Source organism: Pseudoalteromonas sp. BSi20429, from assembly GCF_000238895.1.
Lineage (GTDB): Bacteria > Pseudomonadota > Gammaproteobacteria > Enterobacterales > Alteromonadaceae > Pseudoalteromonas > Pseudoalteromonas arctica.
This window is the reverse complement of the sequence record NZ_BADV01000093.1, coordinates 1-57671: the sequence shown is the minus strand read 5'-3', so window position 1 is coordinate 57671 and position 57671 is coordinate 1. Positions and strand designations below refer to the sequence as shown.

The 57671-nt window shown below is 38.5% G+C and carries 49 protein-coding genes and 1 pseudogene (1 of these 50 running past the window's edge); 8 read left to right on the top strand and 42 right to left on the bottom strand.

Going from position 1 to position 57671, the window contains the following annotated elements; genetic code table 11:
- From P20429_RS02655 to P20429_RS02760, 23 genes are all read right to left on the bottom strand, one after another.
- Positions 1 to 329: the beginning of a YhdP family protein gene (locus tag P20429_RS02655; protein ID WP_007586347.1), read on the bottom strand. 3529 nt of this gene lie to the left of the window's left edge; 329 of the gene's 3858 nt are visible here — the first part of the coding sequence; the start codon lies at positions 327 to 329; its stop codon lies beyond the left edge, outside the window.
- A complete protein-coding gene (rng, locus tag P20429_RS02660) occupies positions 329 to 1801 on the bottom strand; it encodes a ribonuclease G (RefSeq protein ID WP_007586345.1) in 1473 nt (490 codons plus the stop codon). Before rng ends, P20429_RS02655 begins: the two co-directional genes overlap by 1 nt.
- Position 1802: 1 nt before the next feature.
- The gene (locus P20429_RS02665; protein ID WP_007586343.1) at positions 1803 to 2372 is read right to left on the bottom strand and encodes a nucleoside triphosphate pyrophosphatase; all 570 of its coding nucleotides are present in this window, start codon (positions 2370 to 2372) and stop codon (positions 1803 to 1805) included.
- Positions 2372 to 2851, bottom strand: coding sequence for a rod shape-determining protein MreD (gene mreD / locus P20429_RS02670; protein WP_007586341.1), 480 nt, complete (start codon positions 2849 to 2851; stop codon positions 2372 to 2374). The genes P20429_RS02665 and mreD overlap by 1 nt, the downstream gene beginning before the upstream one ends.
- Positions 2844 to 3686: a rod shape-determining protein MreC gene (mreC, locus tag P20429_RS02675; RefSeq protein ID WP_193371825.1), complete on the bottom strand. Its 843-nt coding sequence runs from the start codon at positions 3684 to 3686 to the stop codon at positions 2844 to 2846. Before mreC ends, mreD begins: the two co-directional genes overlap by 8 nt.
- Positions 3686 to 4729 (bottom strand): rod shape-determining protein, encoded by a 1044-nt coding sequence (locus P20429_RS02680; RefSeq protein WP_007586338.1) that lies wholly within the window; start codon positions 4727 to 4729, stop codon positions 3686 to 3688. The genes mreC and P20429_RS02680 overlap by 1 nt, the downstream gene beginning before the upstream one ends.
- Positions 4730 to 4863: 134 nt before the next feature.
- Positions 4864 to 6912 carry a formylglycine-generating enzyme family protein gene (locus P20429_RS02685; RefSeq protein WP_007586336.1) on the bottom strand — a complete coding sequence of 683 codons (2049 nt, stop codon included), beginning with the start codon at positions 6910 to 6912 and terminating at the stop codon, positions 4864 to 4866.
- Between the two features lie 121 nt (positions 6913 to 7033).
- Complete coding sequence (locus P20429_RS02690) at positions 7034 to 10774, bottom strand: H-type lectin domain-containing protein (protein WP_007586334.1); 3741 nt, start codon at positions 10772 to 10774, stop codon at positions 7034 to 7036.
- Complete coding sequence (locus P20429_RS02695; protein ID WP_007586332.1) at positions 10771 to 11262, bottom strand: hypothetical protein; 492 nt, start codon at positions 11260 to 11262, stop codon at positions 10771 to 10773. The genes P20429_RS02690 and P20429_RS02695 overlap by 4 nt, the downstream gene beginning before the upstream one ends.
- Positions 11252 to 12091: a type II secretion system protein J gene (locus tag P20429_RS02700; RefSeq protein WP_007586330.1), complete on the bottom strand. Its 840-nt coding sequence runs from the start codon at positions 12089 to 12091 to the stop codon at positions 11252 to 11254. The genes P20429_RS02695 and P20429_RS02700 overlap by 11 nt, the downstream gene beginning before the upstream one ends.
- A complete protein-coding gene (locus tag P20429_RS02705; protein WP_007586329.1) occupies positions 12091 to 12627 on the bottom strand; it encodes a prepilin-type N-terminal cleavage/methylation domain-containing protein in 537 nt (178 codons plus the stop codon). The genes P20429_RS02700 and P20429_RS02705 overlap by 1 nt, the downstream gene beginning before the upstream one ends.
- Positions 12614 to 13105: a type II secretion system protein gene (locus P20429_RS19910; RefSeq protein ID WP_033027123.1), complete on the bottom strand. Its 492-nt coding sequence runs from the start codon at positions 13103 to 13105 to the stop codon at positions 12614 to 12616. Before P20429_RS19910 ends, P20429_RS02705 begins: the two co-directional genes overlap by 14 nt.
- Positions 13106 to 13115: 10 nt before the next feature.
- A complete protein-coding gene (locus tag P20429_RS02710; protein WP_007586327.1) occupies positions 13116 to 13643 on the bottom strand; it encodes a prepilin-type N-terminal cleavage/methylation domain-containing protein in 528 nt (175 codons plus the stop codon).
- 22 nt (positions 13644 to 13665) lie between these two features.
- The gene (locus tag P20429_RS02715; protein WP_007586326.1) at positions 13666 to 14250 is read right to left on the bottom strand and encodes a Tfp pilus assembly protein FimT/FimU; all 585 of its coding nucleotides are present in this window, start codon (positions 14248 to 14250) and stop codon (positions 13666 to 13668) included.
- 1 nt (position 14251) lies between these two features.
- Positions 14252 to 15472, bottom strand: coding sequence for a type II secretion system F family protein (locus P20429_RS02720; protein ID WP_007586325.1), 1221 nt, complete (start codon positions 15470 to 15472; stop codon positions 14252 to 14254).
- Complete coding sequence (locus P20429_RS02725) at positions 15459 to 17186, bottom strand: GspE/PulE family protein (protein ID WP_007586324.1); 1728 nt, start codon at positions 17184 to 17186, stop codon at positions 15459 to 15461. Before P20429_RS02725 ends, P20429_RS02720 begins: the two co-directional genes overlap by 14 nt.
- Positions 17183 to 18325, bottom strand: a complete 1143-nt coding sequence (locus tag P20429_RS02730) for a tetratricopeptide repeat protein (protein ID WP_007586322.1) — start codon at positions 18323 to 18325, stop codon at positions 17183 to 17185. The genes P20429_RS02725 and P20429_RS02730 overlap by 4 nt, the downstream gene beginning before the upstream one ends.
- Positions 18322 to 19224, bottom strand: a complete 903-nt coding sequence (locus tag P20429_RS02735; RefSeq protein WP_007586321.1) for an ExeA family protein — start codon at positions 19222 to 19224, stop codon at positions 18322 to 18324. Before P20429_RS02735 ends, P20429_RS02730 begins: the two co-directional genes overlap by 4 nt.
- Before the next feature lie 2 nt (positions 19225 to 19226).
- Complete coding sequence (mshL, locus tag P20429_RS02740) at positions 19227 to 20885, bottom strand: pilus (MSHA type) biogenesis protein MshL (RefSeq protein WP_033027125.1); 1659 nt, start codon at positions 20883 to 20885, stop codon at positions 19227 to 19229.
- Positions 20869 to 21192, bottom strand: a complete 324-nt coding sequence (locus P20429_RS02745) for a hypothetical protein (protein WP_007586318.1) — start codon at positions 21190 to 21192, stop codon at positions 20869 to 20871. The genes mshL and P20429_RS02745 overlap by 17 nt, the downstream gene beginning before the upstream one ends.
- The gene (locus tag P20429_RS02750; RefSeq protein ID WP_007586316.1) at positions 21170 to 21865 is read right to left on the bottom strand and encodes a hypothetical protein; all 696 of its coding nucleotides are present in this window, start codon (positions 21863 to 21865) and stop codon (positions 21170 to 21172) included. Before P20429_RS02750 ends, P20429_RS02745 begins: the two co-directional genes overlap by 23 nt.
- Positions 21862 to 22461, bottom strand: coding sequence for a PilN domain-containing protein (locus tag P20429_RS02755; RefSeq protein WP_148263741.1), 600 nt, complete (start codon positions 22459 to 22461; stop codon positions 21862 to 21864). Before P20429_RS02755 ends, P20429_RS02750 begins: the two co-directional genes overlap by 4 nt.
- Positions 22458 to 23381 (bottom strand): hypothetical protein, encoded by a 924-nt coding sequence (locus P20429_RS02760; RefSeq protein ID WP_007586312.1) that lies wholly within the window; start codon positions 23379 to 23381, stop codon positions 22458 to 22460. Before P20429_RS02760 ends, P20429_RS02755 begins: the two co-directional genes overlap by 4 nt.
- Before the next feature lie 76 nt (positions 23382 to 23457).
- Here P20429_RS02760 and P20429_RS02765 point away from each other — a divergent pair, with 76 nt between their 5' ends.
- Positions 23458 to 24366 carry a 1-aminocyclopropane-1-carboxylate deaminase/D-cysteine desulfhydrase gene (locus P20429_RS02765; RefSeq protein ID WP_007586310.1) on the top strand — a complete coding sequence of 303 codons (909 nt, stop codon included), beginning with the start codon at positions 23458 to 23460 and terminating at the stop codon, positions 24364 to 24366.
- Here the strand turns inward: P20429_RS02765 and P20429_RS02770 are convergent.
- From P20429_RS02770 to P20429_RS02785, 4 genes are all read right to left on the bottom strand, one after another.
- The gene (locus P20429_RS02770) at positions 24363 to 25982 is read right to left on the bottom strand and encodes an EAL domain-containing protein (protein ID WP_007586309.1); all 1620 of its coding nucleotides are present in this window, start codon (positions 25980 to 25982) and stop codon (positions 24363 to 24365) included. The genes P20429_RS02765 and P20429_RS02770 overlap by 4 nt on opposite strands.
- A 515-nt stretch (positions 25983 to 26497) precedes the next feature.
- Positions 26498 to 29227, bottom strand: coding sequence for a response regulator (locus P20429_RS20920; RefSeq protein ID WP_007586301.1), 2730 nt, complete (start codon positions 29225 to 29227; stop codon positions 26498 to 26500).
- Positions 29228 to 29467: 240 nt separating this feature from the next.
- Positions 29468 to 30190: a single-stranded DNA-binding protein gene (ssb, locus tag P20429_RS02780; RefSeq protein ID WP_007586300.1), complete on the bottom strand. Its 723-nt coding sequence runs from the start codon at positions 30188 to 30190 to the stop codon at positions 29468 to 29470.
- A 20-nt stretch (positions 30191 to 30210) separates the two neighbouring features.
- A complete protein-coding gene (locus P20429_RS02785; RefSeq protein WP_007586299.1) occupies positions 30211 to 31578 on the bottom strand; it encodes an MFS transporter in 1368 nt (455 codons plus the stop codon).
- A 162-nt stretch (positions 31579 to 31740) separates the two neighbouring features.
- Here P20429_RS02785 and uvrA point away from each other — a divergent pair, with 162 nt between their 5' ends.
- Positions 31741 to 34566: an excinuclease ABC subunit UvrA gene (gene uvrA / locus P20429_RS02790; protein WP_007586298.1), complete on the top strand. Its 2826-nt coding sequence runs from the start codon at positions 31741 to 31743 to the stop codon at positions 34564 to 34566.
- Positions 34567 to 34978: 412 nt separating this feature from the next.
- Here the strand turns inward: uvrA and P20429_RS02795 are convergent, their stop codons facing one another.
- The gene (locus P20429_RS02795; protein ID WP_007586293.1) at positions 34979 to 37123 is read right to left on the bottom strand and encodes a transcriptional regulator; all 2145 of its coding nucleotides are present in this window, start codon (positions 37121 to 37123) and stop codon (positions 34979 to 34981) included.
- Between the two features lie 282 nt (positions 37124 to 37405).
- Here P20429_RS02795 and P20429_RS02800 point away from each other — a divergent pair, with 282 nt between their 5' ends.
- Both P20429_RS02800 and P20429_RS02805 read left to right on the top strand, forming a co-directional pair.
- Complete coding sequence (locus tag P20429_RS02800; RefSeq protein WP_007586292.1) at positions 37406 to 37771, top strand: hypothetical protein; 366 nt, start codon at positions 37406 to 37408, stop codon at positions 37769 to 37771.
- Between the two features lie 36 nt (positions 37772 to 37807).
- Positions 37808 to 38728: a TraB/GumN family protein gene (locus P20429_RS02805; protein ID WP_007586291.1), complete on the top strand. Its 921-nt coding sequence runs from the start codon at positions 37808 to 37810 to the stop codon at positions 38726 to 38728.
- A gap of 115 nt (positions 38729 to 38843) precedes the next feature.
- On the opposite strand, the gene trpS is transcribed toward P20429_RS02805, so the two are convergent.
- From trpS to rpe, 3 genes are read right to left on the bottom strand one after another with little or no spacing between them, the layout of a single operon-like run.
- Positions 38844 to 39848 carry a tryptophan--tRNA ligase gene (trpS, locus tag P20429_RS02810; RefSeq protein WP_007586290.1) on the bottom strand — a complete coding sequence of 335 codons (1005 nt, stop codon included), beginning with the start codon at positions 39846 to 39848 and terminating at the stop codon, positions 38844 to 38846.
- Positions 39849 to 39880: 32 nt separating this feature from the next.
- A complete protein-coding gene (locus P20429_RS02815; RefSeq protein ID WP_007586289.1) occupies positions 39881 to 40546 on the bottom strand; it encodes a phosphoglycolate phosphatase in 666 nt (221 codons plus the stop codon).
- Positions 40546 to 41229: a ribulose-phosphate 3-epimerase gene (rpe, locus tag P20429_RS02820; protein WP_007586288.1), complete on the bottom strand. Its 684-nt coding sequence runs from the start codon at positions 41227 to 41229 to the stop codon at positions 40546 to 40548. The genes P20429_RS02815 and rpe overlap by 1 nt, the downstream gene beginning before the upstream one ends.
- Before the next feature lie 161 nt (positions 41230 to 41390).
- On the opposite strand from rpe, the gene P20429_RS02825 reads away from it, so the two are divergent.
- Both P20429_RS02825 and P20429_RS20435 read left to right on the top strand, forming a co-directional pair.
- Entirely contained in the window at positions 41391 to 41693 is a 303-nt protein-coding gene (locus P20429_RS02825; protein WP_007586287.1) for a hypothetical protein, read from the top strand.
- 3 nt (positions 41694 to 41696) lie between these two features.
- Positions 41697 to 41882, top strand: a complete 186-nt coding sequence (locus P20429_RS20435) for a DUF2970 domain-containing protein (RefSeq protein ID WP_007586286.1) — start codon at positions 41697 to 41699, stop codon at positions 41880 to 41882.
- Here P20429_RS20435 and P20429_RS02830 read toward each other — a convergent pair.
- The 9 genes from P20429_RS02830 to P20429_RS02870 all read right to left on the bottom strand — a co-directional run bounded on the left by P20429_RS02830 (position 41839) and on the right by P20429_RS02870 (position 50751).
- Complete coding sequence (locus tag P20429_RS02830; protein ID WP_007586285.1) at positions 41839 to 42696, bottom strand: Dam family site-specific DNA-(adenine-N6)-methyltransferase; 858 nt, start codon at positions 42694 to 42696, stop codon at positions 41839 to 41841. The genes P20429_RS20435 and P20429_RS02830 overlap by 44 nt on opposite strands.
- Before the next feature lie 53 nt (positions 42697 to 42749).
- Positions 42750 to 44087 carry an AAA family ATPase gene (locus P20429_RS02835; RefSeq protein ID WP_007586278.1) on the bottom strand — a complete coding sequence of 446 codons (1338 nt, stop codon included), beginning with the start codon at positions 44085 to 44087 and terminating at the stop codon, positions 42750 to 42752.
- The gene (gene aroB, locus P20429_RS02840; RefSeq protein WP_007586276.1) at positions 44088 to 45158 is read right to left on the bottom strand and encodes a 3-dehydroquinate synthase; all 1071 of its coding nucleotides are present in this window, start codon (positions 45156 to 45158) and stop codon (positions 44088 to 44090) included.
- A gap of 27 nt (positions 45159 to 45185) precedes the next feature.
- Positions 45186 to 45704 carry a shikimate kinase AroK gene (aroK, locus tag P20429_RS02845; protein ID WP_004589350.1) on the bottom strand — a complete coding sequence of 173 codons (519 nt, stop codon included), beginning with the start codon at positions 45702 to 45704 and terminating at the stop codon, positions 45186 to 45188.
- A gap of 184 nt (positions 45705 to 45888) precedes the next feature.
- Positions 45889 to 47994, bottom strand: coding sequence for a type IV pilus secretin PilQ (locus tag P20429_RS02850; RefSeq protein WP_007586274.1), 2106 nt, complete (start codon positions 47992 to 47994; stop codon positions 45889 to 45891).
- Positions 47981 to 48520, bottom strand: coding sequence for a pilus assembly protein PilP (locus tag P20429_RS02855; protein WP_007586272.1), 540 nt, complete (start codon positions 48518 to 48520; stop codon positions 47981 to 47983). The genes P20429_RS02850 and P20429_RS02855 overlap by 14 nt, the downstream gene beginning before the upstream one ends.
- Positions 48517 to 49122, bottom strand: a complete 606-nt coding sequence (locus tag P20429_RS02860; RefSeq protein WP_007586270.1) for a type 4a pilus biogenesis protein PilO — start codon at positions 49120 to 49122, stop codon at positions 48517 to 48519. The genes P20429_RS02855 and P20429_RS02860 overlap by 4 nt, the downstream gene beginning before the upstream one ends.
- A complete protein-coding gene (locus P20429_RS02865; RefSeq protein ID WP_007586268.1) occupies positions 49112 to 49684 on the bottom strand; it encodes a PilN domain-containing protein in 573 nt (190 codons plus the stop codon). The genes P20429_RS02860 and P20429_RS02865 overlap by 11 nt, the downstream gene beginning before the upstream one ends.
- A complete protein-coding gene (locus P20429_RS02870; protein WP_024589891.1) occupies positions 49672 to 50751 on the bottom strand; it encodes a pilus assembly protein PilM in 1080 nt (359 codons plus the stop codon). The genes P20429_RS02865 and P20429_RS02870 overlap by 13 nt, the downstream gene beginning before the upstream one ends.
- 129 nt (positions 50752 to 50880) lie before the next feature.
- On the opposite strand from P20429_RS02870, the pseudogene P20429_RS02875 reads away from it, so the two are divergent.
- Positions 50881 to 53374: pseudogene (locus P20429_RS02875) on the top strand (penicillin-binding protein 1A).
- A 64-nt stretch (positions 53375 to 53438) separates the two neighbouring features.
- Here P20429_RS02875 and metL read toward each other — a convergent pair.
- A complete protein-coding gene (gene metL / locus P20429_RS02880) occupies positions 53439 to 55784 on the bottom strand; it encodes a bifunctional aspartate kinase/homoserine dehydrogenase II (RefSeq protein ID WP_007586265.1) in 2346 nt (781 codons plus the stop codon).
- 5 nt (positions 55785 to 55789) lie between these two features.
- The gene (metB, locus tag P20429_RS02885; protein WP_007586264.1) at positions 55790 to 57037 is read right to left on the bottom strand and encodes a cystathionine gamma-synthase; all 1248 of its coding nucleotides are present in this window, start codon (positions 57035 to 57037) and stop codon (positions 55790 to 55792) included.
- A 289-nt stretch (positions 57038 to 57326) separates the two neighbouring features.
- Between metB and metJ the strand changes: the two genes are divergently transcribed.
- Positions 57327 to 57647 (top strand): met regulon transcriptional regulator MetJ, encoded by a 321-nt coding sequence (metJ, locus tag P20429_RS02890; RefSeq protein WP_007586263.1) that lies wholly within the window; start codon positions 57327 to 57329, stop codon positions 57645 to 57647.
- Positions 57648 to 57671 lie beyond the last annotated feature (24 nt).

The following is a 57671-nucleotide window of genomic DNA, read 5'->3' as shown; positions in this document are numbered from 1 at the left end:
TGCAGTGCTTTTAAGCTTTCCCATAGGTTTAGCTCTAAGCTGGTTTTAGCAATGGTGAGTGATATTGGCGCGGTTTCGTTATCTTTAAACGATAAATTTTCTAGCACTAATGCAGGACCACTGCCCTGCCAACTAGCTGATATTTCACCGATAGATAAGCTTATTTCAAACTTTTCGTGTAAATAGCTTTCTATGTCACCTTTGTACTCGTTTGCATACGGGAGGGTATATTTTAAAATTGAAACAATAACGGCCAGTAATACCAAAATTATGGCGCAGGTCTGCCATAACTTTCTAAAACAAAAAAAACAGACCGCTTTTGCTTTCATTACATCATTACCACATCAAACTGTTCTTGGCTGTATAAGCTCTCGGTTTGAATATTGACTTGCTTACCAATAAATAGTTCAAGCTCAGCAAGGTTATGATACTCATCGTTTAGTAGGGCCTCACTTACAGCAGGTGCTGCGTACACCATAAACTTGTCTGCTGCGTATGCTCGGTTAACACGCACTATTTCACGTAGTATTTCATAGCAAACCGTTTCAACTGTTTTTTGTGAACCACGACCGGAGCATGCAGGGCATACATCACATAAAATATGCTCTAAGCTTTCGCGTGTACGTTTACGCGTCATTTCAACAAGGCCAAGCGCTGAAAGCCCATTAATATTCGTTTTAGTGCGATCTTTTGCAAGGGCTGATTCAAGTGAATGAAGCACCCGCCTTTTATGATCCTCACTTACCATATCGATAAAGTCGATAATGATAATACCACCTAAGTTACGCAGCCTGAGCTGGCGGGCAATTGCAGAGGTTGCTTCTACGTTAGTATTAAAAATGGTTTCTTCTAAATTACGATGCCCTACAAATGCGCCAGTATTAACATCAACAGTCGTCATCGCTTCTGTTTGGTCAATAATTATATAACCACCCGATTTTAGCGTAACTTTACGATGTAGTGCTTTTTGAATTTCGTTTTCAACGTCAAACAAATCAAATATAGGTCGCTCACCTGGGTAGTATTCAAGCACTTGAGAAAGTTGTGGAACAAACTCTTCAGTAAATAACTTTAGCTCTTCATGAGTAAGTTTAGAGTCAACGCGAATGCGCTCCATATCTTCGCCTACATAGTCACGTAGGGTTCTAAAGGCAAGCGTTAAATCTTCGTGTAGAATACTGGCTTTACTGGTTTTTTTGCGACGAGCTGTAATTTTTTCCCACAGTTTTCTTAAAAAACCGGCATCGTGTCGTAATTCAGCTTCGCTAGCACCTTCGGCAGCTGTACGTACGATAAAGCTGCCATTTTCATCGCCATATTCTGCGACTATTTTTTTAAGACGTGAGCGCTCTTCTTCAGTTTCAATACGCTGACTAACCCCTACATGGGTCGCATCAGGCATAAACACTAAATAGCGAGAAGGAATAGTTATATCAGTGGTGAGCCTTGCGCCTTTAGTGCCTAGCGGATCTTTTACCACTTGCACCATAATGTATTGGCCTTGACGAACTAACTCTCTAATATCTTGTACTTTTTTTATTGGTACGTCGTCTACGCCTTCAACAATAGAGGCACTATTTACAATATCGGATGCATGTAAAAATGCCGCTTTTTCAAGGCCGATATCAACAAAAGCAGCCTGCATACCCGGAAGTACACGGCTTATTTTTCCTAGGTAAATATTGCCTACAATACCTAGATTACCAATTCGCTCTAGCTGTATTTCTTGCAGTACACCGTTTTCTATTAGGGCAACACGGCTTTCGCTCGGTGTGACATTGATCAGTAATTCTGTACTCATGTTACCTTCTTAAGAATGTTTTTAATAATTGTTCGGTTTCATATAAAGGTAAGCCTACAACAGAAAAATAGCTACCCGCAATGTGAGTTACAAAGCGACCACCTAAACCTTGGATACCGTAGCCACCGGCTTTATCTTGTGGCTCATTAGAATCCCAGTAGGTATTTATTTCTTCATCAGTTAAAGTTTTAAAGGTGACATCTGTGCTTACAACACAGCTAAGCACATCATTTTGCGTCGCAAATGCTACTGCGGTAAGTACTTGATGTGTGTTACCTGATAAACGTTTTAATGTGTGTATAAAATCGTTTTTATCACGAGGTTTACCCAATGACTCGTTATCGATAACAACTACGGTATCACTACCAAGTACAGGGCGATCGGTATATCCAAGCTCTACACCGCTTTGGGCTTTCAAGCGAGCTAAACGCTCAACAAGTGCTCTAGGTTGCTCGTTTGGAAGTGGGCTTTCATCTGCATCAACACTAAATTGTGTAAATTCGACACCTAATTGGCTTAATAACTCTTTACGACGGGGAGAGGCTGATGCCAAATATACTGCGGTAGTCATTACCTGATCCTAAAATGTCTGCGATATTTACGAAGTAGTAAAAACACCCAAAACCAACTAACCATTCCGGTTGCTACTGGCCATAAATACTGTGGATTAAAGTAAACCCCTAACAAAAAGTGATTTAGCCAAAACTGCATTAAATGATACAGCGTTAAAAACAAACCAATTAATAAGCTTTGTTGCCAAAGCGAAAAGTTACGAATTTTTTGAAAGTTGCTCGCGGTTACAAATATACATATTGAAAATGTAAGCGAGTTCACACCTAGCGGTGAGCCAGATGCTAAATCTATTAATAAACCAACAACCCAAGCAGTACCAATATTTAAACGATGCGGTACTGCCAACGACCAATACATAAGTACAAGTAAAACCCAGTCAGGTCTAAATGGTTCAAACGAAAAAGGGAGCGGCATTAATGCCATTATTAACGCAAAAAAGATGCTTAGCGCAATTAACAATGAATAACGGTTAATCATCGCTGATTTGCTCCTGTTGATTACGCCATAAAATAACCAGCAAACGAATGCGATCTAATTGCGCAATAGGTTCTGCAAAAACTTGTGCAAACGGGCGGCCTTCATCACGGTTTATTTCGGTTACTACAGCCACCGGGTATCCCTCAGGGAATGTGCCACCTAATCCTGATGTAACAAGTACATCGCCAATTCGCACATCTAAGCTGTGTGGAACGTGAGAGAGCTTAACGACGTTAATTTTACCTATGCCCTCAACAACCGTTCGTACATCGTTACGCAGTATACGCACAGGTGTGGCATGCGTAGTGTCGGTCATGAGTAATACGCGTGACGTAGTTGACCCTACTTTAGTTAATTGCCCCACTACACCCATCTCATCAATTACGGCTTGGCTTTCACTAAGTCCATCGGTGGTACCACGATTTATAACAACTTGATGGCTATACGGATTTGAATGCACAGAAAGTACTTGAGCAATAATTTTACGATTTGATTGTTTTGCAGATGAGCCTAATAAGGCGCGTAGTTTTTGATTTTCTCTGGCTAGAAATTGATACTGCTGAAGTTGCTCGCTTTGTAGCATTTGCTTTTTTTTCAGCGCTTCGTTTTCAGTAAGAAGTTGCTCTCGCGTATGCAGGCTTTTAGCACTTAAGCTAAATAATTCGTAGGGTAAATTAGCAACATAAATTAGTGGGCTAACTAAGGTATTGAGGCTGGTACGAACAACGGTACCACCTTGCGTATATCTGTCTCCAACAATGAGTGCGATACTCAAAAGCACTGCGACAAAAAGTCGCAGTTGCAAAGAGACTGTGCGTCCAAACATTAATTTCATTAGTCGTAACTAAAAACGTCACCACCATGAACATCAATCATTTCCAATGCTTTACCACCACCACGTGCAACACATGTAAGTGGATCATCAGCAACAACAACCGGAATACCCGTTTCTTCCATTAATAAACGGTCTAAATCTTTTAACAATGCGCCACCGCCAGTAAGTACCATACCGTGTGCAGAAATATCTGATGCCAGCTCTGGTGGTGATTGCTCAAGCGCAACCATTACTGCACTCACAATACCCATTAATGGCTCTTGTAGAGCTTCTAGGATTTCGTGTGAGTTAAGTGTGAATGAACGCGGAACACCTTCAGCAAGGTTACGACCGCGCACTTCAATTTCGATTGGCTCATCAGTTTTAAACGCAGAGCCAATTTGATGCTTAATATTTTCAGCTGTCGCTTCACCAATTAAGCTACCAAAGTTACGGCGTACATAATTAATGATAGCTTCGTCAAACTTATCACCACCAATACGAACAGATGATGAGTAAACAACGCCGTTAAGTGAAATAATAGCAACTTCAGTTGTACCACCACCAATATCAACAACCATAGAGCCTGTTGCTTCTGATACTGGTAAGCCTGCGCCAATAGCTGCTGCCATTGGTTCTTCAATTAAGTAAACTTCACGAGCACCTGCACCCATTGCAGATTCACGTATTGCACGTTTTTCTACTTGAGTAGCACCACACGGTACACAAATTAGTACACGCGGACTTGGACGCATAAAGTTATTGTTGTGCACTTGTTTAATGAAGTGTTGTAACATTTTTTCTGTTACAAAAAAGTCAGCAATAACACCGTCTTTCATTGGACGAATCGCTTTTATATTACCCGGTGTACGACCTAACATAAGCTTTGCTTCTGTACCTACAGATGCAACACTTTTAGGTCCACCAGCACGCTCTTGGCGGATAGCAACAACAGAAGGTTCATTTAATACAATGCCTTCGTCTTTTACATAAATTAGGGTATTGGCTGTACCCAAGTCGATCGATAGATCGTTAGAAAAAATACCACGGAGTTTTTTAAACATGAGGCTGGATGACCTTTGAAATACGTTCTTATATTAGCTGCCTCACTTTAACATGCTCAACTATATGAGCAATATAAAGCGCAGCGCCTTTGTGAATTTGTGAAAAAAGGAAGCAAAGCTTCCTTAATTGAGTTTTATCGTTCGCGAACTAAGCGAAAACCAATGTAGTTAGATCTAAAATCAGGCGCTAAAATTAAACGCGTAGATGCACGAGCAAGGCTTGGTGCAAAGTTCCACGCTCCGCCTCTTACTGCTACATCAGACTCACCTGATTCTTTATCGGTCCATTCCCATACATTGCCTACGGTATCGTATAATCCAAATGCATTTGGAGAAAAAGAACCTACTGGTGATGCACGTCTGTTTGACCATTCACTACCACACCAACCACAGTTAGCTAGGTTTTTACCAATTTCGTTACCCCAAGGGTATTCTGTTTCAGTTCCTGCGCGTGCTGCGTATTCCCACTCAACTTCGTTAGGTAAACGAAATTGCTGTCCTGTTTGACCAGATAACCACTCAGCGTAAGCTTTTGCATCGTTATAAGTTAAACATACAGCAGGAAAGTCACTGCCTTGCTCAAAACCAGGATTACGCCAATTTAAATTTGCTTCCCATACTGGTTCGCCATTTAAATAATACGCACACCCTTTATTTTTTTCCGCTTGAGTTTTATAACCTGTATTTGCTACAAACTTTTCGTAGGCACCCACGGTTACTTCTTTACTTTGCATAGCGAAAGAATTTGCTATTACTTTTTCAATTACTGGACGTTCATTAGCTAAACCATTGCCGTTAATATCGCCCATTTTAAATTTGCCTGCAGGAATAACGACAACCGGCGTTTCAACGTTTGCATTTAATACATTAACGTTTTCACTAACCTGGCGTGTTGTTACTTCTGGTTGCTCTCGAGTATAGGTCGGTGCAGCAATCGACTTAGGCTTTTTTACTAAATTTGCATTAATTGTTTGCGCTTTATTCAAATCAACACGTGCTTGATAAGGTTTATAACCAAGTTTACGTATTTCAATGTTATGAATGCCCGGCGGTAAACGTGTAATCAAGCGTGTTGAGCCAAAGCTTACACCATCGATAAACACTTCATCGTCGTATACGTTTGATCGTAATGTTAGCTCTACCGATTGATCCTTCTTCTTATTAAGGATAGAAGGGTAATCTTTTTTCACCGATGCAGGTTTAACTGAATAATCACGTACTGGCTGCTCATTTAAACGAGAAACCGACACCGTGTTGCTATTATCCGCGCTATTACTGAATGTTAACTGACTATCGGTAAATGTATTGTTATACGCTGGTTGATAAGCAGCCGTAAGTGGCGTGCCGTACTCAGAACAATAGCGGTTATCTATGCTTAATAAGCTACATAAACGGCTGCTATTAACTTCGCCGCGCATAGTTACACTTAAGTTAACGTTGTAATTACCTTGACCGCTAAATGCACTGTTAACTACATGGCTACTTAATATTTGTACTTGAGCGCCCGCCAAATTGCGTTTTGGCTCAACAATGCGCTCTTCTGTTAGATTTGCAAAAATTTGATCAACAAAGCGTTTAGTTGCTTTTTGTAGACCCATTTGCTGACCGCGTTGCTCACATGCTGCTAGCGTTTCTGTTCGCTTACAGTTAATAGTGTGGTTAACCTCAAGCGTACCTTCACGTGTAAATTCGTTACGTAAACGCTCTACGCGGGCTGTAGTTAACTGTTCTTTTAAACTTTCTAATGTATTTAAAAGCGTATGCTTAGCAACACGAATTTGTTCTATATCTTTACGGTGGGATGCAATTGCCGCCAACTGCATAGAAATATCATCTTTATTTTGCTTATGATCAATCACCGCTTTTTGATAGCGTGATTGAGCCGCACTAATATTAATAGTGGGATCGTCAATTAAACGACGGTACATTTCGTTCATCGCATCGAGCGCTTGGTTTTTTTCTTTATCTAGCTCTGTAGAACGAGAACGAAGTAGCTCTAATTGATTTTGTAACTGACTTTCTTCTTTAAGATGTTTTTCAAGTATTCTTGTCGAGTTATCGTATTCTGTCTGTTTAACACTAATCTCTGAGTCAATTCCAGTCACTGTAGCTGTGTCTTGTGCAAATGCACTACTAGCTAACAAACTAGCTGAAATTAACAGAGATAAAGGAGTAATTCGCATATATTCCAGTCCCAAAAAGCGGCAATTATTTGGTCGTTATTATTTTTTATAATTAAAGCCTTATGCTATGTACTTGCAGCACAAAACACAAGCTTTGTTCAATTATTATATTAGTTTACAACTATTCGCGTGTTTCACGCCAGTAAATAACCCGATCATTTCCTCTAAAGCGTCCAAATTGTAAAATAGTACGAGGATCAAGCTGTGTTCCATCGCCCTGCCAATCCCACTTTAACCAATCATAAGCATTATATTCTAAGGTAAATTCACCCAAACCATTTGGCTGTGCATAAATACCGTTATCTGGCGGATATACTCCCGCTTCTAGCTGGCCAGATACACCAGTCCCATATTTATAGGTTAATTGTGGGCTGCTAGGTGATATTTGAGTAATTTGGGTATGATCAAATACACTACAGTTATCTTCAGCGTTATTTACAAATCCACTGCCGTTGTAATACTGAGCCTGCATAGGAATAAGTAAAGGGTCGAGATCGGAGCCTGCGTTATTGCCAAGGACTAAACGTCCAAACCTAAACTCTATTGGCAATGCATTTAGTCGTACGCTATTACAACCACCCGAGCATGCAGTTTGTGTATTAGGTTTATCATTTGCATCAATAAGTGTTGCCCCTTCTATGTCAGAAAGCGTTGCCATTAAGCTCACCATAGCGAACGGTCCGTCTGCTTGCCCTACACCTAATCTTTTAAGTGTCGTGTTGAGTTGGCTCATTTGCCATTGGCCGTCGCTTATATCTCCCCAGTTGTTATTTCCTAGGTTTACTAAGCGACTAGTAAAATTAGTTGCAGGTACATAGTTACCTACTTCATTATTTTCGGCATTAACGTCTACACTGGACTTATCAAAGCCCTCTTTATAATTAGCCATTAGCTCACCATTTTGATTTTGTGCTTGTACTGTAAAGCCAAGTTCAAAAGGTTGATCAAGATAAGTTAAATTACTGCCGTATTGCGTGCATTGCGCGGCGGCTTGAACCCCCACTACCTGAAACTGCGAAGGTGCAAAACGACCAACGTTATATAGCTCACCTTTTACATCTCCCGCACCAAAATAATCGGCATCTTGAAGGCCTGCTGTTAAATCAATGATGCCAACTTGGTCGTAATTATATTGCGATATAGATTCACTCAAACTACCTGTATCACTAAACGCAACAGTACTCATCGCTTCAAGCGTACCTTGAATGCCTGGCGTAGGCGCTTTAAGTAATGCCTCTACAAGCGGTTGCTCTGTAATAAAATGCTTAGCTATGTTGTTATTTGTAATATTGCTGTAGTTGTCTGGGAAACCATCGTTGTTAGTGTCTTGCCCTGTTTGCCACTGCACCGCATTCATTTTTAAATCGAATGCTTCGCCCGTTAATCTAAATAAGCTCCCATTAGCGTCTGCTGCATAACCATCACTTGCTACCTCCATGGCTAATCCAAATGGTTTTACGACATATTCATTTGAACTACCCGTTAAATTTACTGATAAATTAGTTAGTGGGTCTAAAATTAAATTGGTATTTACATTTAAACTCAACTTTCCTGCATCGGGGTAATTTATAACAATCGGGGCTTTAGACTCACTATCAAAGTTAAGTATGAATGATTTAGAGGCTTGCTCGACCGCAAAGGTATTATTGTTGTTACTAAGTGAAACCGTATCAGAGCAACTTGCACCAGCACTGCATGTATACGATAAATCTAAGCTTACATCGCCACCAGCGGGAAATGCAGCTTCGCATACGCCCGTAGTGGTATTTGTTTTTACCGCTTGAATAGATAGCGCTTTTGCATTAAATCCAGTATTTGAAGGCTTTGCTGATAACTGAGTAGGAATTGTAGTATTTCCATCTGTATCATTATTAAAAATAAATCCAGCATCAGAAAACGTAACTTTACAGCCACTCAAACCAACATTATTACCACCGATATAACAACGAAGAGGTGCAGAAGGGTCAGCAGTGTTATATCCAAATGTAACACTGCCTGTGGTGCGTTTAGCAAATTCGACAACCGCTGATCCTGTAAAATTAATATTCTCCCCCGTAACCCAACTTTGCTGACCACTATTATCTGGAGAAAGGTTTAAACTAGAGGGTTCCGCAAATAATAAATCGCAGGCATCATTAGCGCAGGCTGTTAGTGTCATTTCTTTAGCTTCACACGTTAGACCTTTGTTATCGCTTATTGTTAAACGATAATGATCCAGTGTTTCTGGTGTATAAATACCACAAAAACCAGGGATACTTTCGGGTACTGGTAGAGCGTCAAACGTTGAGCTCCCTTCGGTAATAATTTGAGTAGCCGATGTAATTGATCCCTGATACGTTACATTTTGAGCAATTCTTACCTCTCCAGTTGCAACAATATAGCCCGCAATATTTGCATCGGCTGCAATAGCAACCGCACCATCCACATAAATAGCCAAGTACGCGCCAGTTTCTACTACTATATTTGTTTTACCTATATTCAAAAATGAAGTTGATAGAAGTGAGGTTGTGTCTTTTAAAAAAATACGTGTAGGCGCTGTTACTCTGTACTCTGTTTCCAGCATACTTAACTGCAACTCATCGTAATAATAGTCGCCAGCTAAAGAAGTAGGTACGGGTCCTGTTGAGCTACCATCATTTGTAACCGTTGGCACCTGCGCCGCTTGATTCGGTTCTAAAGAATTATAACCACCAGCAACACACGCCTGACCATTACACAAAGGAGGGCTTGTCAGCGCTGTAGAAATTAAACTTGTGGTGGTGACAAACTGCGCATTACCATCGGTTATTTCTACTCCCTGCACTAGCTGCACTTCACCATTGTTATAAGTAGAAATAGCGCCCGGGAATAACGTATCACAATCTAAAATATCACCATTAAATACAAAGGTACTGGTCATGGCGAGTATTGATGCTTCCTCGTTTACGTGACGGCGCTCGTTATCGCCATCACGATCTTCGTCAACAACTAGCCCTAACCTGTCGGTCCTTAGGTTACAGCTGCGTAGCCACCCGCCATCATCTTCTTGGCGTGAGTTTTTACTTGCTACAACTAACGGAGCCACACTAAAGTTATTAGTAAAACTAAAGTAATTACAGCCATTGCTCCAGCCGTCAACTTCAAAGCCTGTGAAAAAAGTTTCCCACGATACCTCAACGCCATTATCATCAGAAAATGTGCGGTTACTTCCGGGCTCTACAGCCATATAGGCAACAGTTTCGGTTTTTATGAGCCCAAGTGCTGTTTCAGATGCTTCTAAAGCAATATTAACGCCGCTGGCAGATAGAGAATTACTTTCAACTGCAACTGTTAAAAATGGTATTAATGCTTGCGTTGGTGGATTGCTGTCTATGCTATTGAGTGTTTGTAACGAATGAAAAAAGTTTGGCCTTTGAGTAAACGGTTCAGCAAATGTTAAAGGCTTATAGCCTTTAGGTGTTAGTGGAGCAAAACCAGACTTAGAGCCATACTGTAATTCGAGCAATAGATCAGTATTACCTACTTCCATAATTGTGCCGTCTGGAAATTGATGCACACCATACTCAACAGCTAAATAGTGCGCCCCCATACTAATATGTCCACCATCCTCTCCTGAAGGTTCAAGCGGTAAGGCCTCAAAGCTAGTTGTGGTTATATTACGTATTCTTATTATTGCAGGGTTTCCGCCTTGGTTTGTTGAGAGCATAAAAACAGCAGGAGGCGTTATATATTGCTGTTGAAAATTAACTTTTGTCCAAACAGGCGATGTATATGTATCTTGCAGTTCTATATAACGGCCCTCGATTTTTGGAGGCACTGCATTTGCGTAATTACAAAGTAACACGCAGCTAAAAAATATAATGACCAATGCGTTTTTCATCATGGTAAAGTTTTAGCCTCCACACTGAGCGTTCTTTGTGTTTGCCAATAATCTTTTCTGCAGCTACTCCCTGCAGGGCAATCAATTGCGGCGCACGTTGCACTGCTTTGTAAGTAATATATATTCACAAGCCCGTTTGTTGTACTGCTATCAGGTAAGTCTATATATTCATCGCAACTCACCACTACCTTACAGTTAGCTAAATATGCAGTTTGGAAGGTTAAATCAGTAGTAACTGATGTACAGCTTTGAACTGAGCTATTTGTTGGAAATAGTTGCGTTAAACCACTTTCTAGGCCGCTTTGTGCTGCCATAAAAGCGCGAGCCCCATAATACTCAATCGTATTTTGTTGAGATGCACCAGAAAGCACTTTAACTAATGCTAATCCTAGTGCTAATAAAGCAACAATAATTACCAAAGAAACAATTATTAAGTTCCCTTTTTGTTTACTGGGTAAGGCTTTTCCGTGAGGATTTTTTTTAAGGTACATTAGGAATATGTACCTCATGGTTAAAGTTCATTACTTCAGTATCGTTAAATTGCATTTGCGCATTCACATTAAGCACAGCGTTTCTTTGTAGAGAGAGTGAATCAAGAGTAAAAAATAAATCGCTCGCTAAATTATTGGCAATGTAAATACCTAATAAATCACGTTTAACACCACTGCTTATTTGTAAGCTCACGGCATCTAATTGATTAACAGTAAAACCGTAATTGGTATATCTATATAAATATTGCCCTTCAACGCAAAAACTTACAGGTCCTGAAAGTAAATAAAGGCGTTTACTCGGCGACTCTTGGGCAAATGCTTTACTAAATTGCCACTCATCAATTTCGCTCGCTGAACTGTTAAATGCTGATACTTGCAAACGCCTATTATTGTTTTCATCGTATATATCAGCACTGCTTAATGGGTAAATAGTTGCCCAATCTCCAGCTTGCGGCTGCGTTAAATTATTAAGTTCAAAATCAACAGCGCTAACATTAAAAGGCGCTGCAGTAGGTAGGTAATTTGTATAGTGAGTCGCTGATAAAAACGGCGTAAATTCTAAGCACTGCTGAGCACTACATGCTCCGCTAGTGCTGTTATCGCAAGAGAGCCTTAATGAATTTGGTGTAGCGTGGCGAAGTTCTTTACTAAGTCGCGTTATTAAAAAGCGGGCCTGAGCTACTGCTTCTTGGCGTTCAACACCTTGTGAGTAAATACTGACCCCAGCACCAATAAATGAAAATGCACTTACGGCTAAAATACCAATAATAACCATGACAAGTAACAATTCTATAAGTGTAAACGCATTTTGGTATTTAGCTCTTTGCATTAGTAATTCCCTTTATATGCACTAAAGCCGTAAACCTCGCCTAAAGGTGATGTTACTTCAATAGTAATGCGCTTAAAGGTTGTGCCATCGTTGATGGTCGATTCGTTAAAGTCGCTATCGTACTCAACGGTAACAACTAAATTAAAGCCGCTGTACTGACTTAACACCTCACCTAAACTATTTGTAATAGGTTGGTTAGAAAGTGCAATATAGTCATCTACATCGTTATAACTAGTTCGAGATTCTGAGTCGGTGCCTAAATCGCCTGCTGCTGTACAGGGCTCTGCACCTAAAGCTGTTTCTCCGCAACGTCTAAAAGGAGCGCTTCTATCGCTGTGCTCATCAAACGACTTGCTTTGAATTTCGTTCATTAATGATTGACCAAATTCAGAGGCCCTTAAAGCAATAATTGGCTCTGCACTTTTTTTGGCTTGTGGGGCTATTAAAGCGGTAATAATGCTAAGCGCAATAGCAAACATGACTATGCCAATAATAAGCTCTATTAAAGTAAAACCTTTCACTCTAAGGGCACGCATAGATAAGCCCTTCACCACTGATGCATACGCCAGCTAATCCAACATCTATTCGACATTGCGAAGTACAGGTTTGATTTGATTTACCTAAAGGATCAAAACTAATTTGGGTAAATATATTCGCGTTACTATCTAAAGCGCTAAATGTTATGTCACTTCTTTGCGTTTCTATTTGAACCACTAAATGATCGGTGTTATTAGTATCAGCGCCACCAATACATGTATCAGGTGTGGGGGGAGCAATAAGTGTGGAGGTTATATAAAGAGTATGGCAACTTGTTGTCGCTGTATTTTGCATTGCACGTAACTGCACTGTTCTAAGTGCATTTAAAGTACGGTCTCGATATGAGTATGCATCTTCTGTTGAGCTGCCCAGAAATTTGGGAACTGCCGTTACCGACAGTATTCCCAATATCACTAGAGTAATAATTAACTCAATGAGTGTGAAGCCACGCAATCGTTGCTTACTACTGCTTATCATTTAATATTAATTAACATTCATCAGTAAAAATATTAATTGTAGGAGCCGTTACTACAACAGGCCCTGTAGTTGCAGTTGCTTGTATGTATTCAATTCTGCACTCATCATCAGCAATGTAACTATTAGGGTATATAATAACTGTTCCTGCTGTTGTCGCATCAATATTAAAGTCATCTGTGTCTGGTGCTGTAGATGGAGCAAAGCTAACATCTAAAAATGCTTCAAATGCAGCAAGTGTTGCTGCTGGGTAACCATAAACAGTAGGTACTGGTACACCAGTATCTACAGTAACTGTAGCCGTTGCCTTTTTGTGATCACTAGCAATAATAGACTTACCATTTACAATATTCATACCACTGCGAATCGACCCTTGTAAGCCTTCAAGTGTTGAAGCATTCGCATCACCTTGCAAGTTTAAAAAACGAGGGGCTGCAGTAACGGCTAAAATGCCTAAAATAACAATTACGATGATCAATTCAACAAGTGTAAAACCTGCTTGTTTATTCATTGGTAAACTTTTTAACGATTGCGTTTTCATAAATAAGCCTCTTTTTAATTACTTAATTTTTAAATATTTTTACTTTGCCTGTTTTAGCAAAGTATGAAAAACCTGTTAAACCTGATATTTCACCCTTATTGGTTGGTATACTTTTAATATCAATGGTATGAGTTAAATAATAGACGCATTGCGTACTTTCTGCATTGTACCTAACTAAAAAACTTACACTTTTTATTATCGATATTTCACTACTTAAGGTACTGCTTGGTGCATCTTGTAAAATTACATTTAATACTTGGCGGCATTTATGAGCATTTATAGACTCTGCGCGAGTATCTTTTTTTTCTGTTCCATCACCCGTTGGTGTACCTAACGATCCATCAACAGCAACTATCACTCCTCCATAATTAACGAATGTTATATTTGACTTGCTATTTGGTCTCCCTTCTAACTCCCATTGACCTCTAACCATGCCAACAGCCGATGAAAAACCACCTGCGATAGCATCTGCGCTTGCATTATGCGCTTGATTTTTAATACCTATATATTGAGGTATAGCAAAGCTCAAAATTACTGCCAGTAAAATAACAACAATAACTAACTCAAATAATGAGAAACCTTTTGAGTAAGCTATTGTTGTGCTCACCTTAATTCCCTTTAATTGCCGACATCATGTTCCACATAGGCATAAAAATACCCAATGCTAAAATCAGCACCATAATGGCAACAAACACAGTTAAAATAGGTTCTATTTTTGCAGTTAAGCTTCGTAAGTCATAATCAACTTCACGCTCATAATAATCAGCGGCTTCTTGAAGTAACTCATCAACCCGACCGGTTTCTTCACCTACAGCGACCATTTGTAATACAAGCTGAGAAAACAGCTCAGAACTTTTTGAGGCTCTAAGTAAGCTATCGCCTTTTTCTATATCTTGGCGCATAGTAATAATCGCTTTTTCCATATAGCTATTATCTACGGCATGCGCTGTTAGCGATAACCCCGTGGTCATAGGTACGCCAGAGCGCAATACCATAGCTAGACTTTGGCTGTAGCGCGCAAGCAATGTGCGTTTTAAAATATCTCCAATAAATGGAATTTTTAATTTATATTGATCCCACTTAAAACGTCCTGGTTCTGTATTTAAATAACGCTTCCACGCAAATACCGCTCCAATACCCATTACCAACAATAACCACCAGTAATTAACAAAAAAGCTGCTAGTACCAATTAATATTTGAGTCATTAACGGCAATTCGGCATCGAATTTGGTAAACATGCTCGCAAAGGTAGGAATTACAAAAATATTTAAAATGACCATAGCTGCTACAAGAGCCAAAATAACAAAAGTAGGGTAGCGCATAGCTGCTTTGATACGTTTGCGAGTTTCCTGTTCTTTTTCAAAGTAAATAGCGAGTTGATAAAATGCATCTTCTAATCGGCCAGAACCTTCACCAACCATTACCATTGACACAGTTAAGCGGCTAAATACCTCGTTATGAATTGCCATTGCACTGGATAAGTCGCGGCCTTGCTCAAGTTGCCTGGTAACTTCCATCAATACATTTTTAAATTCTTTATTTTGTGTTGTATCTGCCAATCCAATCATTGCTCGTATAATTGGAATACCCGCTTTTAGTAGCGAATACATTTGTCTAGAAAACATAATCATGTCGTCTAGCGTTATTTTTTCGACAAATAAATTATCAAAAATTTTAATATTATTTTTTGTTTCAACTAAAGAAATTGATATTGGTATAAATTGACGCTTCATTAAACTATCAGCTACGCCAGCTTGGTTACTCGCTTCTAATTGGCCTTTTACCAATACACCTTTGCTGTCTTTCGCTTTATAGCTATATAGTTGCATCAATATCCCCTACTATTTCTGGGATATATTCAGCCACTTTAAATACTTCATCTAAAGAGGTAATACCTTTCTTAGCGTAATTTAATGCCATAGCCGAGAGTGGTGAAAAGTTAGCACTATTTTTAGCAGCCTTTACAAAGACTTGTGTATCGTTAGCGCGCAATGCATCCATCATTGCATCATCCATTTCGAGCAACTCAAAAATACCTACACGTCCTTTATAACCAGTGTGATTACATGCTGTGCAACCTTGCCCTTTAGAAAATTGAGCATCTGTAATCTCTTCGCCTAAATATTTTAACCAACTTATTTCTTGGCGATCTGGCAAGTACGGTACTCTACAGTCATTACATACTCGCCTTACTAATCGCTGAGCAATAATCGCTCGCAGTGAACTTGCCACTAAGTAAGCCGGTGCGCCCATATCAATTAAGCGCATAGCGCTGGTAATTGCATCATTGGTATGTAACGTTGATAGTACTAGGTGGCCTGTTAAAGCGGCCCTTAATCCAATATCTACGGTTTCTTGGTCACGCATTTCGCCAACCATTATGATGTCAGGATCTTGCCTTAGAGCGGTCCGTAAAATACTGGCAAAACTTAGCCCTATTTTATTATTTATTTGTACCTGGTTAATACGTCCAATACGATACTCAACCGGATCCTCTACGGTAATAATTTTACTTTCTTGTTGGTTTAACTCACTTAATGCACCATAAAGTGTGGTTGTTTTACCCGAGCCTGTTGGCCCAGTAACTAAAACCATGCCATGTGGACGTTTTATAATGCTGCGCACACGTTTTAATATGTGTGCCGGCATGCCTGTTTCATCTAACGATAATAATCCTGCAGATTGATCAAGCAAACGCATTACAACTGATTCACCATGCTGAACCGGCATGGTAGATAGGCGCACATCAATACTATGGCTGCGCACTTTTATATTAAACCGGCCATCTTGAGGGAGGCGTTTTTCAGATATATCTAATCCCGACATAAGCTTTAAACGTAGCACTAGTGCCGATGCTATTTTTACTTGGTTAAGAGTGTGCTCTTGTAATATTCCATCTACACGTTGACGAATGCGAAGCAAACCTTCATCTGGCTCAATGTGAATATCAGATGCGCGAACTTGCACAGCATCCTCAAATATTGATTGCAGTAACTTTACAACGGTTGCATCGGATGTCTCATCACCTAAAGAGTTTAAATCAAACTCTTCTACGTCTTGATATTCTTCATGGAGTTGTGCTGCAAAGTTGGTAATTTCATCTGTGCGACGATATACGTTATCAAACGCAGCCATGATTTGGCTTTCTTGTACAACAGCTAAATCTATTCGTTTAGGAGCAAGCATAGTAGCAAGTTGATCAAGCCCCCTTAAATCAGCAGGATCGCTCATCCCGACCAAAACAGAGTCACCATTATCCTCGATTACTAGTGCTCTGTAACGACGCGCATATACCTCAGATAAAAGCTTAGATACATCGTGTGATATTTTTCGCTGTGATATATCTAGAAAAGGTACCTGTAATTGCTGCGCTAAAAAGCGTAATAATTGTGGCTCACTAATAAACTCAAGTGTAATAAGTGTCGAACCTAATTTACGGCCCGTTGCAGCTTGAACATTTAATGCTTCACTTAGTTGCGCTTCGGTGATCATGTGTTCGTGAACAAGTAAATCGCCTAAGCGCATTTTTAAACTAGGTCTCATACGGCCTCCTTTAGTGCAACTAAACGCTGTAATGCATGCTGGGTCATAGCGGTATTTAACCCACCTAAATCTAGAGCTACTTTATAAAGCTGTTTAGCATCGAGGTACTCTCCTAGTGCATCTTTTGAGGTTGCAAGTGCAAGCCACCACTTTGCTTGACTCGGCTGGAGCTGTGTAAGATGTTTAAAGCTTTCAAGTGCTTTATGGTGCTTACTCGCACTTTGCGCAGCAGTACCTTGCAGCACCCAAAAATCAAGATTCGCCTGGGATTCAAATTCATCACTTAAAAGCAGTAATACCCCTTCATACTGTTGTTGCATAATGAGTATTTTGCTTAGCATTACACGCCATTCAAGTACGTTAGGGTTTTGGCGAATACCTGATTGCAAAACCTGTTGCGCAGAATTTATATCTTGTTGTTTAAAGTAAGTTGCAGCCAGTAAGTTTCGGGCCTCAACATGTAAAGGCGATTGCGCTAAAATAATGTTTAAATCACTAATAGCTTCGTTGTATAAGCCAAACTGTATTGCCTGTTTAGCTGCTGCTAATTGCTCGACCAATAAAGCCTGTGGTGACTTAGTTTCTGCTGCACTTTTGATCATAGTATTTTGTGACTTAGTTTTAGTCACTGAAGTAGTTTTTGGCTTGCTGACAATAGCTTCACTAGCCACTAACACATTATCTTTAGCTAGTGCAGGGCTTTGTTTAACCTCGGCAATTACAACCGGCTCAGCCGTTGGTTGAGAAACCAGTAATGTTGCTTCACTCAACTTGGATTCAGCTAAATCATTCACTTCTGGTTTTATTTGCTCAACTTGCACAGCCTTCTTCACAACTTCTTGCTCAACTAAAGGCTCTACAGTGCTTTTTTCATCTTGAGAATCAGATAAATTAGAGCTCAAAACCGCGACCATTTTTTGCTGTGGTAGCACAGACTCACGTTGAGTTTCTTTTTTGTCGGCGGTCGGTAAATACAGGTATGCTAAAAAAATGACACTTAGCATAATAAGTAAAATTGCGGCTTTAAATACAATGTTTTTTACATCATATATTGGCTTTACGCTTATACCTTCTTGAATATTCACTTGTTTAGCTTCACGTTGCTCAATATTTTTAAGCATATTATTTATAACGCTCATAACCACTGCCTCCATACCCATATGGCAGCAATAGCTAAAACACTAAACATTAACGCGCTGTAGCTCCAATATTGACCGGTTCGATATTTTGCGCAGTCTTCGGTATCTTTTATGGCAAGCTGAATATGGCGATTTGTTATTGTATTTAACCCTTCACCGTAAGCTTGTAATAGTGCTTTGTGGCATAAAATATTAACTAATCTAGGAATTCCACGGCTTGCTCTGGCAATCTTAAGCCCCATACTATTATTAAATAAAGGAGGTCTATTAAATCCTGCAACTTGTAAGCGATGATTAATATAATAAACAACCTCAGCGCCAGTCATCGCCCGTAATTTATAAGAAAAACTAATACGTTGGCGCAGCTGCCTTACTTTATTGTTTGCCAGTTTTTCATCAAGTTCAGGTTGCCCAAATAACACAACTTGAATCAGCTTTTCGCTTTCAGTTTCTAAGTTTGTAAATAATCTCAGCGCCTCTAGTGTCTCCCAACTCAAGCATTGCGCCTCATCTATCAAAAGCACTACGCGCTCATTATCTTCTTGTAAGTCGAGTAAGTGATGATTTATAAGCTGCCCTAGTGCTTGTTGGTCCAATGCTTTATCTACATCCATACCCAGTTCAATTGCAATCGCCCATCTAAGCTCTTCAGGACTTAAATAAGAGTTAGGTAAATAAGCCACAATGTAATCTGGCTCAAGTTGGTTTAATAGCTTTCTACAAAGCAACGTTTTACCTGTCCCAACTTCACCGGTGACTTTAATAAACCCTTCACCCATTTCAATGGCTGTTGTTAGCACTTGCATCGCTTCGTGGTGCGGTTCAAGTGCACAAAAAAATTGTGTGTTAGGGGTTAGCGTGAAAGGCATTTCACTTAAATTAAAAAAGCTTAAATACATAGTTAGTTTTCATACCATGTTTTTAAAAGCTGACGGCTTTCACCTTGTTGTTTTTTCCAAGTATCGGGCATAACAACGGTTGGTTTGATTAAAATAATTAGTTCTTTTTTCTCTTGGCGTTTACGAATACTTTTGAATAAGTTGCCAAATATGGGGATATCACCCAGCACGGGTGTTTTTGATTCTTCATCCTGTGTTGACGTTTGCATCAAACCACCAATAACCACTATTTCGCCACTTTGAGCGCGAATAACGGTATCTGATTCTCGAATGTTGCTCTGCGCTAGAGGTAATTCAAAACGTTGATCGTCTAAAGTAATTACCTTTAGCTGCTCTTCTGTTTCAGTTACTGAAGGGTGAACATGCAAAATAACTGAGCCGTACTTGTCAATTTGCGGCGTTACATCAAGCGCAATACCAGAAAAGAACGGTGTTAAATCAATCTCAGGCGAGGTAGTTGTAGCAGTACCAGTTACCGTCGTACTTGATACATTAGTAACAAAGTATTCGTCTTGCCCTACTTTTATAACTGCTTTTTGGTTGTTTGTAGCCGTAACGCGAGGGTTAGATAACATTTGCACATCACCTTGGGTTTCTAGCAAATTAATAACTCCGTTAAAGTCACCTTTTTGAATTGTCAGCGATGACGCTCCGCCAATGGCAGCCGAAATACTATTACTAATTGTAGAACCCGCTGTTGTAGCAAACGAAATACCGCCTTCTAAACCACTGGCTATGCGCTCCCAGTTGACCCCTTGTTGGTACTCATCTTTTAAGGTTACTTCTATTATTTTTGCTTCTAGAATAACTTGGCGTTGTAGGTTTTCTTGGCTTTGACGTAAAAACTCTTTTAGCTGACTAATTTCGCTTGGTAATGCATTTACGGTTACCAAACTAGCTTGTGGGCTTGCAACAACATAGCGCCCATCGCTTGCGCCAATTAAAGACTTAAGGGCAACTTCTAATTCCTTCCAAAAATCGTTTTTATTAATTGTTTGGATTCGAGAACCATTTAAATCTAAGCTTTGATTATCGCCGCCAAATTCACTATTTTGCTGGTTACTATTACCTGAACTTGAACCACTCGAACCACTGCCACTTTGTGCAAATTGACTCACCCCACCAGCAACAACACTCACTGTAGACTGACCATGGCGTTGCATCATTAAATAATTTACAGGTATTGTTTCTGTGCGCATTTTGGCTGGTAGTACTTGTACAATTCGTCCTTCATTAACAATATCTAAAGGATACATACGCTTAATAACATTAATGACTTCATTAAACGTAACGCTTTTAAGATTTAAATTAATTGTGCCATTTACCTCAGGATGCACAGCAACACTAAAAGGGGTATCGTCTGTTAAGCCTGCAAAAAAAGCGTCTATTTCGACATCATTTGCTGCGACATCAAAACGCTTTATAGATAAATCATCACTTATAGTTTGCTCATTATTTATAGATGACAATAAGCTTTGTGTAAGTTCGCTTGGCATTTGTAAAGGCGCAATTACTTTAGGCTCTGTAGGTCTTTCAGATAACTCTTGCTCTATATGATTTTTAACCTCTTTACCTGGTTTAAAGCTATGGCACGCAGTTAAAAATGTAGGTAACAATAGAAGAACAAGCCACGGATGAGATAAATTATTTTTTAATTTCATAGTCATATAATTCTAATTTTATTTGTTTATCATCATTTGCTAACACAACCTGTTTTGAGTTAATGCTTAGCACCCGAAAATCATCTACAGCATCACCAACTCGATAAATATGGCCTGAAATAATGGCCTTAAATGCTGTACTGTTTTTAATAATAGATTGCAATTTAAGTTCTGTACTTTGCTTAACTGGACTATTGTTACTCACGAACATATTTGGCTGAGTCGGATCGCGAAGTTGCGCAAGCGCACTCGGCGCAATAATGTAAAAAGCCAAAGTACAAATACTATAACGCGATAAATTTTTCATTAGCGCTCACTGTAGCAATTTGTAAAGTTAATTCAGCCTGAGGGTACTCTAGTACCTGATAACTAAACTCTTGTATTAATAACTTATCTTGATTATTTTTTAATGCGGCTAAATATTTTTGTAAGCTAAAGTAGCTACCTTGCAAAGTAACTACCATCTGATGCTCAAAAAATAATGTTTGCGTATCATGTTCACCTAGTTTTTCTACATCGATAGCCCGTGCTGGTTTTACATTAAAGCTACTCACTTTTACGTCGCTACTATCTACGAGCAAATCTTTTAAAACGGCAGGTACATTTTTAGCAGCTACAAAGCCTTGGCTAAAACTATTAAGTTGATTATTTATTTCGGCTAATTCATCTCTGGTTTGTGCAATTTGACCGCGTAAAACCTTAGTGTAGTCGTAGTTTAGTGCTTGGTTTAACATGGAGAGTTGCGCATTTATCTGCTGTAACTCTTGCAGCGTTGTATTGTGCTTTGAACGTATGTTGGCAACTTCATCTTGCTGTGGAAAAATAACGAACCAGAGACCGAGGTAAATCACTATAAACAAACCAACAAATAAGGTGGAATACTTCTCACGTTTTTGCAGCGATGCAAACTGAGCTTGGTATTTGACCCATAATGGCCAACCTTTATTTTTATTATTCTGGCTACTTATTGTTTGGCTCATGGTTTATCGCCCTCATCACTAAGGTCTGTCGCTACATTAAATTCACTCACACCTGCTTGCGTAGATAACTCTAAAACTGAAAACTCTTTATCAATAAAAAATGGCGACTGTTTTAAATTATCAAACCAAATTGGTAAGAATTTTGATTGCGATGTTTGACCCTGAAGCGTCACACTTTGCCCTACAAACTTAATGTGGGTCAGCCAAATATTAGGTTCATGATACTTCGCTAAATCGTGCATTACCTGAGCGTAATCGGTTGCAGACTGATCTGAACTTTCCTCTAAATAGCTAAATATTTGCTGCTTGTGCAAAACCTCTTGCTGAAGTGTTTTTAGCTCATTAATAAAGAGTGTTTTATTTTGTTTCTCTGCTAACTGTTGTTTTACAACTTCTAACTGAGCTTTTCCTTGTTTGAGGTATTGCCTATTTTGTTCTAAATCAAGCTCACTAGAATATGTTTTATAACTGTAAAAAGCCCACGTGATTGCAATAATTAATAGCGCACCTAACCACAACGTAATCATTCCAGACAAAGGGACTGGGTCTCGCCGTACGCGTAAGGTTTTTTGATAAAAGTTAATCCGGGTTTTCATAGCACAGACTCAGGATCTGTTAATTGATAGGCTGCCCCAAGCGCATAATAAAAATTTGGCTCTAATTGCTGCGCTAATTCTAAGTTAGGCTCAAAATCTACAACTTTTACTTGTAAAAACTCTGCAAGCCCGGCTCTAAGAGTTAATGAGGATAAATCATCGCACTGTAACTGAATGCTGCGAATTGGTGGTTGCTTGAGCTGGCTTTCAAAAAAGTCCATAGAACGCTGAATTTCTAATCCTAACGCTTCTACCAATTCTTGATTTTGATCCTTATCTGAAATACCTAAAAAACCATTTAATCGCCTAGCTAATACTAATTGCCCATCACGAATAATTAAGATTCGAGGTTCATGATTAGCATGTTGCACAATCAGCATATGCGCCTCTTTGTATGAGCCAAACAAGGTAACTAAAACCATTTCTTCAGAGGTCATTGCACGCAAAACAGGTTTAGTTTGTTCAAAACTGTCTATAAACGGAAGTAGTTGCAGCTTATTCGTAATAAACACATTCATTTTGCTGCTTTGCATCGGTAATGTTATTGGATAATCAATAAAATCAGCCACAATATTTTCAGAAGCTATATCAACTAAGTCTTTTGTAGTCCAAGGGAGTGACTGAATAATTTCTTCATCACTAAGGTTTGGTTTATCCATTTGCACTATTTGATAAAAGTAGTGCGGTATGACTAAATTAACTGCACAAATATCAGTAGAAACCTCATTTGTACAAGCAACAATTGCAGCGGTATAATCGGTTTGCTCAGACACATTTACACTGTGAGAACTGTGAACCATCCATTGGTCGCGTTGTTTTTTTAAACATACTGCGTTAACAGTATCTGCGTAAGTTGCAACACCAATAGCTGTATTTGGATCTAAACTACGATTTAACCATGAAAACAGCTTTTCTTTCATATAGCTACTATTGTTAATTATGTATGAAATAAGTGTCGTACATTTTAACTACTTTGCCAAATTGAAAACCAACAAAATGCATGAAACATTCAAAATAGATGAAAATAACTATATTCAACAAATAGATACAACGTTTCTAAAAAAGAGAAATATTTATTTAGGTATAAAACGTGATGATTTGCTCCATCCGCTAATAAGTGGCAATAAATGGCGTAAATTAAAATATAATTTAGCGTACATGCAAAAGATAAATAAAACAGAACTTCTGACTTTTGGTGGTGCGTTTTCAAACCATATTCACGCCTGTGCAGCTGCCGGAAAAGAATTTAATATAAAAACTCGCGCGATTATTCGCGGACCTGAACTGGATAACAACAACCCAACAATCCAATTTGCAAAACATTGTGGTATGAACCTACATGTAGTTAATCGTATAGAGTATCGAAAACGCCACGACACCGATTACCTTAATGCTCTGCAAGAGCGCTTCCCCAATGCTTATATTATTCCTGAAGGCGGTACAAATGAGCATGCCTTATTAGGTTGTAAAGAGTTAGTACAAAGCTTACCTGAGCATAACTACTTAGTGTGCCCTACCGGTAGTGGTGGCACGCTTGCTGGATTAATAGAAGGCAGTGCTTCAACAACACAAGTGATTGGTGTAGCAGTATTAAAACAAGCTAATTATTTAAATGAAGAAATAAAAAAGCTGAGCGCTAAAGCTAATAATCAAACTAACTGGCAGTTACTCAGCGAGTTTCATGGTGGTGGCTATGGTAAGTTTTCTCCTGAGTTATGGCAGTTCTGCCAAGATATGAGCCGCACCTATAATCTACCGCTTGAGCCTATTTATAGCGGAAAAATGATGTATGCATTGTGGCAACTTATTGAACAAGATTATTTCCCATCTGGGAGTAAAATTATTGCGGTTCACACTGGCGGGCTTCAGGGGCTAAATGGACTTAAATATAGAGGGTTAATTTAATTAAATACCGCTTGCGTAAACTCTTGGAGTGGCTCTGAAAAGTAAAACCCTTGAGCTCCTACCACTCCCAATTTGGCAAGCGTAAACAACTCTTTTTGAGTCTCTACACCAACGGCATACACAGGTAAATTTAAGAGGTTAGCGGCTTCGACTATCTTTATTATTTGCCTTTGATTTTGAGTTTTTTCATTTAATAAATGAATTAGTTCGTATGATAATTTAAGCCCGCATACTTGGTTATAATCAGCTAATACCGCTATTTTCTCACTACTTTTTACATTATCAATCACAACTTGTGAACGGCTTTTTTTAATTATATTTAGTGCATTAGTTATCGATTCTCTATGAGTAAAAAACTCAGCCTCACTTATTTCAAATTGTAATTTAGCACTTAATTTAAGCTCTGCTATTTGACTAGGTAACCATTCCCAAAATACATTATTAAACCAATTTTTAGGGTGTAGATTTACACTAACTGTTAAGGCCGAAGATTCACTCAGCATTAGCTTTTTAACTTGTGTTATTACTGCTTTATCTAATATTAAAGCGTCTTGATTACTATAAACCTGATTAATAAAATAACGAGCAGCTAGTAAACCAAGTTGGCTATGCCTAACCCTGATAAGAGCTTCATGTTCTAAAATTTCCCCGCTAGAGAGCTCAAATAAAGGCTGGAAGAATAATATAAATTTGTTCTTTTTAATATTTTCGATAACTTGCTTACTAGAAAGTGGTTTTTCTTGGCAGTAATTTAACGCTAAGCGGTGAAAGTGCTGTACTGAGCTGTTTTGCGATAGCATAAGTGCTGATTTTGCTAACTGATAAACCGCAATTTTATCTGCGCCTAATCGATAGTCGCACGCACCTATTTTAATGTTTTTATGAGTCATACTTTTTTGATAATTTTGGCATAGTAAAAACACGCTCTGATGGAGCTTTTCAACGTAGCTGTCTAACTCGGGAGTAGGTATATGTGGCAAGGTGACGGCTAAGTAACTGGAATTTAGTATTTTTACCGACACATCTTTAAATTCAGTCAATTTTCTAGTGATTAACACTTTAAAAATAGCTTCTTTATCGGTTTTCTTATCAAAGTCACATTCAATGAGTAAAAATAAGCTATGTGATGCTCTATTAACCCCATACAAAGAACTTAATTCGCATTTTTTTACTTGTTTAATTAATCGTATTTTATTTTGTTTTTGTTCAATAATTTTAGTAGGTTGTATCATTGTATTTTTGGGCGTAATTTTACGGCTTACATTCAATAACCCCCACCAGCGATAAGACCAGCCAGCGGCGCCTAATATGATCAAGTTTAGCAATATAAATAAGTAACTTTGTGTTACCCAAGCAGGATAGTGATAGAGGCTCAAACTTAATGTTTTGTAAGAAAAAACTTCGCGCTCTATATTCACTAAATGCCTAAAATGCTCTGCAGGCTTTGGCACCTCCAACACAAAACCTTCACTTTTAGCTAATGCGGCTAACACTTCATTGTTTGTAGAAGGAGATAAATTCAGCTCGTAAACGTGTTTAACGAACTGCTGCCCAGAAGCATGAACTTTTTGATGTAATGCATCATTTAAAACGAAATTAAAACTAATAAGTATCATTAAAAATAAGACAAAAGAGATACCTTTGAAGTACTTGAAAAGCCAGATTTTACTCTTCTGCATAGCCTGCCACCCGTTAAATTATTAACTAAAGTGTTGTTCAATATCTATAGAAGTACAAGGCTATAAACTAAGTTTAAACGTTTATTAATCGCGCTAAACAAAAAACACTCAGATAAACGAGAACTTACAAAAACAAACAACTATGCCCTTTATTTTATAAATAGATTAAATTGAATCCTCAAGCTTAAGCGCGTTTTTTTTGTACTATGTGCAGCGAAGCTGTGTGCTTTGTTTATAGTGCCTAACTCACTAACTTCTGACATTGATAATTCAACCTTTGCTGAAATAAACATATAGGGAAAAGAATGTATGAGATTTCATATAGCACCCGGTGAGTCAAATTCTATTTTATGAAGTTTCTTTTTAAGTTATCCAAAATAGGCTCAAGCCAGCGGACGATATTACGATAGGTACTTAATATGGATAATTATTAAATCACTTTAATGGCTCAGCTATTTATTTAAACAGCGGATTATAGTTTCACGTAGATTTTGCGCTTTAATAGGCTTTGCAACATGGGCGTTCATGCCAATGGATAAGTATCGTGTAATATCATCTTTCATAACATTAGCTGTTAAAGCAATTATTGGAATATTTGCGATTGCTTTGTCACTATCGCTACGAATAATTTTACTCGCCTCAACCCCGTCCATAATAGGCATATGAATATCCATCAAAATAATATCGTACGATTGTGATTTCACGGCTTGAATACATTCTAATCCATTGTCAACCAAGTAAATTTGAGCATCAGCCTTCTCTAGTATGTTTGTAACAATTAGTCTGTTGATAGAGTTATCTTCCACAACCAATATTTTTATACCTGCCAGCGACGCTTCACTGACGGTGTTTACTATAGGCACTTCATTAAGAGGGCCTACTACTTTACTTTCAATCGCCTCATACAAAACACTCGTGTATACAGGTTTCTGCAAAATAGTTTTTATACTTACTTTTTTGGCTGCATTATTAAGTAAACTTTCGTCACTCATTATAAGCACAATCGTGTTGTTATAAAGTTGAGGATTAATATTGAAAATGCGTATTAAAAAAGTTTCGCTACTCATTGATGGCATAGCCCAGTCGACAATAATAACTTTAAATTTCTCTTTATTGTGTTCAATAATATCAACAGCTTGTTTAGCAGATTGACAGGCCGTACATACCAGCCCCATAGCCGTTAGCTGATTTTCAATTACCTTAAGATCATCTTCATTATCATCTATAATTAATACCTCAAACGAATCAGTAAATGTTAGGTCGGGAGTGTTATCAATCAACGCTTGGTTATTCAATTTCACCTTAATCGAAGCTATAAATTCACTACCTACACCTTGAGTACTTTTTACCGTTATATCCCCACCCATCGATTGGCATAAACGCTTACTTATAGTTAAACCTAAACCTGTGCCGCCAAATTTCCTGGTTGTAGAGCTGTCAGCTTGAGTAAAAGATTCAAATAAATCGGTAAGGCTTTGCTCGGCAATCCCAATACCGGAATCCTTAACAATGAAATACAAACAAACGCTCTTAGGATCAGCTAACGATCTTTTTGATTCTATTAATACCGATACAAAGCCCTGTGTAGTAAATTTAATTGCGTTAGAGCATAAATTTAGCAGTACTTGGTTTATTCGAACTACATCACCTATTAAATCGAGCTTAACCTCTTTACCAATGACAATATCAAATGTGATCCCTTTGCTTTGAGCTAGCTCATCAAAAGTTGCTTTGATGTAGTCAACAACCGAATTTACAGAAAAAGGAAATTCCTCAAGGTTAATATTTCCAGACTCAATTTTTGAAAAGTCTAAAATATCGTTAATAACTACAAGGAGTTGATCTGAAGAATATTTAATTTTATTTAAATAATGCTCATATTCCCCGGGCAAACCTTTTTCGAGCAAAATGTTGGTTAAGCCAATAATCCCACTCATAGGGGTTCTAATTTCATGACTCATATTTGCTAAAAATTCAGACTTAGCGGATGTCAGCTTTTCGGCCTCTTCTTTGGCTTGCAACAGTTCTTCAGTACGCTGATCAACGCGAGACTCTAACCTTTGCTTTTCTTCATCAAGCTCTTTTAAAAGTTGAATGCGCCGTTGATTTAAAAACAATACGAAAACTAAAAAGCTGCTAAGAATAAAAATAATCGCAGTAGCGCTGTAAATTAATGTTTTATTTTGCTCAAAATAGGTTGGCTCGTAATAAGATATGATCGACTTTTCTGGCAAGCTTTGTGGAGCTATATCGAACTTGTTTAATTGACGCCAGTCATAAGCGTAAACACTTAGCCCTTCACCACTGATTTCACTTAAACTTTTATTTTCATTGTATAAAATTATCGAATCGGCAATACGTTCGCCTATTTTTTCACCCGACAACACATACCCACCAACAACACCTGAGCCTAATAGTACCTCCCAATAACTAAAAATGGGCGCTGAACTTGCTTTAGCTAATTGCTCTACGAGCTGATAAGGGCTAAGGGATTTATTATCGTAATGCCTGAAAATGGGAGTAAACAATATAATTGAATCATCTGGCGCATTTTTTACTTTAGTGAGTAGCTCTGGCATTGAAAGATCAAACCACTTCTCTACACCTAAATACGAAAAGTCACGGTTAATAACCGAAAAGAGCCCTCGATAAAAGCTCATCCCAATATCGTTTTTTGTATCTAATATAACGATTAATTTTTTAGGCTTCATTAAATTAACAGCGCTTGCTGTTGCTTGCGCGTAATCTAATTTAGCTTGGATCACTGCTCCGTTAGTATTTTTAGGCAAACTAAATTGAGCGCCTGGTTCCAAATATATTCTTGGAGTATTTATAAAAAAGTCATCTAATTGCGATAAAAGTACTGCTGCAGAAGGAGACTGAGTAACAATGATATCGATGTGCTTATTTTTATATTTTTGTTTGAGGTAGTCCTTCATTAACTGTTTTTGATTTGCTTCATCGAATCGGTTTACATCCATATTTTCAACGAAGAGTTCATAACTAAAAGAACGTTCTATAAGTTTTTTACGCAGTCCAGAATCAACACTTTTGTGCCAAGGCATATCTTGGTTTGTTGAATTTATAAATAAAACATGAGTAACATTTGAAGAAGGTTGAGCGTTTGAAATTGGACTCACAAATTGAAAAACAAGAAATAAAAATAAGATATTAGTTTTCATGTTTCTCATTGTGTAATCAAGGTGAAAGTCCTTTAATGGTAAGTGTTAACGATATATATATCAATTAAATAAAATGTAAATACCATCATAATTTAACATGTTTACTAATACTATTTCATTTTATTGCTTAATGACGATATTCATTGATAGTTCTGGGTTGCCCTCACTACACAACTCGTATAAAAAAACCCCGTAAAAACGAGGTCTAATATGAGTATTACACTAATAACTTTATATCATTTAGAACGGGATATCGTCGTCAAAATCAATGGTTGGTTCCATTGGGTTTGATGCGCCACCTTGCGGAGCACTTTGTGGTTTAGGAGCGAAACCACCTTGCTGTTGTGGTGCACTTTTTTGCTGTGGTGCATAACCACCTTGCGGCTGATATTGATTACTTTGCTGCTGTGGTGCTGGAGCCGGTTTTGGTTGTGCTGCTGGTGCGGCTTGTTGCTGCGGATTATAGCCACTTTGCTGTGCAGCTTGGCCTTGGTTATTTTGACCGTAACCACCGCTTTGTTGACCACCTTGCGGCTGATTACCTTGGTAACCACCACCTTGTTGTCCACCTTGCGGCTGATTACCTTGGTAACCACCACTTTGCTGATCGCCACCACGTGCGCCTAACATTTGCATTTGACCAGTAAATCCATCTACAACTATTTCTGTAGTGTATTTTTCTTGGCCTTGTTGATCGGTCCACTTACGTGTTTGAAGTTTACCTTCAACATAAATTTGTGAACCTTTACGACAATATTCACCAACAATTTCAGCTAATTTGCCAAAGAACACAACACGATGCCACTCAGTTTTATCAACCATTTGGCCAGTGTTTTTATCTTTATAGCTATCCGAAGTTGCTAAGGTAATATTTGCTACACCATTGCCATTAGGCATATAACGAACTTCAGGATCTTGCCCTAAATTACCAACCAAAATTACTTTGTTCACACCGCGTGCCATGGAACCATCTCCTATAAATGTTAGATTAAACCAGCTACTTTACGTGCTTGGTCTAGGTCAAATTCTTTATCATTAATCTTTAAATAGCTGCGACTTTCATCGCGAACCACAGTTGCTTCTATTACGCCTGGTAAAGCAACTAACTGAGAAGCAAGTGTTTGAGCATGCTCTTCAGAATCTAATTTGGTCATTAAACTAATAACTTTACTTTTGGGTGGGACTTGCATTTTCCACGCAATAATAAGCCATATTAACCCAACAAGTGCCGCTGCCGCAAACACAGCTTGCGTCGTTGTAGTTTGTGCTACATAACCACCTAACATACCGCCTAAAAAGGCGCCTAAAAACTGACTAGATGAGTAGCCACCCATTGCTGAACCTTTTTGGCTTGCAGGTGATATTCGCGATACAAGCGCAGGCATAGTGGCTTCTAAAAAGTTAAACGCCACAAAATAAAGCAGCATACACACAGCAATGCCTACTACACTATTAACCCATACCGACATTGCTAGCATACTAATAGTTAACAAGGCTACTGAGCCAATAAATGCTTGTTTTTCTTTCTCTTTTTTAATGGCCACAATCATTATTGGTACCATTAATAAAAATGCTAAAAATAGCACTGGAATATATAAATACCAGTGATGGTCGGCAACTAAGCCATCTTTAATTAATTGACTCGGTAGTACGACAAATATTGTGGTTAGCGTTAAGTGTAATAGCAATACACCTGCATTTAATCGTGCTAACTGAGGGTGCTTAATTAGTTTTTTAATGTCGCTAAAGCTTGCTAATGTATCGCCTTTGGGCGCTTTATTTACCGCATTTGGCACTAGCATAGTCACTATAAATATACCAAAAACAGCTAAAATAGCAGTCAACCAAAATACACCCGCAATACCCCACGAAGCTGCAACAATTGGCCCAAGTAGCATAGCAAAGGCAAAGCTCATTCCTATGCTCATACCAATAACGGCCATTACCTTTGGTCGTTGCTCATCGCGGCTTAAATCTGAAGCAAACGCGAGTAGCGCACTGGCTATTGCGCCCATACCTTGTAGAGCGCGGCCTACGGTAACCATTTGAATAGAGTCAGCTAATGCAGCAACTACAGAGCCAATAGCAAATACGACTAAGCCACCAACAATAACCTTTTTACGACCAATCTTATCGGATAATCGACCCATAGGTATTTGCAATACGGCTTGCGTTAAACCATACGCACCAATGGCAAAACCAATCCAAATAGGCGAAAAACCTTCAAGCGATTGTCCATAAATAGCCAATACAGGCATCAGCATAAACAAGCCGAGCATTCTAAATGCAAACACACTCGCCAGCGATACTGCGGCGCGTTTTTCTCGTGAATTAAGTGAAGATGCGGTCATTATCTGCGTGATCTTACTCTATGAAAAATTGAGGTTGGGATTCTACCATAAGCTTGGCAATAATTAATCGCCTATAAGTAAGGATTTTTCATTGATCAAGGATTAATATTGCTTCGTATTATGCGATACTGAGTAAATAATTTTGGTAATAAACGAGATAGCATGGAAAACATTGAAGTCCGAGGCGCCCGTACGCATAATTTAAAAGACATCAGCCTAACCATCCCACGTGATAAATTAATAGTTATTACTGGTCTATCTGGTTCGGGGAAGTCATCACTTGCATTTGATACACTTTATGCAGAAGGACAACGCCGGTATGTTGAATCACTTTCTGCGTATGCAAGACAATTTTTATCGCTTATGGAAAAGCCTGATGTAGATCACATCGAAGGCCTCTCTCCTGCAATTTCTATTGAGCAAAAATCAACGTCTCATAATCCACGATCAACTGTGGGTACTATTACCGAAATTTACGATTATTTACGACTTATGTTTGCCCGCGTTGGCGAACCACGATGCCCTACACATGATTTACCACTTGCTGCGCAAACAGTTAGTCAAATGGTAGATACTGTTTTGGCACTGCCTGAAGGCAGTAAATTAATGCTGCTTGCGCCTATAGTAAAAGAGCGTAAAGGTGAGCATGTTAAGTTATTAGAGCAGCTATCAAGCCAAGGTTATATTCGCGCCCGTATAGACGGTGAAGTATGTGACTTGTCTGATCCACCAACACTTGAGCTTCATAAAAAACATACAATAGAAGTTGTTGTAGACCGTTTTAAAGTAAAAGATGGCTTACAACAACGCTTAGCAGAATCGTTTGAAACCGCGCTTGAAATGTCTAATGGCGTTGCACATGTAGCATACATGGATGATAGCAGCGCTGAAGAAATTTTATTCTCAGCAAACTTTGCCTGCCCTACTTGTGGCTATGCAATGACTGAGCTAGAACCGCGTTTGTTTTCGTTTAATAACCCTGCTGGTGCGTGCCAAACCTGTGATGGTTTAGGTATACGTCAATATTTTGATCCTAATCGCGTAGTCCATAACCCAGAGTTAAGCCTTGCTGGCGGTGCAATTAAAGGCTGGGATAAACGCAGCTTTTATTACTATCAAATGCTACAAGCCGTTGCTGAGCATTATAGTTTTGATTTAGATGTGCCTTATCAAGATTTAGACAGCGACTCGAAAAAAATTATTTTAGATGGCTCTGGTAGCACTAAAATTGCGTTTAATTACCGTAACGACCGTGGCGATTTAATTACGCGCAATCATGAGTTTGAAGGCGTGTTAAACAACATGAATCGCCGCTACCGCGAAACTGAGTCAAACTCAGTACGCGAAGAGCTTGCTAAATACCAAACAAGCCAAGCATGTCCTAGCTGTAATGGCTCGCGTTTACGCGAAGAATCTCGAAATGTATTTATTGGAAAAACCAACTTACCTGCAATCACGCGCATGAGTATTGGTGAAGCTATGGAGTTTTTTGAAGGGTTAACGCTAACCGGACAAAAAGGCCAAATAGCTGAAAAAATACTAAAAGAAATTCGCGACCGTTTATCGTTTTTAATTAACGTTGGCCTAAATTACTTATCACTTGAGCGCAGCGCCGACACACTATCAGGTGGTGAAGCTCAGCGTATTCGCTTAGCGAGCCAAATTGGTGCAGGCCTTGTAGGTGTAATGTACGTACTAGATGAGCCATCTATTGGGCTGCATCAACGCGATAACGACCGTTTATTACAAACATTGGTACATTTACGCGACTTAGGTAACACCGTTATTGTGGTAGAGCACGATGAAGATGCTATTCGTGCCGCTGACCATATTATTGATATTGGCCCAGGCGCGGGTGTTCATGGTGGGCATATTATTGCTCAAGGAACACGCGACGATATTTTAGCAAGCAAAGAGTCTGTTACGGGCCAGTTTTTATCAGGCGTACGTAGAATAGAAATACCAAAAGAACGTCACCCAACAAACGACAAATGGCTAGAGCTATTTGGCGCAACAGGTAATAATCTTAAAAATGTGGATTTAAAAATCCCATTTGGTTTAATGACCTGTGTGACAGGTGTATCGGGCTCGGGTAAATCAACGTTAATAAACGACACTTTGTTTAAACTTGCTCATACAGAGCTAAATGGCGCAACAACTGCCGAAGCGGCACCATATAAATCAATTAGTGGTTTAGATCATTTTGATAAAGTGATCGATATTGATCAAAGTCCGATTGGTCGTACTCCGCGTTCAAACCCGGCAACCTACACAGGTATATTTACCGGCATTCGTGAGTTATTTGCAGGTACACAAGAAGCGCGCTCACGTGGCTACAAAGTAGGTCGCTTTAGCTTTAACGTTAAAGGCGGACGCTGTGAAGCTTGCCAAGGTGACGGCTTAATTAAAGTTGAAATGCACTTTTTACCTGATGTGTATGTACCGTGTGATGTATGTAAGAGTAAACGCTATAACCGCGAAACCCTCGAAGTACAATACAAAGGTAAAAACATACACCAAGTGCTTGAGATGACTGTTGAAGACGCTCATGATTACTTTGATAAAATACCGGCTATTGCGCGTAAGCTTAAAACGCTGATGGACGTTGGTTTGTCGTACGTGCGTTTAGGTCAAGCCGCTACTACTCTCTCTGGTGGTGAGGCCCAACGTGTAAAATTAGCACGCGAGCTATCAAAGCGTGATACTGGTAAAACGCTCTACATATTAGATGAGCCAACAACAGGCTTACACTTTGCTGACATTGAACAGCTGCTTGTTGTACTTCATCGTCTGCGCGATCACGGCAATACAATTGTTGTTATTGAGCACAACCTCGATGTAATTAAAACAGCAGATTGGGTTATCGATTTAGGACCTGAAGGCGGAGCTGGCGGTGGTGAAATACTCATTGCCGGTACACCAGAAGAAGTAGCCGAATGTGAGCGTTCACATACTGGGCATTACTTAAAACCTCTATTAAATAAATAGAGGTTCGGTTGTTACAAATCAATCGGTATTAAGGTTATTTAACTGTCGAGATTACACTTGATTAAAAATGGCGAGAAGATTCACTTCTCGCTATTTTTTTGCTCTAACTTTTCTTTTATCAACATAATACCAATCCGCAATAATACTTAATCATTTTGCGGGGCTAAACGTGTCGCTACCTGTGTTAAAAAATTCTCATTTACGACTGCATGGATGCAGAAGGTAGAAGGTAGAGCAATGCAGGGGCAATTGCCGAGAACAACTAAATAGCGAATTTTTTGCCTAGCTACCAACACGTTTTTCCATCCTCAAAATAGATCACTTAATTAAGCGAATTGGTATAACAATCGAAAATGCTATTAAAGAAAAACAACACACTGCTACAAGCTTAATCTAGAAAGATAGACACGCCCTAGTCATTCCAACTTATCTGTATTATTTGCATGTCTTTATATTTAGCACCCGTGAATAAAATTTCGTTATCTGAACTCACTTCAAAACCAATAGGTCGAAAGTCCACGTGTATATCTTGTATAGTTTGATCGTGTAAATTTAGTCTAGCGACTCTAGAAATAGAATCTGAATAATAGAAATAGTCTTTGCTAACTCCATACGCAACTGACTTTTTGGCGTTTTTAGGTAATTCCCAGCTTTGCCTATCTGAAAGGCGAATTAACTGATTATCATTGGTTACGTACCCGTTACCTTTACTATCTGAAATGAGTTTATCAGCTTTTATACCTTCTATTACACGTGTATCACGTGTTACTAAATTAAATTCTGCCAATATATTTTTTGAACCAAGTCGCTTAACATAAATAATGCTGTCGTTATTTTTTGACCAAATATAGCTTACTATTTTATGCTTATTAAATTCTTCAAATGGATAAAATTTTTGAGCGTTTACGTCATAAAGTGAAAAACCTTTATTTTTCATGAATATCATGCGTTGCTTATTAGGAGAGGCTCTTAGTCCTCCTAATACAAAAGTTGATGAGCCATCATCGTAATTAAAAAAGCTAAGTTGCTTTGTAAGACCATTTTGAGAGAGCCACAATTGACTGCTGCCAGAACGCTCTGATACAAAAACATGTGCTGTCCCTTCCTTATTAATTATTTCAGCAATGTTGTACTCGTCTTTATCACTTTTATAAAGTGCTTCATACTCAGGATTATCACCAAAAGGGTCTGTAGCTTTAATAAGCGAGTATGCCTGTGTCATATTTTCCGAGTAAAATAGGCTGTTATCAGAGTGAACTGCAATATAATAAGGTGAAATTGCTGGGGTAACCGTTAGTGTGCGTTTAATAATATTATTTTCATCAAACACAATGGTTGAAAGCTCAGAGTCTTCAAAAACAATCACGCCTTTATCGTCTGCAAGCCAGTCAAACGCGAAGCTAATTATGCTTTTCTTTGCTTTAAATAACCGCTTGGTTTCATGGGTCTCAAAGTTGTAGCTAAATACAGAAAAAGGCTTACCCTTTTGGCTAAGTACATATGCTATTTTACTACCAGAATGAGATAAACGAGGCATGATTACACCATACATGACGCCTGGTGGTGGGATCACTATGAATTCTTTTTTAAGTTCTAAATCATATTTATATAAACCTGAACCCTCATGCTCATTTTTATATTCGGTGTAATAAATATGCTCACCACTTTCGTCTACTTGCGCATAACCTGTGTATCTAAGGTCGCACTTTTTAATTAAAGTAGCCTCTCCTATAACAGGAAACTGGCTTAAATCAACGAGAACCATTTCACACTTTTGCTGCTTTAAGTTAGTCGCTTGTAACAACACAGAGTGCTGATTTAACTGCCACGATAAAATGGATACTTGAAAGCCAGGATAGGTAATTTCAACTTCCCTTTGATCAGATAGTCGTTTTACAAATGCATGCATTACGTCATTTTCAGGTTCAACATTTGTATAAGCTAAATATTGTTTATCTGAGGACATCTCAGGATGAACCTCACTGCCTATATTCCACGTGCTTGCTACCTTATTAACCGTGATCTGTTTAATCTTTTCGCTAGAAGGTGTATTAATAAAAAACAACCCAAACCATACTAAAAAGCACAGGCAAATAATGGCGAATAAAGAATAAATAAAAAACTTTTTACTATTAGTTCTTTGAACTGGTTGCGAAATAGTTGCAGTAGCTATCTCTTCATTTTTGGCAGAAATACCCGGTGAGTCAGGCAAAATGTTTGCAGGCTCTTTCAAAACGTTTGCTTGCGTTAAACGCTCAGGTATTACCGTTAGGCTATATCCTTTACGGTAATGTGTTTTTAAAAGCGGCGCTTTTTCAACTGGGTGGGCAAGCTGCTTTCTTAACTCTGAGATTGCACGGTTAATCGCATTATCATCAACAAAGCTCTGTTGCCACACACTCTCAATAAGCTCTTGGCGGGAAACGATTTGTTGAGGCTTATCTATAAAGTGGAGTAATAACTTAACTAAAAGTGGATCTAATTCCCTTTCTAAATGGTTTGAAGTAATCACACAGCGATTACTAATAAATTGCCAAGGTCCGATTTGATAATTCATAGTCTTTACGTATTTTTATTTTTATAAACCGTATCACATCTACACTTTATTTTATAGAAAAAGCATTTTAAACCTTATATTAGCATTATAAGGTTTAAAGCTAACATACTAAATTTAAACAATTATTTAGCTTTAAAACCTTATCTATTAATTGCTCATAACTAGATAAGCGACTCTTAATAAATTCAGCGATATTCTTTAAACCGTCATCAACAAGCAGCTTAGTAAAAAATCATTTGTGATTCTAAATTGGCTGCAGCAAAAAATACAAAAGGTTTAATTATGAACAGCACAATGAAAAAAGTACTACCGGCTTTACTACTAGCAACTGCTTTTAATACTACTTCAGTTATTGCAGCTGACACTAAACAAAACACCGTTCAAAATAATTTTGAGAAATGCATGATTGGTGAAAGCATAAAGGCAATTAACCCTGTTAATCAAAAACTACAAAAAACAAACAAAATAGACGCTTCTGAGTCTTTAAAAAGTAATGTTGATAAGCAGACATTACTTTCTTCAATAGATGAAAAAATATCAGCTGAGCTTGACTCTTCAATGAGCAAAATAAACTCGCAAATTGATAAAAATCTTTCAAAGGTAACATCGTCAATCACTACATATTTCAGCAATGTGTTATCGAACTAAAAACAATAAAATTAAAAGTTATATTAAGGAATTATCATGAAAAAATTCACAAAAAAATTAGTATCTGCCAGCGTATTACTTAGTTGCAGCCTTTTAGCAAATACAGCACAGGCTCAAAGCTCTGTATGGCAAGTAAGTAATGGCAATGACTCACTATTTATTGGCGGTACAGTTCACATACTACCTAAAGCTGAAATGCCACTACCCGCTGAGTTTAACCATGCTTATGAACAAGCAGATACAATTATTTTAGAAGCACCGTTACCTGACCCAGCCGACACCAATGCACAAATGCAAATGTTAGGTGCGCTATCGTATACAAATAACGAAACGTTAAGTCAAAAGCTAGAACCCGAGATTAAGGCTTTACTTGAAAATAAGCTTAGCGAGTTTGGCGCTAACCTAGCTAAGTTAGATGGTTTTCGCCCTGCTATGGTTAGTATTGTTTTAATGTCGATGGAGCTTCAAAAGCAAAATTTAATGGGTGAAGGGGTTGATGCTTACTTTACTAAAAAAGCGACTGAAGATAACAAAACAAAAGATTACTTAGAAACAATGGAATTTCAGTTAGAGTTTTTTAAAACAATGGGTCAAGGCAACGAGAACGATTTCATTAAACGTAACTTAGCCGAGCTTCACAACTATGGCGATATGTTTAAAGGACTTTTAGCTGCCTGGCGCAAAGGTGATACAGACACACTGAATAAAGTGGCACTTGAAGATATGCAGCAAAATGATCCGAATAGCTATAAACAAATCATTACAGATAGAAATAATGATTGGTTACCAAAAGTAGAAGCCATGTTTAACAACGACAAAAATGAGTTTGTACTTGTTGGAGTTGCCCACCTCGCAGGACAAGATAGTTTACTTACCTTACTTGAAAACAAGGGCTATAAAGTTTCTCTAGTTGATATTGATAGCACGGCAGATATAACAGTAAGAGGGGCTGAATAATGGATAAAACAGATAAACTAGCGATATCGCTACTGTTTCTATTTGGGTCTATCATGTTGATATGTGCTATATAAAAAATGCCGCTAACAAGCGGCATTTTTTTATTTTAATAAACTTACCCGCGAGGAATAAAACCAAGCGCATCGTATACCGATTTCAATGTTTTCTCAGCACGTACACTTGCTTTTTCAGCACCTGATTTCATTATGCTATTAAGTAGGTTTTGATCTTCTCTGATCTCTTTAAAGCGAGCTTGAATTGGCTCAATCATGTTTACAACTGCATCTGCTGTATCTTTCTTTAAATGGCCATACATTTTATCTTCATACTCAGGAACTAGGTCTTCTATTGAGCGCTTAGTTGCAACACTCAATAAAGTAAGCAAGTTTGATACGCCAGGCTTTTCTGTGCGATCAAAATAAATACGTGCTTGTTCATCTGAATCTGTTACTGCTTTTTTAAGCTTTTTCACAATTTGTTTAGGCTCATCTAATAACATGATGTAACCATTTGGGTTTTCGTCAGACTTAGACATCTTTTTAAGTGGGTCTTGCAAGCTCATTACGCGTGCACCAAACTGTGGAATGTACGGCTCTGGTAATTTAAATACGTCGCCGTATAAATTATTAAAGCGTGTTGCTATATCGCGAGTCAGCTCTAAGTGTTGCTTTTGATCTTCACCAACGGGTACTTGATCAGCTTGGTATAATAAAATATCCGCAGCTTGCAATACCGGATATGAAAATAAGCCCACGTTTACGTTATTTGCATGCTTAGATGACTTGTCTTTAAACTGAGTCATTCGATTAAGCTCACCCATTTGCGCGTAACAATTTAATACCCACGCTAACTGTGCGTGTTCAGGTACTTGTGATTGTACAAATAACGCAGATTTTTCAGGATCAATGCCACATGCCGCGTAAAGAGCAATACCATCCAACACTCGAGAGCGCAGTAATTCAGGCTCTTGGCGAACCGTAATAGCGTGTAAGTCTACTAACATAAAGAAACTTTCGTGGTCTTCCTGTAACTTTAGCCACTGGTTAATAGCGCCAACATAGTTGCCTATTGTCATACCACCGGTTGGCTGAATGCCGCTTAAAACTACTGGTTTACTCATGATTTTCCTTTATTTTGCTTAATTAATAATATTTAACGCTGCGTTAGAACAGGTATTATATCTAAGAAGTGATCGCATAGGTACTGTGGATTATAATCCTTGAGATTTTCACCTTGGTTATAGCCGTAACTAAGTGCGATTACGTCTATATTAGCGGCTTTAGCTGCAAGTATATCGCTTTTAGAATCACCTATCATTATCGCTTTACTAGGTTCAACCTTTAGTTTTTTACAGGCAAATAACAATGGATCTGGCGATGGTTTTTTTGCCATATCGTCACCGCATACAATCACATCAAAATGACTCGTTAGTGCCAGTTTATCAAGTAGTTTTTCTGTAAATATTCGAGACTTATTAGTGATTAGTGCTTTAGACATACCACGAAGTGCTGCAAGCCCGGTTTCTACATGTTGGTACAAAACACTATACTCACCAACTTGTTGTTCATAGTGCTTATAAAACTGTAATATTGCTTTACTACTAAGTGACTCATCTAGATGCTCACTCACTTGCATATCACCACTCAAAGCGCGTTTAACGAGGACTTCAACCCCATTACCGACCCAGCTTTCGACCAAGCGTTGGCTAACAATAGGAAAAGCGAGGTCACTCAAGGTTAGGTTAATAGCAATATACAAGTCGTAAACGCTATCAACTAAGGTACCATCTAAATCAAATAAGGCTATATCGTATTTCATTACTTAACACTTCCAAGCTGCTCACGCATTTGATCAATCACAACTTTGTAATCTGGTTGGTTAAAAATAGCTGAGCCTGCAACAAACATATCAGCGCCTGCTTGTGCTGCTGCTGCAATGTTATCGACTTTAATGCCACCATCAACCTCTAAGCGAATATCTCGACCCGATTCAATAATGCGTTGCTTAGCTTGGCGTAATTTTTCAAGCGTATGAGGGATAAAGCTTTGCCCGCCAAAACCTGGGTTAACCGACATAAGTAAAATGGTATCTAGCTTATCAATAACATGATCTAAATAACTTAAGCTTGTAGCAGGGTTAAACACTAAGCCTGCTTTACAGCCGTGATCTTTTATTAACTGTATTGTACGATCGACGTGCTCACTGGCTTCTGGATGAAAAGTAATAATTGATGCGCCAGCCTCTGCAAACAATGGAATAAGACTATCTACAGGCTTAACCATTAAATGTACGTCGATAGGTGCTGTAATGCCGTAATCTCTGAGTGCTTTACACACCATAGGACCAATTGTGAGATTAGGTACATAGTGATTATCCATTACATCAAAGTGAACCACGTCAGCGCCCGCTTCGAGTACTTTATCAACATCTTCGCCTAGTTTTGCAAAATCAGCAGACAAAATAGAAGGGGCTATTAAATATTTTTGCTCTGGGTTAAACATGATTAACTCCATCAATAAATAGTGTATTGCGTTAATGTAACTTAATTGAAGATGTTACCCAAGTAATATGGCGTAATAGCCCCTATTTCAGGTAACTTTAAGTTTGATATTTAATCAATATTTGCTATGATTAAAAAAGTAACAAATTATTGGATTTCATCATGCGTGCTTTTAAAACTGGGATATTAATTGCGTCGGCATTACTGCTTATCGGGGCGTTTAGCTTTGATTCAAGCTCTGAGCAAGAATTAAGCTCAGTGGGTAATTGTCATAATACACAAGTGGTAAGTGCTCAAAACACATTAACTACAATCACGTGTATTAAAGCTGAAGAAGAGTCATCGTGGTTTTCGTGGTTAACTGGCGATAGCCGTAGTGCTCAGTTTCATTACCTCGATTTACTAGAGCTACTTACTAGCTCTGATGATTCTAAAAACACTCCATCTTTAAAACCTTTATTTTAAATAATGCTGCAATTTTTTAGTGCGTTGCAAAGTGTGCTAGCAGCATTTTTTGGTGTTCAATCTGAAAATAAACGCCAAGTCGATTTTAAACAACACTCTCCTGTCTCTATCATCCTAATTGCGGTTGTACTATTTATTGCTTTTGTTATCGCAATTTACGCTGTGGTTGCTTGGGTGCTAAATACATAGCCATCAACTCGTCAACTTTATTTCTAGAGCCACCTTTGGGGCTAATAGTGCGCTTTACTTGAATTTGGTCAAGTGATGCTTGGCTATAAATTTTTCGAGTCCATACGGTATCGTGATTAGAGATAAGCACTGGTGTATCATTTTCAAAGGCAGCCTTCTCAGCCAGATTAGCCAGATTAGCCTGATCATCTAAATTAAACCCCCCTTTAGCGTAAGACGTAAAAGAAGCGGTTTTACTTAATGGTACATAAGGTGGGTCGCAATAAATAACTGCATTGTTAGGCACTAACTTAAAAACATCATCGTAATCTAAACAGGTAAAGGTTGCTTTTTGTGCTTTTTCAGCAAAAAAATACATTTCTTTTTCAGGAAAGTAAGGCTTTTTATATTTACCAAAAGGCACATTAAAAATACCTTTTAAATTATACCTACAGAGTCCGTTGTAACCATGGCGGTTCATGTATAAAAACAATATTGAACGTTCATATACATCACGACTTTGATTAAACTGCACACGATATTCGTAATAAGCATCTGCGTGATTATTCAAATCTACAAATAACTTTTTAGCGTCACTAATCAGCTCATCTGGAGAGCTTTTTAGCTCTTTGTATAAGTTAATTAAGTCTGCATTTATATCGTTGAGAATATAGTGTTTAAAGTCACTATTTAAAAACACAGAGCCTGCACCAACAAAAGGTTCAACCAACGTATCAGCATGCTTGCTAGCTTGGTTTAATCGCGCATTAATATTTTCAACTAGGCTGTATTTTCCGCCGGCCCATTTAAGGAAGGCTCTACTCTTTTGCTGCATTGGCTCTTTACTTCAATCTGGTGTTGCGCGATTTTACACTAAAGCAGTGTGTTTTACTGATCAACGAGTGCTATTTCTTGCTTTATTTTACTAATTTTTTTATAGAAAGGTTTATTTTTTCTAACCTCAGCAGATAAAGTATCCATTGCTGATTTTGCTTCGTTTATACTTTCAAAACTGCCAAATGTAACAACCCACCATATTTTATTATTTCGCTTTGTTTGGTAAGTATGAGTTTGCTGCTGTAGATTGAATTGAGCAATAAAATTATCGCTAACTTCCTGCTGAGTTACGGCTAATAATTGAATAACACTATTTGTATCTATTTGCTGCATGTACCATATATTATCTTGGCTGATCTGAGTTTGCTCTGCTGTATTTACTTTTAGAGCTTCAGATTTAACGTCACTTGATACACTGCTTTTATTATTAGTACTATCATCATTGTCTAATACGTTAACTGTGTTGCCAGGTTCGGTAAGGCTTTGCATTATGGCAGGCACATCATTAATGTGTACACGCTCTGCCTTAATATCTGGCTCAACTACTTCAAGTTCATTTAAGTTAATTATTGAGTCATTTTTCTTTATAGCCGGCTCACTTACTTGCTCTATAGATATTGCTGTATTTACTACTTGTGTTTCTTCTTGCTGATAATACTGTTGCCACCACTGCGTCATATCCGACTTATAAAGCAGACCAATAATTAAAAGCATAATCAGCAACATCAAAATCAATAAGTGTAATCGCCAAGACACTTTGTCTTTAACAATAATATCGGCTATGTGCTCACTAGGTTGCCAAGCAAGCAATAAGCTGGGATTACCGTGAGCCTCAGCTAAAAAAGTACTAAATACAGGGTCTTCATCATAGGGTAAGTCTGTAAAGTACCACTGCAATAACATCTTGCTTTCTCGAAGCGTCAGCGGCTCTAGATAAATTTCAACAGCGTTATTTAAAGCCAGTTTAGACTGTGAAGCTATTATAATATATAGCGTATTTGGGCTGTTTTTAGAAAGTAACTCAAGCTCAATTAACATCTCATCAGATAATTGCCTACCGCCATCAAGTACCCATAAACATGGCCCGCATGGTTGCTGCTGCAGTAATTGGTAATAGTTTTCAGGTAAACTTAAGTTATGATCAATCAGGGGAGAGTTAAAGCTTTGCTCTAATAACTCACTCATTAGCTGAGCATCAGTCATTTGCGCACTTACTTGCACGAAGGCTTTATTAAAGTCGTTGTATTTATCTGTAATGAAGGTTTCGAGCATATAACTTTTACCTAGCCCAGAAGTGCCAAGTAAAACAATTAAATTTTGCCCGTACTCAAATTGCAGTGCGATTCTATCCACCAAAGCCGCACGGCTTGGTAAAATTTGTGACTGCATTTACTGCTCGATTAAGTCTCTAACTTGATCATCAGATACATTATCAACTAATGCACACTGGCCAAATTGGGTAGGTAGAATAAAGCGGATGGTGCCTTTTTTATTCTTTTTGTCTTTACGCATATGCGTTAAAAACTGCTCGCTAGTCATTTGCTTTGGAATTTCTGTTGGTAAATTATATAGCTCAAGCAGCTTAATAATTCGATCAACTTCGCTTGCGCTTAAATCTTGGCGTGTCTTGGCAAGTTTAGCTGCTAATACCATTCCTGTTGCAACAGCTTCGCCGTGTAACCAAACGCCATAACCCATCTGTGCCTCAATTGCATGGGCAAATGTATGGCCTAAGTTTAACAAAGCTCGTAAGCCATGTTCTTTTTCATCTTGAGCAACTATAAGCGCTTTTATTTCACAACATCTAAAAATGATATGCTGTAAGCATGCTTCATCTAGTTGCTGTAAATTAGTCACATTTCGCTCTAAATAGGCAAATAATTCGGTATCGTAAATCAGACCATACTTAATTACCTCAGCCATACCTGCTGCAAACTCTCGTGCAGGTAGAGTGTGTAATGTTTGCGTATCAATAAAAACCGCTTGAGGCTGATAAAATGCCCCTATCATATTTTTACCTAACGGATGATTTACTGCCGTTTTTCCACCTACCGATGAATCAACCTGTGAAAGCACTGTCGTTGGTATTTGAATAAACGGTACGCCGCGCTGATAACAAGCCGCTACAAAACCAGTTAGGTCACCTACAACACCGCCACCTAACGCAATTAAACACGTATCTCGGCCACAGTTATTTTGTAGTAAAAATGCTGATATTTTTTCAAACCATTCTAGTGATTTATATTGCTCACCGTCAGGAATAATAAAAGATAGCGGATTTAGATCAGCTAATGAATCAAGTAACCTTTGCAAATATAAAGGCGCTATTGTGTCATTAGTAATGATGATAGGCCGACAATCACCAATGTGGTGAACCAGGCGGCCATTATCTTGAAGTGCAGATTGCCCAATATAAATAGGATAACTTCGCTCGTCCAAATTAACAGTTAATTTAAGCATGCTTGGCTATTCCTTTATTATTGGTTTTTAAAAATCTAATTTCTCGATGATTTGGTTAGCAACAACTTTAGCGCTTTGCTCATCGGTACGTACAACAAAATCAGCAACTTCTTTGTATAGTGGCTCGCGTTCTTCTGCTAAGCGCTCTAGTACGTTACGAGGTGCTTCTTCAGTTTGCAGTAATGGGCGACGCTTGTCGCGTTGCGTGCGTGCAACTTGCTTCTCTATAGGTGTCTCTAGGTATACAACGATACCTCGAGCCGAAAGCTTGTTTCGAACTTCTTTGCTCATTACTGAACCACCACCGGTAGCAAGTACAATACCTTGCATCTCGGTTAAATCGCCAATAACAGACTCTTCTCGAAGTCTAAAGCCTTCTTCACCTTCAAGATCGAATACCCATGCAATATCTGCACCTGTGCGGCGTTCGATTTCTTGATCAGAATCAACAAATTCAAGGTGTAATTGGTCAGCGATGTGACGACCAATCGTGCTTTTGCCAGCCCCCATGGGGCCAACTAGAAATATATTACGTTTCTCAGCCATATCTTTTAGTACAAACAAACTCTAAAATTTGAAATAAAACCCCGCCTAACGACCTGGCCCCAAAATTAAGGAGGGGATTATCTCAGTAATTGCGGGGGTATTTCAAGTCAATTAGCATAAAAAGCCATATAACGAGCAATTAATCTAAATAATCACCCGTTGGTTAACATAAAACCACTGTATTTTAATCAATTTGTATTTTTGGTGTCACAAAAATAAGTAATTCACGCTTTTCATTAAACTCACTTGTGGTTTTAAATAGTCTTCCTACGTAAGGAATGTCACCTAAAATTGGCACTTTACTCGTAGTATTAATGATCTGCTGCTGGAAAATACCACCGAGTACTACGGTTTGTCCATTCTCAACTAACACTTGAGTTTGAATCTCTTGGGTATCAATAGACACTGCTTCACCTGTTCCCGTTTGTACAGTATCACCACGAGTATCTTGAGTAATAATTAAGTCTAGAATTACTTTATTATCAGGTGTGATATGAGGTGTCACTTCTAAGCTTAGTACCGCTTTTTTAAAGCTTACAGTAGTAGCACCACTTGAAGCTGACTCAGTGTAAGGGATTTCAGTACCTTGCTCTATTCGTGCTTTTTGCTGATTAGCCGCTATGATACGCGGGCTAGCAATAATTTCGCCTTTATTCTCTTCTTCAAGAGCACTTAGCTCTAAATCAATTAATGTACCGTTAGCCAACTTTGCTATGTGCAAACCAATACTGGCCGCAGGATTAGAAATTGGTAAATTTACATTTAATCGATCTGAAATACTTGGCGCATTTGAAGTTGATGTCGCGTTATAAATACCTTCTGCGCCTTCAAGGGAGCCAGAAATACCAACACTACTGCCTTGATCACTAAAGCCCCAGCGTACGCCTAAGTCTTCAGTAACGTTATCGCGCACAGTTACCATTCGAGATTCGATTACAACCTGCTGTACCGGAATATCGAGTGTTTCTATCATCCGGCGAATGTTTTCTATACTCTTTACAGTATCTTTTACCAATAAAGTATTTGTACGCTGATCAACCGATACACTACCGCGGGCAGTTATAATACTGTTCCTATCTGTTTTTAATAAGTCAGCAAAATTTTCGGCTTTAGCATAGTTTAATCGAATGTATTCACTATAGAGTGGTTCTAAGTCTTCAACTTGCTGTTTAGCTTTTAAATCTTTAGCTTCACGTGCCGCAAGCTCCTCTGCAGGCGCTACCATTAAAATAGAGCCATCCATACGTTTGTCTAGCCCTTTAATACGCAATACTACGTCAAGCGCTTGATCCCACGGTACGCCATCTAAGCGCAGTGTTATATTACCTGTCACTGAATCACTGGTTACTAAGTTAAAATCGTTATAACCCGCAATAATTTGTAGTGCTGCTCGCACAGAGATATCTTGAAAATTTAAGGTCATAGGGCGACCTTGATACTCAACGCCACCATCTAAATAGGCGTTTTGCGTTTCATCTTTTTCTACCGTCAGCGTTAAAATATTATCTATTTGCTGGTACGTAAATGTAAACTGAGCGTTTGGCTCAATAACGACACGACTTAATCCGTCTTCTTTAAAAGTCTCGATATTACTTACAACAGTACCAAAATCTAATACATCTAATTCATAAAGTAGGTCATCTAAAATATCGGTGTGATGAAAGTCAGCGTAAATTTTACCGCCACTTTCATGGACTTCAATTGCAGCTTGAGTGTCTTGTAAAAATACGAGTACTTTCGCTTCGCCCTTTTCACCACGTCTAAAATCAATTGATTGGATACGGTTGATGTAATTTCCACTTACATCACCTGAGTCCATCGCTACATCTTCATTTTCAGATTCTGTAAGAGGATTATCAGACACGCGTATTGATACTAAGTTGTTATGAACTTCAGTTTCATAAATTTTTAATCTATCTAAGTTTACCGTTACCTTTAAACCACTGTTAGTTAAAACATTAGTAACACTGCTAATTCCAGCTTGATTAACTTCAACATCATTTAAACCAACCTCTAACTCTGCGGTATCAAAAAACATTTCGATTCGGGCTGGGCTATTAAACACCTGAACTTTTGGCTCAAGCGTTAACTCTTCATCAAAAACAAGCTGTAACTCAGTTTCGCCTTTAAGTAATGGATTATAACGAACATCATAAAGTAACGGCCCTGCAACGGCTGAATTTACAGTGACTAAAGCAACAGCAGCCAGTAATGTTTGTGAAATACGATGAAGCCAAAGTACATCCTTATGCATGCTATTTTTACCTTTTTTATTATTAATTTGCGCCATCTGTTGCCGCCTCTAACATTTCTAATTTAGTCAAGCGCTCTTTCCAACAGCCAGACCCATCAGGGATTAATTCCACTAACTCTATATAGTCGTTACTTACTGTTTTTACTTTGCCATCATAACTACCAAGGTAATTCCCTACCGTTACACGATGCAAAGTAGCGTCAGCTGCTGTTATTAATGCCCATATTTGTCCACTAGAACCAATTGTGCCTTTCATTGCTAAGTTATCTAGCGGGTATTTTTCTAACGGTTCGCGGCGACGCTCTTGATCTGGGTGCAAACAGTTTTTTACTTGCGTTAATTTATTTTGGATTATCTCAGGCTGAGGCGCTACAAACGGGCTACGTAGCTGACCAGCACTGTACTCAAATATTTCAAACTTTGTCAGCTCAGGAATTGATTCAACCTTTGGTGTTGTGCTTGCTTTTACTTGATCAATAAATTCTTTTTGCTCAGACGTATCATCATTACAACCACTCAAAACAAACACCATTACTACAGGTACTACGCGAAGGAGCTTCATTTTTTAACCCCTTCTTCATAGCGATATGTTTTTGCAACAACACTAAATGTTAACTGTTTATCGCCCGATGATAAAATAGAAAAGTCATGTAAGCTTACAATTCGTGGTAACTGAGCTACTTTACCCACAAACTCACCAAATTCATGGTAGGTCCCTATCACTTCTATTTTAATCGGTAATTCAGTATAAAATTCTTTCTCGACTTCTGGTAACCAACCTATTTTTAAAAAAGTCAGACCACTTGTTGTGCCAACATACGACAAATCATCAAGTAAACCAGGGGTTTCGTTAGAGGTAGGTAAACGTTTTAATAATTGTGAAAACTTATCTTCCATTTCAATCATTTGTTGACGGTAGATCTCAAGCTTACTCGCGACTGCGTATTTAGTGCGATAAGTTGTGCGTAACTCGACCTCTTTCGCAACTGCACTGTGGTAACTATCAATTTCATCAGAAACTAATAGGCTATAACTAAAAAACAATACAAGTCCGGCAACAAACGTACAGCAAATTGCTTTAACTGCAATAGGCCAATCGCCAATGTTATCGAGCTCTATTTCATTCCAATCAATTTCACTCAGTGCTTTAAAATCAAGGCTCATCGCTAACCTCACCAATTTTATCAAATGGTTTTACATAAAATTCCATATTAAAATCACTAAGTAAACGCGAAGATTGATCGCCTGCAACAATACCTTGCATTGAAGGATTCTCTAGTAAATATGAGCTTTGTACTTGGCGCAGCATAGTTGATAAACGGTTATTAGATTCACTGCGTCCCAATACATGTATTTGGCTGCCTCTGCGCTCGAGTTTTGTTAAATAAACCCCACCCGGTACTATTTTGGCAACTTCATCCATTATTTGCGTACCCAAATTACGGCTGCTTTGCAATTCTTCAATGAGTCTCATACGCTGTTGTAAGTTTTCTTTTCTTTTATCTAAACTTCTAATTTCACTTATTTTTTTATCTAGCATGCTAATTTCTGAGCTTAAATAGTTATTCTTTAAGTTTTGACCGTCTTTTAATGCACTATAAAAAGAGCTTAATAAGTACATACTCGCAAAACAAAGTATAACGACACCAATAAGTATAGTTACAAATTTCTTTTTCGATTCTTCGCGCTGCGATTCACGCCAAGGAAGTAGATTTATATGTGGCATGTTGAAAAGCTCCTTAATGCCAACCCTGTCGCAATTGCAAACTGCGTTTTGTGACGCTGCATTACATTACGATCTACTTTTGGAGAAATTTCCATATTTTCAAAAGGCTCAGCAACGACAGAGTGAATACCTAGTTCTTCAATGAGTAATCGGTCAATACCTTTAATCATCGATGTACCACCCGTTAATACAATATAGTCGATTTGCTCTTTGCCACTGGTTGTTAAAAACATTTGCACCGCGCGTCGCACTTGTTGAAGTAACGAAGTTTGAAAAGGGGCTAATACTTCAAAGGTGTAGTTTGGCGGTAAATCACCTGATGTTTTACCAATTTCAGCTTCATCAAACCCTTTATTATAATAAGCAACAATACTATTTGTATATTGGTCGCCACCAAAAACTTGGTCACGTGTATAAATTGTTTCCCCTGCTTGAACAACGCTCACGAGCATTAAAACCGCACCAATATCAACCACAGCCACACATTTATTAAATGCGTCGCTAGGTAATTGTTGGTAATACACATCCATTGCACGACTTAATGCATAGCTTTCTACATCAACTATTTTAGCTTCTAAATTTGCAGCTTCTAAAGCGCCAACACGCGCTTCTACACTCTCAGTACGAGCAGCTGAAAGCAAAACATTCATTTTACTAGGATCGGCCTCATTCGTCGAAAGCTTCTCAAAGTCGAGGCTCACTTCATCAAGAGGATATGGAATTAAACTATCGGCTTCAATTTCAATTTGCGACTCAAGTTCAGCATCAGTTAACGATACATCCATGAAGATCACTTTTGTAATGACTGTTTGGCCAGAAACAGCCACTGCTGCAGATTTTAACGACTTTGGTAATTTTTTTCTTAATTTTGTAATTACGTTACCAATCGCTTCAATATCTTGAATTGTGCGCTCACTCATTGCGCCTTTTGGCATCGGCTCAATTGCAAGTGCTTCGAGTCGAAATCCAGTTTCAATTTCACGTAAAAGCACAGCCTTAATAGAGTGCGATCCAATATCAATTCCTACCATCATTTGGGACGGTTTTTGAAATAGTTGACTTAGCATGTTTCAACTTGGCCTTTGTTTTAATAATAAACAAGTTATAATTTTTATATGAAAAATATTATTCATTTTTTAATCAATATATACTAGCAGTCAAAACTCGCAATTGGGAGTCCATTTAGGGAAATATAAGTGATTTTATTAAAACGAACTTTACAATTTTTTTATCATTTGTGTGTTAATTGGTCTGATTACTTTGATCAGTCTTTATTACTACGTTAAACCTGATATCCCCAGTGTGCAAGTTTTAAAAGACGTGCAATTACAAACTCCTATGCAAGTATTCACTAAAGATGGGCTTTTAATCAATCAATTTGGTGAAAAACGTCGTATTCCAGTGACTATTGATGAAATTCCTCAAACACTCATTAATGCATTTTTAGCGACAGAAGATAATCGATTTTACGATCATATAGGCATAGACCCTATTGGTATAGTACGTTCGGCTGTTGTTCTTATATCTACTGGCGAGAAAAAACAAGGTGCAAGTACTATTACTATGCAGCTTGCTCGTAATTTCTTTTTAACACGCGAAAAAGCGTATATCCGTAAAGTTAAAGAAATATTTATAGCGCTTCATATTGAAGGAGTGTTAACAAAAGACGAAATTTTAGAGCTTTACCTTAATAAAATAGAATTAGGTAATCGTGCTTTCGGTATTGGTGCAGCAGCGCAAGTTTATTACGGTAAAGAGCTAAAAGATTTAACACTTGCGCAAATGGCGATGATTGCAGGTTTACCTAAAGCACCTTCAGCTTTAAACCCAATTCGTAACCCAACGCGTGCAAAAGCGCGCCGAAATGTAGTTTTAGGCCGCTTACTGACCGAAGACTATATAACACAAGAGCAATATAACGAAGCAACTAGCCAACCTATTACAGCTTATTTTCACGGTGCAGAAATAAACTTATACGCACCGTATATCTCTGAAATGGTGCGCGCTGAAATGGTTTCGCGCTATGGGGTAGATAAAGCCTACAACTCTGGTTTTAAAATTTTTACCTCAGTAGAGTCAAAGGTTCAAAAAGCAGCGCAAAACGCACTTGTAAATAACTTACACAGTTACGATATGCGTCATGGTTTTAGAGGTCCAACTGATGTTTTATGGAATCCTGAAACACAACCAGCTTTAACTGAGCAACAAATACTCAATAAATTACAGAGCGTAAATGAGTTAGGCACTTTAAAAGTTGCAGCAGTACTCAGTGTTAATAATAAAACAGCTACAGTACTACTTAAAAACGGTGAGCAAACAGCTCTCAGTTGGGATAGTTTAAAATGGGCGCGTAAGTATATTACTCGCTACCGCCAAAGCTTTGCTCCAAAAGCAGCTACTGATATTTTAACGCCAGGTATGCAAATATGGGTACGTCAAAACGAAGATAACAGCTACTTATTAAGCCAAATACCAGAAGCATCAAGCGCTATTGTATCCCTCGATCCACAAGACGGTAGAATAAAAGCTATTGTAGGGGGTTACAGCTTTGAGCAAAGTCAATACAACCGAGCGATACAAGCTAAGCGTCAAGTGGGTTCTAATATAAAACCTTTTATATATTCAGCAGCACTTGAAAAAGGTTATACGCTTGCGTCTATATTAAATGATGCACCTATAAACCAATGGGATAAGAGCCAAGGCGTAGCATGGCGCCCTAAAAACAGCCCTGCTGTTTACAACGGTCCTATTCGAATTCGCCGTGCTTTAGCACAGTCTAAAAACGTTATTTCGGTGCGCTTACTACGTGGTGTTGGATTGCAACGTACAGCTGATCACTTACTAAAATTTGGTTTTAAAGACGCTGACATTAACCGTAGTGAATCATTAGCACTTGGTAGTGCTTCTATTACCCCGCTTGAACTTGCAAGAGGCATGAGCACATTTGCCAATGGCGGTCATTTAATTGAACCTTACTTTATCTCAGAAATTCAAGACGCTTACGGCAATGTATTGTTTAAAGCAAACCCTGCTCTTGCCTGTGACGAAGAGCCTTTGCCAACACACAATGCACTCTCAATGCATAATAGTGATGATGAAATGGAGCAAACGAAAAAATGTGCGCCGAGAATTATTTCTAAGCAAAATGCATTTTTAATTGCTGATGCTATGAATAGTGCAATTTGGGGGGGGGGTAGCTGGGCTCATAAAACAGGTTGGAGTGGAACCGGTTGGCGAGCACAAGCGCTAGAACGTCGCGACATTTCAGGTAAAACAGGCACAACTAATGACTCAGTAGATACCTGGTTTAGCGGTTTTAATAGTAATGTGATGACCTCAGTTTGGGTTGGTTTTGATAACCCGGGCAACGCTCTTGGTCGCTCTACGTATAATAACAACCTAGATAGCAGCCAAATATCAGGTGCGGAATCTGGCGCTAAAACCGCGCAGCCAGCTTGGGTTGAATTTATGAAAGCGGCACTTGAAGGCAAGCCTGAAGCCCCGATTGAGCCGCCTGAGGGACTTGTTTCTATTCGTATTGATTTAGCTACTGGTTTATTAAGCCATAAAAATGACTACACGAGTCGATTTGAATATTTTGAAAAAGGGACTGCACCTACAAAGTATGTGCTATCTCGGCCTAACGATATATTTGAAGAAGACACTAAAACAGAAGAAGAGCTATTTTAATAATATGTATGTAATACAAAAACGGCAGCTTATTTAAGCTGCCGTCTTTGCTTAAACCAAAGGTTTATTTTAAGTTTTGAACAAGCCAATATAAATCAGAGTGCACACCCGCAGCGGTCACTTCTCTACCCGCTCCTGGCCCCTGAATTACTAATGCGTTATCGCTATACCATTTGCTATTAATTACAAAAATATTATCGCCAGGTGTAAGGTTTGCTAACGCATCGCCATTAGGCACATACGCTATTCCCACTTTAGCAATTACTTCACCTTGTGTGATTTCTAACAAGCCCGTATATCTAAGTACTGAATTTTTAGACTTTGCTGTCACTGCATGCTCTTCGATGAACGCGTCTAGCTGTGCTTTTTTATTTAAAAAGTCATCCCAACTTCCCAGCGCAAGCTCATCTGGCATCAATGCCGATAAGCTAATATCGTCAAGTTCAAGCTCAACACCTAGCTCTCGGGCTAAAATAAGTAGCTTACGCTGCATATCTCGCCCAGATAAATCTTCGCGAGGGTCTGGCTCTGTGAATCCCATTTTCTGAGCTTCTAGTACCAACTCAGAGAATGATCTAGTTCCATCATATTTACTGCATAGCCACGAAAGCGTGCCTGAGAAAACACCTTCTATACGTGTTATTTTATCGCCACTATTTTGCAAATCAGCCAAAGCAAAGTTAATAGGTAAGCCAGCGCCTACACTGGTGTTATATCGCCAATGTAAATTACGCTCTGTAATATTACTACGAAGTGCTCTATACCAAGTAGTCGGTGCTGTTCCAGCGTATTTATTAGCACTAATTAAATGACAGTTTCTATCTACAAAGTCTGGATATAACAAGCTAAATTGTTCACTTGCGGTAATATCAATTACAATTTTATGCTCGTAATCGAGCTCATTTATAGCATTCAGTAAATCTGCAGATTGATAGCTATTTGCCTCATGCTGCCATTGAGTTTTCCATTGCTGTGTATTAATACCACTTGCATTAAACAGCATTTTTTTAGAGCGAATTAGACCGACTAATTTAATACTAAAGTCATCCGATAAACGCTCAAATTGTGCCGATAACTGTTTAATGAAAACGTCGCCAACGTTACCAAGCCCCGCAACTATAATTGCGATTTCTTGGCCTTTATTAATTAGCTTATCGTGTAAGTCACTTTGTATATCACTATCTATAAATTGATCGGTAAGCAATAAAGCATAGCCAGTATCTTGATGGACAAAACGAGGTTTTATGCTGTGGAGTTTTAATAAATCTAATGCTTGTAAGCTTAATGTATTAACGTCTTGCTCAGGCGCTACAATTGCACAACCGTTTAAATTTGACTCGCTAATATTTGCCCTACCCGCAAAATAATTAATAACCAGATAAGTTTGTGCTGCAGGTACTACTAAATACACTTCACCATTATGGTTAAAGTGATGAAGGCTATGCTGAATAAGCTGACTAACACTTGCAACCTCACCTTCACTTAATCCTTCAACCATTAACAGATCAACATTTTGCAACGTGGTTATAAAGCGCTTTTTCTTCGCTGAACCTTCTTTTACTATATCTGTTGGACTTGCTTGTACGTCAAAACTACTGCGAACAGCTAGCTTAATATCTGTGTTTTTAAGAGGCGATAGTGTTTTTGCATGTAATACAGGGTTACCCAAACGAGCTAATAAATTAGCCTGCCCACGGCAAATTTTGCCGTATTTAATCGCTTTTTGTACCTTGCGAGGATCAGTGCTATACACCCCCTGTGTATCAGTCCAAATACATACTTGCTTAGCATTGCAATAATTTGCAAGTAGTGTAGCACTGTAGTCACTGCCATTTCGGCCAAGCGTTACTGTCTCGCCTTTGATATCTGCGGCAATAAACCCAGTAACAACATTTATTTTATTAGGCAAAATTAACTGCCCACATTGCTGCGCATTTTGCGCATGCATTAATTCGCCATCATTTAAGATAAAAAGAGTACGTGCATCTTGAGCGCATGCCTCAATATTTAGCTGCTGTAAATAAGTAGCGAGTAAACGTGCTGACCACAGTTCGCCATGTGCAAGTAATGCAGCCTCTTTTAGCTGCTCAGCTTGAGCAAGTTCTGCAATATAGCTAAGTTCGATACTTAGTGTTTTAAGTGCACTTCGTTTTAAATCGGCTTCTAATAGCTGCTCTATTAAATCACTTTGATGGTTATTTAACTGCAGTAAAATATCAGCTACTGCTTGAGTATCTTGTTTTTGATAGCTTTGCCACAACGACACAAGTGTATCTGTAGTTTTACCTGCAGCAGACACCACAACACAGTCGCCCGTCTGAGTATGCCCAATAATTATTTTAGCTACGCTTTGATAGCGCTCACTAGAGCTTAAGCTTGAACCACCAAATTTATGTACACAATTGACCATATTAATTACCAAAGCGCCGGACGGGCTGCACTTAATTTAACGTTACCACCAGGAGTGCCTGCTCCTTTGCCTACACGGCCAACATTTTTATTTTGCCCTGGTTTTACAAGTTCAAACACTCGCTCAAAATCAGCGACTAAATCGCGTATATCTTCAATACCTACCGAAATACGAATAAGCGTATCGCCCACACCCGCTTCTAAACGTGCCTTTGCCTCCATGCCTGCGTGCGTCATGGTAGCGGGGTGACAAATTAAGCTCTCTACGCCACCTAATGACTCAGCTAAACTAAACGTTTTAAGGCTAGTTAAAAATGCTGCAGCGTCGTTTATATCGCCTTTAATATCAAAACTAACCATGCCACCAAAGCCAAGTTGTTGTGCTTTAGCCAGCTCATGCTGAGGATGCGACTCAAGTCCTGGATAGTAAACTTGGCTTACAAAATTAGAGCTTTCAAGGTACTTAGCTATTGCTAGCGCATTTTCTTGATGCTGCCTTAAGCGCACATTTAAAGTACGTAAACCACGAAGCGTTAAATAGCTATCAAAAGGCGCACCCGTAATACCAATGTTATTAGCCCACCAAGCAAGCTCATCGCCTAACTCTTGTGTTGCGGCAATAACAGCGCCGCCTACTACATCTGAGTGTCCGTTAATGTATTTAGTGGTTGAATGCACCACAATATCTACACCAAACTTAATAGGATTTTGTAAAGCAGGCGACAAAAACGTGTTATCTGCAGCCACCAATGCACCGCATTGTTTTGCAACATCGGTCACCGCTTTAATATCTGTTAAACGAAGTACTGGGTTACTTGGGGTTTCTATCCAAATAAGCTTAGGTTTAATTACTAAAATTTGTTGAAGGCTTTCTTCTTTTGTTAAATCTAATATTTCGAGCTTTAGTAGTCCGCGTTTTTGTAAAGATGTAAATAAACGATAGCTGCCACCATAACAATCATGTGGAATTACTAACGTATCGTCACTATTAAGTAGCTGAGTAGCTAAATGCACGGCAGCCATGCCTGTAGCTGTAATTATGCCACGAGCGCCACCTTCAAGCTTAGCAAGCGTCTCAGCTAAGATATCACGATTAGGATTACCGCTACGACCATAATCATACTCACGCTTAGTATCAAAGTCGGCAAACGAATAAGTAGTCGATAAATAAATTGGCGGTACCACCGCACCATGATGTTTATCAGCATCAACGCCGTTACGTACAGCAATGGTCGCTTTGTTTTTTTCGCTCATATTCGTCACCTGATTAATTTGGATGTTTAGACGTCTAAAAGAGTAAGTTATCCGTTTTGATAAGTCAAAGTATTTTAAAGCTCTAGATGGCTAAAAGTAGAAGAGGCCTCTGCGAATAACACATTTTAGCTCACAAAAGTGTGCTTATCTTTACACCTACAATAGGCTTATTAAGATAGATCGGTATCTATTATTTGACTATCTTTTTTAAATCGATAGAATTTCACGCATATTTACACGCTTTTTATACCGTGTGAGAAATTAATAATCTGAGGCAACGATACATCTTATGGCTAAATGGAATGGTGAGTATATTCACCCATACGCAGAACACGGTAAAAAATCAGAGCAAGTTAAAAAGATCACCGTTTCGATCCCGCTAAATGTATTAAAGGTATTAACTGACGAACGTACACGTCGTCAAATCAATAACCTTCGCCATGCTACAAATAGTGAATTGCTATGTGAGGCATTTTTGCATGCTTTTACTGGCCAACCTTTACCAAATGATGATGACTTACGTAAAGATAACGCCGAAAAAGTACCAGAAGAAGTTAAAAAAATAATGCAAGAAATGGGTCTAGAAGTACCCGTTTTAAACGAAGAATAAATATTACAAAGACAAAAAAAACNC

What these genes read in the sequence shown, in the direction of transcription:
- rng (WP_007586345.1), bottom strand. Translation starts at nt 1,801, where the DNA reads ATGAGTACAGAATTACTGATCAATGTCACACCGAGCGAAAGCCGTGTT.
- P20429_RS02665 (WP_007586343.1), bottom strand. Translation starts at nt 2,372, where the DNA reads ATGACTACCGCAGTATATTTGGCATCAGCCTCTCCCCGTCGTAAAGAG.
- mreD (WP_007586341.1), bottom strand. Translation starts at nt 2,851, where the DNA reads ATGATTAACCGTTATTCATTGTTAATTGCGCTAAGCATCTTTTTTGCG.
- mreC (WP_193371825.1), bottom strand. Translation starts at nt 3,686, where the DNA reads ATGAAATTAATGTTTGGACGCACAGTCTCTTTGCAACTGCGACTTTTT.
- P20429_RS02680 (WP_007586338.1), bottom strand. Translation starts at nt 4,729, where the DNA reads ATGTTTAAAAAACTCCGTGGTATTTTTTCTAACGATCTATCGATCGAC.
- P20429_RS02685 (WP_007586336.1), bottom strand. Translation starts at nt 6,912, where the DNA reads ATGCGAATTACTCCTTTATCTCTGTTAATTTCAGCTAGTTTGTTAGCT.
- P20429_RS02690 (WP_007586334.1), bottom strand. Translation starts at nt 10,774, where the DNA reads ATGATGAAAAACGCATTGGTCATTATATTTTTTAGCTGCGTGTTACTT.
- P20429_RS02695 (WP_007586332.1), bottom strand. Translation starts at nt 11,262, where the DNA reads ATGTACCTTAAAAAAAATCCTCACGGAAAAGCCTTACCCAGTAAACAA.
- P20429_RS02700 (WP_007586330.1), bottom strand. Translation starts at nt 12,091, where the DNA reads ATGCAAAGAGCTAAATACCAAAATGCGTTTACACTTATAGAATTGTTA.
- P20429_RS02705 (WP_007586329.1), bottom strand. Translation starts at nt 12,627, where the DNA reads ATGCGTGCCCTTAGAGTGAAAGGTTTTACTTTAATAGAGCTTATTATT.
- P20429_RS19910 (WP_033027123.1), bottom strand. Translation starts at nt 13,105, where the DNA reads ATGATAAGCAGTAGTAAGCAACGATTGCGTGGCTTCACACTCATTGAG.
- P20429_RS02710 (WP_007586327.1), bottom strand. Translation starts at nt 13,643, where the DNA reads ATGAAAACGCAATCGTTAAAAAGTTTACCAATGAATAAACAAGCAGGT.
- P20429_RS02720 (WP_007586325.1), bottom strand. Translation starts at nt 15,472, where the DNA reads ATGCAACTATATAGCTATAAAGCGAAAGACAGCAAAGGTGTATTGGTA.
- P20429_RS02725 (WP_007586324.1), bottom strand. Translation starts at nt 17,186, where the DNA reads ATGAGACCTAGTTTAAAAATGCGCTTAGGCGATTTACTTGTTCACGAA.
- P20429_RS02730 (WP_007586322.1), bottom strand. Translation starts at nt 18,325, where the DNA reads ATGAGCGTTATAAATAATATGCTTAAAAATATTGAGCAACGTGAAGCT.
- P20429_RS02735 (WP_007586321.1), bottom strand. Translation starts at nt 19,224, where the DNA reads ATGTATTTAAGCTTTTTTAATTTAAGTGAAATGCCTTTCACGCTAACC.
- mshL (WP_033027125.1), bottom strand. Translation starts at nt 20,885, where the DNA reads ATGAAATTAAAAAATAATTTATCTCATCCGTGGCTTGTTCTTCTATTG.
- P20429_RS02745 (WP_007586318.1), bottom strand. Translation starts at nt 21,192, where the DNA reads ATGAAAAATTTATCGCGTTATAGTATTTGTACTTTGGCTTTTTACATT.
- P20429_RS02750 (WP_007586316.1), bottom strand. Translation starts at nt 21,865, where the DNA reads ATGAGCCAAACAATAAGTAGCCAGAATAATAAAAATAAAGGTTGGCCA.
- P20429_RS02755 (WP_148263741.1), bottom strand. Translation starts at nt 22,461, where the DNA reads ATGAAAACCCGGATTAACTTTTATCAAAAAACCTTACGCGTACGGCGA.
- P20429_RS02760 (WP_007586312.1), bottom strand. Translation starts at nt 23,381, where the DNA reads ATGAAAGAAAAGCTGTTTTCATGGTTAAATCGTAGTTTAGATCCAAAT.
- P20429_RS02765 (WP_007586310.1), top strand. Translation starts at nt 23,458, where the DNA reads ATGCATGAAACATTCAAAATAGATGAAAATAACTATATTCAACAAATA.
- P20429_RS02770 (WP_007586309.1), bottom strand. Translation starts at nt 25,982, where the DNA reads ATGATACTTATTAGTTTTAATTTCGTTTTAAATGATGCATTACATCAA.
- P20429_RS20920 (WP_007586301.1), bottom strand. Translation starts at nt 29,227, where the DNA reads ATGAAAACTAATATCTTATTTTTATTTCTTGTTTTTCAATTTGTGAGT.
- ssb (WP_007586300.1), bottom strand. Translation starts at nt 30,190, where the DNA reads ATGGCACGCGGTGTGAACAAAGTAATTTTGGTTGGTAATTTAGGGCAA.
- P20429_RS02785 (WP_007586299.1), bottom strand. Translation starts at nt 31,578, where the DNA reads ATGACCGCATCTTCACTTAATTCACGAGAAAAACGCGCCGCAGTATCG.
- uvrA (WP_007586298.1), top strand. Translation starts at nt 31,741, where the DNA reads ATGGAAAACATTGAAGTCCGAGGCGCCCGTACGCATAATTTAAAAGAC.
- P20429_RS02795 (WP_007586293.1), bottom strand. Translation starts at nt 37,123, where the DNA reads ATGAATTATCAAATCGGACCTTGGCAATTTATTAGTAATCGCTGTGTG.
- P20429_RS02800 (WP_007586292.1), top strand. Translation starts at nt 37,406, where the DNA reads ATGAACAGCACAATGAAAAAAGTACTACCGGCTTTACTACTAGCAACT.
- P20429_RS02805 (WP_007586291.1), top strand. Translation starts at nt 37,808, where the DNA reads ATGAAAAAATTCACAAAAAAATTAGTATCTGCCAGCGTATTACTTAGT.
- trpS (WP_007586290.1), bottom strand. Translation starts at nt 39,848, where the DNA reads ATGAGTAAACCAGTAGTTTTAAGCGGCATTCAGCCAACCGGTGGTATG.
- P20429_RS02815 (WP_007586289.1), bottom strand. Translation starts at nt 40,546, where the DNA reads ATGAAATACGATATAGCCTTATTTGATTTAGATGGTACCTTAGTTGAT.
- rpe (WP_007586288.1), bottom strand. Translation starts at nt 41,229, where the DNA reads ATGTTTAACCCAGAGCAAAAATATTTAATAGCCCCTTCTATTTTGTCT.
- P20429_RS02825 (WP_007586287.1), top strand. Translation starts at nt 41,391, where the DNA reads ATGCGTGCTTTTAAAACTGGGATATTAATTGCGTCGGCATTACTGCTT.
- P20429_RS20435 (WP_007586286.1), top strand. Translation starts at nt 41,697, where the DNA reads ATGCTGCAATTTTTTAGTGCGTTGCAAAGTGTGCTAGCAGCATTTTTT.
- P20429_RS02830 (WP_007586285.1), bottom strand. Translation starts at nt 42,696, where the DNA reads ATGCAGCAAAAGAGTAGAGCCTTCCTTAAATGGGCCGGCGGAAAATAC.
- P20429_RS02835 (WP_007586278.1), bottom strand. Translation starts at nt 44,087, where the DNA reads ATGCAGTCACAAATTTTACCAAGCCGTGCGGCTTTGGTGGATAGAATC.
- aroB (WP_007586276.1), bottom strand. Translation starts at nt 45,158, where the DNA reads ATGCTTAAATTAACTGTTAATTTGGACGAGCGAAGTTATCCTATTTAT.
- aroK (WP_004589350.1), bottom strand. Translation starts at nt 45,704, where the DNA reads ATGGCTGAGAAACGTAATATATTTCTAGTTGGCCCCATGGGGGCTGGC.
- P20429_RS02850 (WP_007586274.1), bottom strand. Translation starts at nt 47,994, where the DNA reads ATGGCGCAAATTAATAATAAAAAAGGTAAAAATAGCATGCATAAGGAT.
- P20429_RS02855 (WP_007586272.1), bottom strand. Translation starts at nt 48,520, where the DNA reads ATGAAGCTCCTTCGCGTAGTACCTGTAGTAATGGTGTTTGTTTTGAGT.
- P20429_RS02860 (WP_007586270.1), bottom strand. Translation starts at nt 49,122, where the DNA reads ATGAGCCTTGATTTTAAAGCACTGAGTGAAATTGATTGGAATGAAATA.
- P20429_RS02865 (WP_007586268.1), bottom strand. Translation starts at nt 49,684, where the DNA reads ATGCCACATATAAATCTACTTCCTTGGCGTGAATCGCAGCGCGAAGAA.
- P20429_RS02870 (WP_024589891.1), bottom strand. Translation starts at nt 50,751, where the DNA reads ATGCTAAGTCAACTATTTCAAAAACCGTCCCAAATGATGGTAGGAATT.
- metL (WP_007586265.1), bottom strand. Translation starts at nt 55,784, where the DNA reads ATGGTCAATTGTGTACATAAATTTGGTGGTTCAAGCTTAAGCTCTAGT.
- metB (WP_007586264.1), bottom strand. Translation starts at nt 57,037, where the DNA reads ATGAGCGAAAAAAACAAAGCGACCATTGCTGTACGTAACGGCGTTGAT.
- metJ (WP_007586263.1), top strand. Translation starts at nt 57,327, where the DNA reads ATGGCTAAATGGAATGGTGAGTATATTCACCCATACGCAGAACACGGT.